The following is a 57,671-nucleotide window of genomic DNA, read 5'->3' on the forward strand; positions in this document are numbered from 1 at the left end:
GAGCGCGACGGCGTCTACCACGACACGCACGCGCACCCGGTGCTGCCGGAGGTCCTGGCACTGTTGTCGGAACTCCGCCGCCGGACGGACCCGCCGGGCGTCCTGCTGGAACGCGACGACGACTACCCGAGCGACGCCGAGCTGGCGGCGGAGCTGGCCGCGCTGCGGGCGGCGGTGACGGTGTGAGCCGCGAGGAGCTGGCGCGGCGGCAGGCCGAACTGCTGCACGCCCTCTTGGCCGGCGGCGAGCCCCCGCCGGGTTTCGACCCTTCACGGTTGAAGGTGGAGGCGAACGTGTTGCGCCGCAAGCACGGCAAGGTGCTGGCGTACCAGCGCCCGGAGCTGGCGGAGGCGCTGGGTGAGCGGTACGGGCCGTTGTTCGCGGAGTTCGCGGCGGGCCGTCCGAAGAAGGCCACGGAGCATTCGCACGCTTACGCGGACGAGTTCGTCACGTGGCTGATCGAGGCGGGCCACCTGCCGAAACCCAAGCGGGGCTTGGTTTCCCGCCTCCGGCGCCGCTGAGCCCGAGCGTCTCGATGCGGCGTTGGGTGCATCCCACGCACCCAATGGCGTTCGGTGCGTCCCACGCACCCAATGTGGCGTTCGGTGCGTCTGACGCACCCAATGGCGTTCGGTGCGTCTGACGCACCCAATGTGGCGTTCGGTGCGTCCACCGCACCCAACGCCACTTTGGGGCGCTGGGGTCCGAACCCGGTTGTCCACAGCTCGGCCGTGATGTGGACAACCCGGCCCGGACCAGGCTTTTTGTCGGACCACGCCGGTAAACTGGTTGCGGGGGCATCCCCCGGGGAGGGCGGGCTCTGCCGTCAGGTCAAGGGGTCCAGGTCGGTTTGTCGACACCCGGCAGGCGGGTTCCGAAGTCCCAGTGGGGTTCCGCGCCCGGCAGGCCGCCCGCCATGCGGACCCGGGTCAGCCGGCCGTAACCGCTGTCCGTTTCCTCCAGCAGGTCGGTGAAGTCGGTGTCCGCCGCGGCAGGGTCCTTGCGTCCCAGGGAATCCAGCCAGCGGCCGGTGCCCGCCAGCGACAACCGGACGCGCCAGGTGCCACCGTCGGTGACCTGGCGGCGCACCGCCGTCATGATCGCCGCCGCGGCCAGCCAGCCCGTTCCGTGATCCAGCGCCTGGACCGGGAGCGGCGACGGCTCTTCCGCACCCCACGCGATGCCGTTCGACATCTGGACCAGGCTGTCGAAGCCGCGCCGGCGGGCCCACGGGCCTTCCCAGCCGTACGCGCTCAGGTCGGCGATCACCAAGCCCGGCCGCAGCTCGGCCAGCTCCGCCGCGCCGAACCCGATGCGCTCGAGGGCGCCCGGGCGGAACGACTGCACGAGCACATCGGCCCGGCTGATCAGCTTCTTGAGCCGCGCGCGGCCGCCCTCGGTGTCCAGGGCGACGAACGCGGATTTCTTGCCCTGCCCGGTGTCCCGCACGAGCGTCTCGACGCGCGGCAGGTGCGCGGCCCCGACGTGCAGGACGTCCGCGCCGTGCGCGGCGAGCACCCGCCCGGCCACCGGGCCGGCCAGCACGTGCGTCAGCTCCAGCACCCGGACGCCGCCCAGCGGACGGTCCGAGTAGAACAACGTCCGCTTCGGCGCTTCGCCGATCGGCGCCAGGTCCACCAGCGGCAGCGAAGCCACCGCTTCGCCCTGCGGGTGCGCGGCCCAGTCTTCGGGCGAGCGCAGCTCCGCGGCCGCTCCCCCGGCGCTGACGACGGCGTGTTCGACCTCGCGCGCGATGCGGCCGGCGACCGTCTTCGTCACGACGTCCCGGCTGCCGGGGACGCCGAGTCCCCAGCACACCGCGGCTTCGTGGCGCGGGTAGTTGCAGTGCAGGCGCACCCAGCCGTCGGTCGTGCGGTAGTTGCCCGACAGCGGCGCCCACACGGACTCCGGCTCGGCGCCTTCGACGCGCGAGAACGCTTCGCTTGCGAACGCCGCCGCCGCGTGGCGGGTGTCCGCCGTGACGACGCCGGGGTCGATCTCGCGCAGCTTCAGCAGTTCGCCGGCGGCCAGGGTCGCGGCGGCGACGGACGCCGTCGCGGCCGCCGCCACCCGGTACGGGCCGGGCAGCACGTCTTCGGCGCCGGTCAGCTCGACCGGTCCCGGCGTCTCCCCGGTGAGGGTGTGCCAGACGCCGTCCAGGATCTCGGTCACTAGGGCAGCGCCGCGACGAGCTCGGCGGGCGGCACGCGGGTGCCGGTGTAGAACGGGATCTCTTCGCGCACGTGCAGCCGCGCCTCGGTGCCGCGCAGGTGGCGCATGAGGTCGACGATCCGGTGCAGCTCGTCGGCCTCGAAGGCGAGGATCCACTCGTAGTCGCCCAGCGCGAACGACGCGACGGTGTTGGCGCGCACGTCCGGGTAGTCGCGGGCTTCCTTGCCGTGGTCGGCGAGCATCTTGCGGCGCTCGTTCTCCGGCAGCAGGTACCACTCGTAGGAGCGGACGAACGGGTAGACGCAGATGAACTTGCGGGCCTCTTCCCCGGCCAGGAACGCCGGGATGTGGCTCTTGTTGAACTCGGCGGGCCGGTGCAGCGCGGTCTGGCTCCAGACCGGCGTCGACGCGCGCCCGAGCGGCGTCCGGCGGAACCCGGCGTAGGCGGCCTGGACCTGCTCGATCTCCTCGGCGTGCCACCAGATCATGTAGTCGGCGTCGGCCCGCAGGGCGGAGAGGTCGTACACCCCGCGGACGACGACGCCCTTGGCCTCGAGCCCGTCGAGGTACTCCGTGGTCTCGCGACCGGCGGTCCCGCGGTCCTCACCCAGCCTGCCGGGCTCGATCCGGAAGACCGACCAGGTGGTGTACCGGATGGTGTCGTTGAGCTCGTTGAAGTTGACCCGCGCCATACGTCCATCCTGTCACCGAGGCTCACCGACCGCCCTCACGGGTCGGGGTGAGAGCACTCACGCGGAAAGGTGCGCCGCCACCCGGTGTGCAGCCGCTTCGGCGGTCGCCACGCAGGCCGGCAAGCCGACGCCGTGCAGCGTCGCGCCCGCGACGGCCAGCCCCGGCACCTCGGCGATCGCCTTCTCGATGCGCTCGACCCGCTCCAGGTGCCCGGTGCCGTACTGCGGCAGGCCGCCGCCCCAGCGCGTCACCAGTGTTTCGACCGGCTCGGCCGTGATACCCGTCAGCCGCGCGAGGTCGTCGCGGACCACGCGGACCAGCTCGACGTCGTCCGCCTTCAGCGCGCCCAAGTCGCCGAAGCGGCCGACCGAGCCGCGGACCAGGACCGGGCCCGCGCCGAAGTGTGCCCACTTGCGCGAAGAGAAGGTGAAGGCCTTCGCCGCGTACGGCACGCCCGCCGCGTCACGCTCGCCCTGGCCGATCAGGATCCCCGACGCCGGGGGCAGCTCCGTGCCGGGCGGCAGCGCCAGCGCGACCACCGCCATCGACGCCAGCTCGACCTCGCCGAACGCCGCCGACGCCGCGGGCACCAGGTCCGCGAGCAGGCGGCGGGCCGACGGCGCGGGCACCGCGAGCACCACCGCGTCGGCGTCGACCGTGTTCTCCGCGGGCGCGTGCGCGGTCGGCGCCGCGCCGATCCGCAGCCGCCAGCGGCCGGCGCCGTGGCGTTCGATGTCGCAGACCGGGAGCCCGGCGCGCAGGTCGGCGCCGGACAACTCGGTCAGCCGGTCGATCACCGTGCCCAGACCGCCGGGGACCGTCCCGAACACCGGCGCCGAGCTGGGTGACGCCGGCAGCTGGGACGCGGCCGCCGCGGTCAGCGAACCCGCCCCGGCGGCCACCGCCGCGGCCAGGCCCGGCATGGTCGCGCGCAGGCCGAGACCGTCGGCCCCGCCCGCGTAGACGCCGCCGAGCAGCGGGTCGACCAGGCGGTCCACCAGCTCGTCGCCGAACCGTTCGCGCAGCAGCGGCCCCAGCGGCACGTCCCCGCCCGGGAGCCGCAGCTCCGGCAGCGACGTCTCGGCTTCGACCGCGCGGCGCCCCGCGTCCGACAGCACGCCGGCCACCGACTCCGCCGACGCCGGGACGCCCATCACGGTGCCCGGCGGGAGCCCGGTCACGGCCCCGCCGGCGTGGATCTTCGCGCGGGCGCCGGTCGGGTGGACGACGTCGAGGCCCAGCTCGCGGACCAGCCCGAGCATCTCGGGCCGGCGGGCGAGGAACGCCTCGGCGCCGACGTCGTAGGGCACCCCGGCGAGCTCCGCCGTGCGCAGCTTGCCGCCCGGGGTCCGGGTCTTCTCGAACACGACGATCTCGACATCGGCGCCGAGCAGCCGCCGCAGGCGGTACGCCGCGGTCAGCCCGGAGACGCCGGCCCCGACGACGGCGACCCGCTTCACAGCTCGTGCACCAGCCCGACCACGCGGGTCAGGACGTCCGGGTCGACGCCCGGGAGCACGCCGTGGCCCAGGTTGAAGATGTGGCCGTCGGCGGCTCGCCCTTCTTCGACGATGCGGCGCACTTCGGCCTCGAGCACCGGCCAGGACGCGTACAGCAGCGCCGGGTCCAGGTTGCCCTGCACCACCGCGTGCCCGCCGAGCCGGCGGACCGCCTCGTCGAGCGGGATCCGCCAGTCGACGCCGACGACGTCCGCGCCCGCGTCGCGCATCGCGGGCAGCAGCTCGCCGGTGCCGACGCCGAAGTGGATCCGGGGGACGCCGTAGCCGGCGACGCCGTCGAGGACCTTCGCCGAGTGCGGCAGCACGAACTCGCGGTAGTCCCGCTCGGACAGGGCGCCCGCCCAGGAGTCGAACAGCTGGATCGCGTCGACGCCGGCGTCGAGCTGCGCGCGCAGGAAGGTCAGCGCGATGTCGGCCAGCCGCCCGGCCAGCTCGTGCCACACCGCCGGCTCGGAGTGCATGAGCGCCTTGGTGTGCTCGTGGTTGCGGCTCGGGCCGCCCTCGATGAGGTAGCTGGCGAGGGTGAACGGCGCGCCGGCGAAGCCGATCAGCGGCGTCTCGCCGAGCCGGCCGACCAGCAGCCGGATGCCGTCGGCGACCCGCTCGACCTGGTCCGGCGTCAGTTCCGGCAGGGCCTTCACGGCGGCGAGGTCGCGCACCGGCGTCCCGACCACCGGGCCGGTGCCCGGGACGATGTCGAGGTCGACCCCGGCGGCCTTGAGCGGCACCACGATGTCGCTGTACAGGACGGCCGCGTCGACGCCGTGCCGCCGGACCGGCTGCAGCGTGATCTCGGCGAGCATCTCGGGGTCGAAGCAGGAGTCGAGCATCGCCACGCCCTCGCGCAGGGCGCGGTACTCGGGCAGCGATCGCCCGGCCTGGCGCATGAACCAGACGGGCGGGTGCGCCGGGCGTTCGCCGCGCGCGGCGGCCAGGAACGGGGCTTCGGGCAGCTCGCGGCGGGCGGACGCGGGGGTCCGCTGCGGCAGAGGCGTGGTGGGAGACATCGTCTTCAATCGTGCCACGAGCCCGGTGGGGCTCTTCTCTCGGCGCGCCTCCGCCCGCAACAGGGCGTGCCCGCCCTAAAGTCGATGCGTGACCGCGACGACTCCAGTGCCCGAGCTCTTCCGCGAAGCCGTCGCGGCGCTGCAGTCCGTCCGGCCCCGCCGAGAGGTGCAGCTGGAGCCGATGCGGGCGCCGCAGCGGCTCGCACCTTTCTCCTACGCGGTGAGCTGTGAGGTCGCCGGTCCCGCCGACGTGCTGGCTTCGGGCCGGCTGGTCCTGCTGCACGACCCGGACGGGCAGGAAGGCTGGGACGGGGTCCTGCGCCTCGTCATGTACGTGCGCGCGGAGCTGGACCGCGAGCTGGCGATCGACCCGTTCCTGCCGGAGGTCGGCTGGTCGTGGCTGACCGACGCGCTCGAAGTCTCCGGCGCGAGCTGGAAGGCGCTGGGCGGCACGGTCACCGAGACGTCGTCGGCCCGCTTCGGCGCCATCTCCGGGTCGGCCCGCACCGACGACCTCGAGGTCCGGGCGTCCTGGACGCCCACCGACGGCGCGCTGCTGCCGCACGGGCAGGCGTTCTGCCAGGTGATGGCGAGCGTGGTCGGCCTGCCGCCGGTCGGCGTGACGCTCTTCGGGCAGCGGCAGAACTCCTGAGCCCCGCCGGACACGGCCGTCCGGGCGATAGTCACCGGCAGGGCGGCGACGGCCGGCCTCGTACCGGGGTCCCGCGGCCCGCGCCTTGTCCGAATGTGAGCAAAATTCGCATCCGCCGAACCGTGTCCAACCCGGGGCCGTCCCACGGACGGCCCATGGACGGCCCACGGACGACCGCCGAGCGGGCCGTCGCGCGCCGTGAATGGTCCGGACAACACCGGACCCCGGCGGACCGCCCGGGCTGTTCCCGAGGCCATTTCACGTCTCGCGCGGGTGCCCCCGTTAGTGAGCCGACGCCGTCACGCAGCGCTACAAGATCAACTGGGGCTCGCAGTCGCCGTCCGGCGCCGGGAGCACGCCGCGCGCGATACACACAGTGACCACGGCCGGCTTCCGAAGCACTCCTGAAGCCGTTTCACGAAGTTGATCATGCCCCGGCCGAGACCGGTTTCCGGGGCACTCGGCCCCCTGCGGAGCCCCCGGTCGGCGGACGCACCGGAAGGTGCACGGCCCATCTGCACGGCCATTTGGGCGCCGGTAACTTCTTTGCATCGTGTTCGCTGGGCTATCCGTTAGCAACCGGCCGTGTACTAGCCCGATCGTGTTACCACGAACCCCCTGAGTGACTGTTCGTTTGAGATAGATACCCATTCGATCCCCCCGCAGCGGCCTCAGGGCGGCTACAGTGCCTTCGACGACACCACTTTCGGTCTAAAGCTGGCGCGGCTGAACGGCCGAAGGTCCCGGTGCCGGTCGGGGGGCACGACCGACTCCAGGGAGGTAGTGACGTGGCTACCGTCGGCATTTCTCAGGCCGTCCGATCCACGCCAGCCGGTGCATTGCCGGCGAGCATGGTTCCGCACCCGCGGGAAGAGCTTTTTTCCGTGTTGGTGGTCGATGACCACCCGCTGTTGAGGGAGGCAATCGCAGCAAGACTCGCACAGATGGGTGCGGGTACCGTTCACGAAGCCGCCACGGTGGCCGAAGCGAGGGCGCGAGCACAGGCCACTGGGCCTTGTGACCTGGCGATCCTCGATCTCGGACTGCCGGACGGCAGCGGCATCGAACTGGTTACGGAACTCCGTAGCCACGGGTGGCCGCGCGTGGTGGTCCTCGCATCCTCGGACGACCCGTACGCGGTCCGCTCGGCCTTCCAGGCCGGGGCCCAGGCGTACCTGCTGAAGTCCGCGTCGCCGGTCGTAGTGACCGATGGCGTGCGGCGTGTACTCGAAGGCGGCGTTTACGCCGACCCGAGCGTGGCTCCGGTGCTCGCCACCGGGACCCGCGTCGCCGGCACCGACAACACCCCGCGCGAGCTTTCCGCTCGTGAGGTGGAGGTGCTCCAGCTGGTCGCCGACGGGCAGTCCAACAAGGAGATCGGCGAGGAACTTTCCCTCTCCGCTCTCACCGTCAAGTCCCACCTGTCTCGGATCGGGCGCAAGCTCGGCACGGGCGACCGGGCTCAGATGGTTGCGCTGGCCATGCGAGCCGGCGTCATCCGCTGACGGATAGACGAACCTCCCCACGGGGCGGGCGCACCAGGCGCGGTACGCCCGTCCCGTAGGGTCGTCAACCATGGAAAGCGCAGAAGCCGAGGACGCCGGGATGGAGATCGAGTCCGCAGGCGGACCCGTGCTGCTACGCGAACCCGCCGAGGGCACGCCCCCGGTGGTCACCGACCGGGCCGCACTGCTCGAAGCCTGTGAGCGGCTCGCCGCGGGCACCGGCGCGGTCGCCGTCGACACCGAACGCGCGTCCGGCTATCGGTACTGGCCCAAGGCCTACCTCGTCCAGCTGCGACGCGAGGGTTCCGGCACGGTCCTGATCGACCCGACCGAGCTCGACGACCTCACGCCGCTGAAGAACGTCCTCAACTCCCTGGAGTGGGTGCTGCACGCCGCCTCCCAGGACCTCCCCTGTCTCGCCGAGCTGGACCTGCACCCGGCGGCGCTGTTCGACACCGAACTGGCCGGCCGGCTGGCGGGCTACGAGCGCGTCGCGCTCGGGACGCTCGTCGAGCTGCTGCTCGGCTACACCCTCGAAAAGGGGCACAGCGCGGCCGACTGGTCGAAGCGGCCCCTGCCGGTCGACTGGCTGAACTACGCCGCCCTCGACGTCGAGCTGCTCATCCAGCTGCGCGAAAAGCTGGAAGCGGAGCTGGGCGCCCAGGGCAAGCTGGAGTGGGCGCAGCAGGAGTTCGAAGCCGTCCGCACCGCGCCGCCGCCCGCCCCGCGGGCCGAGCCGTGGCGCCGGACGTCCGGGGTGCACAAGATCCGCAACCCGCGGGGTCTCGCCGTGGTGCGCGAGCTGTGGCAGGCGCGCGACGAGCTGGCCCGCAAGCGCGACCGCGCGCCGAGCCGGATCCTCCCGGACAGCGCGATCATCAACGCCGTCACGGCCGACCCGAAGACCGTCGAAGAGCTGCAGGCGCTGCCGGTGTTCAGTGGCCGCGTGCAGCGCAAGTACACCGCGAGCTGGCTGCGGCACCTGCAGGCGGCCAAGGCGCTGCCGGCGAGCGAACTGCCTTCGCCGTCGCAGCCCACGGACGGCCCGCCCCCGGTGAACCGCTGGGCGGACAAGGACCCGGACGCGGCGGCAAGGCTGGCGGCGGCCCGCGCGGCCCTGTCGGCGATCGCGGAGGACCGCCGGCTGCCGGTGGAGAACCTGCTGCTGCCGGACCTGGTCCGCCGCACGTGCTGGCGTCCCCCGGCCCAGCTGGACGAGGACACGGTGGCCGACGTCCTGCGCGCGGGCGGAGCACGCCCCTGGCAGGTCGAGCTGACGGCGTCGGCGCTGAGCAAGGCCCTGCACGCCGCCGCGGCGACCTGACGCCGGTTCAGCCCATCGCTTCGCGGGCCGTGGCGAGGGCGTCGGCCATCTTCAGCGTCTCCAGGTGGCCGGGGCCCAGCACCAGCTCGAAGCCTTCGACCGCGTACTCGTACGCGGTCACGGCGTCGGCCCACTCGCCGCGGCGGAAGTGCACCCGGGCCACGACGCTTTGGGCCCGCAGCAACGCCGGATGGCCTGGCGGGAACGGCGCCGCCGCCAGGACCGCCCGCGCGTAGTGGTCGGCGTCGGCGAGGCGATCCGTCTCGGCCAGCACCCGGCTCAGCAGCAGCCGGGACTCCCACGTGGACCAGTCCTCGGGGCCGGGGAAGACCAGGCGCGTCCGCAGCACGGATTCCGCCAGCAACGCGGCTTCGGCGAACTCGCCGTTCAGGAACAAGGCGTAGGCCAGTTCGGTACGCACCTTCACCGGGTCGCCGGGATCTTCGGGCTGCTCGCGCAGGGCCTCGATCCACGGACCCGGCGCGCCCAGCTCGGCCTGGATCTCGCGGCGGACGGCCTGCACCTGCTCGTGCAGCGCGGGCCCGGTTTCGCGCAGTGTCTGTTCGGCCTCGTCGAACCGGCCCAGATCCGCCTGCGCACCGGCGATCCACACCCGGGATTCCGGGTGCCGGTCGAGCAGGGCCCGGCAGGCGTCGATCGCCGCCGCGTACCGGCCCGCGCGGTGCAGCGTGGCCGCCACCGCGAGGCGGCACTCGCGGACCACTTCGTGTTCCTGGCCCAGGACGTAGACGTACGTCCCCTCCAGCCAGGAGAACAACGCCAGCGCTTCATCGACCCGACCGGACTCCGCGCAGCGCAAGGCGATGCCGTACCAGGACGCCAGCGTGCTCCGGTGCCGCGCGCCGAACACCCGGCCCTGGTCCGCGACCAGTTCGCGCAGCCACACCTCGGTGGCCGGATCGCGGAGGTCGAGCAGCCGTTCCCCGATGTCCTGCCGCAACTCCAGCGCCTCGATGCTGTCACGCTTGCGCTTGCGGTCCAGTTTCGCGGTCAGCCACGTGATTTCACCGCGAAGCCGCTGGACGTCCACTAGTCGGTCGATGTCGCCAGGAGGGCGTGACCCCGCGCCCGCAGTTCTTCGGTCGGCTCCGGCAGCCCGGCCAGCCGGACGACGCCGTCGGCGCCTTCGCGGGTGTGGGCCTCGACGTCCAGTTCCGGGTCGTCGCGGCGGATCACCGCGATGCTCTCCACCAGGCCGAAAACGAGGTCCGTGCGGACGGCCGCCGGGACCACCCCCGCCGCCGCGAGCAGGTCGCCGTAGGCCGCCTTCAGTTCCGCGCGCTCGGCGCGGAACCGGGCCAGGTTGGCCGAACCGACCTCGGGCAGCAGGTACAGCGCGCCCAGGTTGTGCCGGGCGCCGCCGAGCAGGCCGATGTCCGCGTAGGCCAGGGCCCACAACCGGACGGCCACCGGCGCGTCCCCCGCGACCAGCCGCGCGGCCAGGACCAGCGACGGCCGGACGGTGCCGGCCAGCAGCGCGGCGAGAATGTCTTCCTTCGCCGGGAAGTGGTAGTAGAGCGACGCTTGGCGCAGCCCGGCGCGTTCGGCGATCGCGCGGGTCGTCGTCGCCGCGTAGCCGGCTCCGGTGAACAGTTCCCCCGCCGCGTCGAGCACGGCCTGCCGCGCGTCCGGGCGGCTCGCCGCGGCACCGTTCGCCCTGGGTCTGCCGACCCCCGCCCCTTTGACCACGGTGCCGATCCTGCCAGGTCCCCCTCCCGCTCCCGCGCACCGAGGTGGCGTTACCTCCGGGTGTCGCCGTTGACGGGTGGTCGCCGGATCGGTTAACCGAGCGGCAACACCGCGGAGATCATCACGTCGTGCCGCCGCCTTAATTTCTGTCATGCGATCGAAACCGCGGCGGTTCGAACCACGACCCTGGGAGCGTCCATGACCGACGATCTGGCCGGCTTCGGCTACCGCCAGGAGCTCCGGCGCTCCCTCGGCGGCTTCTCCGCCTTCGCGGCGGGCTTCTCGTTCGTCTCGATCCTGACGACCGTCTTCCAGCTCTTCGGTTTCGGCTTCACCTTCGGCGGCCCGCGGTTCTTTTGGACGTGGCCGGTCGTGCTCGCCGGCCAGCTGCTCGTCGCGCTGGTGTTCGCCGAACTCGCCGCCCGCTTCCCACTGGCCGGATCCGTGTACCAGTGGGCGAAACAGCTGACGCGCGGCTTCCTCGGCTGGCTCGCCGGCCGGATGATGCTGCTCGGCTGCGTCGTCGCCCTCGCGGCCGCCGCGATCGCGCTGCAGGTGGTACTGCCCTCGGTCTGGGACGGCTTCCAGGTCGTCGGCGGCGATCCCGCGGTGACGTCGCCGACCGGCGCGGCCAACGCCGTCCTGCTCGGCACCCTGCTGCTCCTGTTCACCACCGCCGTCAACGTCGGCGGCGTACGGCTGATGGCCCGGATCAACGACGTCGGCGTGGCGGCCGAACTGCTCGGCGTCGTGGTGCTGGTGACCGGGCTCGGCCTGTTCGCCGTCCGCGGCCCGCAGGTCGTGCTGCACGACGCCGCCGGCAGCGCGCCCGGGATCAGCGGCGTGCTCGCGTCGGCGCTCATGGCGGCGTACGTCCTCTACGGCTTCGACACCGCGGCGTCCGTCGCCGAGGAGACGAAGGACGCGCGAAGAGCGGCTCCGCGGGCGGTCCTGCGCGCCGTGCTCGTCTCCGGCGTCGGCGGGCTGGCCGTGGTGCTCACCGCGCTGATGGCCGCGCCGAGCCTCACCGACGGGCAGCTCGCCGGCCACGGCCTGCCGTACGTGATCACCGCCGTCTTCGGCGACACCCTCGGCCGGATCTTCCTGGCCGACGTCGCGATCGCCGTCGTCGTCTGCACCCTGACCATCCAGACCGGTACGGTCCGGCTGATCTACGCGATGGCCCGCGACGGCGCGCTCCCCGGCTCGGCGCGGCTGGCCGGGGTGAGCGCCCGGACCGGGGCGCCGGTCGCGCCCGCGCTGCTGTCCGGCGCGCTCGCGATCGGGCTGCTGCTGCTCAACGTCGGCAACCCGGCGCTGTTCAGCACGATCACCGGGACGTCGGTCGTGGTCGTCTACCTGGCGTACCTGCTGGTCACCGGGCCGCTGCTGGTCCACCGGCTGCGCGGGCGCTTCCCCGCCGAGCCCGGCCGGTTCTCCCTCGGCCGCTGGGGTGTCCTGGTGAACGGGGCGGCCGTCGCCTACGGCACGACGATGGTCGTGAACATCGCCTGGCCACGTGCGGAGATCTACGACGTCGCCGGTTCGGGCGCATCCTGGATGCTCTTGTTCCCGCTAGAGTTCGTCGGCGGCGCGCTGGTGATCGGCGCGCTCTGCTGGCTGCGGCTACGCCCCGCCCCCGCCCTCGAACCGGCCACCTGAGAGGACGTCCGATGAGCACGACCGCGACCACCTACGGCGCGCGTGACCACGCCCGCGCCCAAGCGGGCACTGTCGTCGACACGATGCCGTCGATCCCGGCGAGCACGTGGTCCTCCCCGCCACCGGGGGTCGCGCCCGAGGCGCTGACCTGGGCCGAGACGATCGCCGGTGGCGGATACACGCACAAGGTGCTGGCCCGCGGCACCCGGCTGCGGCTCACCGACGTCGAGGGTGACGCGTGCGCGCACCTGCTGCTGTTCAACGCCGATCAGCCCTGGGAGCGGCTGAACGTCGCCGACACGGTGAAGGTGCAGTGGAACGCCTACCTCGGCGGGTCCGTGGCGCTACTGTCGGACCAGGCCCGGGTGCTCGCGACGATCGTCGAAGACTCCAGCGGCCGCCACGACGCGCTGTGCGGGACGTCCACTGTGGACGGCAACACCGAGCACTACGGCGACGGCGCCCCGCAGGGCCTCTCCCCCGCCGGGATCCCGCTGTTCACCTTGGCCGCGGCGAAGAACGGGCTCGGCCCGCGCGACCTGCCGCCGAGCCTGTCGTTCTTCCAGGGCGTGCGCGTGGGTGCCGCGGGAGAGCTGGAGTTCACCGGCTCCGCGGGCGCCGGGAAGTCCGTGGACCTGCGGATCGAGATCCCGTCGATCGTGCTGCTCGCGAACGTGCCGCACCCGGTCGACCCGCGGCCGGGCTACACGGCGACCAGGCTCGAAGTTCTCGCCTGGCGGAACCATCCGTCCACTCCGGACAGACCCGAATGGACGCACACACCCGAGGCGCGGCGCGCCTTCGAGAACACCGCCGACTACCTGACCGCGAGGGGGATCGCGTGAGCACCGCGTACGAGTCCCAGCTGGAGCTCACCTTCGACGTCCCCGCGCGGGCGCCGTTCTCCCTCGTGCTGCGCCCGGGCCAGGAGCTGTCGATCATCGACCTCGGTGGCAACCAGGCCGTCGACTTCCTCTGCTACGACGCGAACGACACAGCGAAACGCTACAGCGCGGCGGCGACGATCGCCGCGCAGCGCAACATCTTCCTGACCACGGGCAGTGTGCTGCGCACCCAGGAAGGCGCGCCGCTGCTGACCGTCGTCGCCGACACCTGCGGGCGGCACGACACGCTCGGCGGCGCGTGCAGCAAGGAGTCCAACAGCCTGCGTTACGGCCAGCACACGCGATTCCAGCACGCGTGCGTCGAAAACTTCCTCTACGAGGGCGCGAAGTGGGGTCTCGGCAAGCGCGACCTCGTCAGCAACGTCAACTGGTACATGAACGTGCCGGTCGAGGCGGACGGCACCCTCGGCATCGTCGACGGGATCTCCGCGCCGGGCCTGGAGGTCCGGCTGCGCGCCGAGACCGACGTCCTGGTCCTGGTGTCGAACTGCCCGCAGATCAACAACCCGTGCAACGGGTTCGACCCGACACCGGTCCGGCTGGTCGTGACGGCTCCCGGAGGCGAAGCGTGAGACTGCTCGTCGCCAACCGCGGCGAGATCGCCGTCCGGATCCTGCGCAGCGCCAAGGAACTGGGCCTCGAGACCGTGGCGGTGTACTCCGACGCCGACCGCCTGGCCCCGCACGTCCGGCTCGCCGACCGGGCCGTCCGGCTCGGCCCGGCACCCGCGGCGGAGAGCTACCTGCGGGCCGACGCGATCATCGCGGCCGCGATCGAAACCAGCTGTGACACCGTCCACCCGGGCTACGGCTTCCTGTCCGAGGACGCGGCGTTCGCGCGGGCCTGCGAAGACGCCGAGCTCGCGTTCGCCGGCCCGTCCCCCGAGCACCTGGAGGTGTTCGGCAGCAAGCACACCGCGCGTGCGGCGGCGATCGCGGCGGGTGTCCCGCTGCTGCCCGGCACCGGGCTGCTGTCCGATGTGGACGAAGCGGTGGCCCGCGCGGCGGAAATCGGGTACCCGGTGATGCTCAAGGCCACCGGGGGCGGCGGCGGGATCGGGATGCGCGCGTGCGCCACGCCCGAGGAGCTGCGGTCCGCCTGGGACGGCGTGCGCGGCATCGCGGCCAAGAGTTTCGCCAGTTCCGGGGTGTTCCTGGAACGGCTGGTGCGCCACGCGCGGCACGTCGAGGTCCAGGTGTTCGGCGACGGCTTCGGCGAGGTCCTCGCGCTCGGCACGCGTGACTGCTCCCTGCAGCGCCGCAACCAGAAGGTCGTCGAGGAATGCCCGGCGCCGGACCTGCCCGACGCCGTCCGCCGGCACCTCGTCGACTCGGCGATCGCGCTGTGCTCGTCGGTGCGGTACCGCTCGGCGGGCACGGTCGAGTACGTCTACGACCCCGAGCGCGGCGAGGCGGCGTTCCTCGAGGTCAACACGCGCTTGCAGGTCGAGCACCCGGTCACCGAGGCGGTGTACGGCGTCGACCTGGTCGCCTGGATGCTGCGGCTCGCCCAGGGCGACCGCGCGATGTTCCGGGCCGTGCCGATCGCGCGCGGGCACGCCGTCGAGGCGCGGGTGTACGCCGAGGACCCGAGCGCCGGCCACCGCCCGAGCGCGGGCCTCGTCACGCGGTTCACGCGGCCCGCCGGCGCCCGGGTGGACACCTGGGTCGAACCGGGCACAACCGTCACCACGCACTACGACCCGTTGCTGGCCAAGGTGATCTGCACCGGCACCGACCGCGCGGACGCCCTGGCGAACCTGCGGACGGCCCTTTCCGCGACGCGCGTCGACGGCGTCCGGACCAACCTCGGGCAGCTGCGGGCCGCGGCCGCCGACCCGGCGTTCGGTGCCGCGGCCCATGACACGTCCACTTTGGACTTCGTCGAGGACACTGAGCCGAGGATCGACGTCGTGCGCGGTGGGACCATGACGACCGTCCAGGACTGGCCGGGCCGCACCGGATACTGGCACGTCGGGGTGCCGCCGAGCGGGCCGATGGACGACCGTTCGCTGCGGCTGGGCAACCTCGCGCTGGGCAACCCCGAAGGCGCGCCCGGCCTGGAGTGCACGGTGGACGGCGTCACTCTGCGCTTCTCCCACACCACCGACGTGTGCGTCACCGGCGCGCCGGCTTCGGTCTTCGTCGACGGTGCCGAAGTTCCCCTGTGGACACCCGTCGAGGTGCCCGCGGGCGCGACCCTCGACGTCCGGGCGTGCACGGCGGGGCTGCGCAGCTACGTGCTGATACGCGGCGGCATCGACGTGCCGGAGTTCCTCGGCAGCGCGGCGACGTTCACCCTGGGCCGCTTCGGCGGGCACGGCGGCCGCGCGCTGGCCGCGGGCGACGTCCTGGCACCCGGGCCGGTACCCGCGGACCCGGTCGTCGGCCCGGTGACCGACCGCCCGGAGTTCGCGTCGCACTGGACGATCGGCGCGCTCGAAGGACCGCACGCGGCCCCGGAGTTCTTCACCCCCGAAGACGTCGACACGTTCTACGCCACCGATTGGCAGGTCCACTTCAACTCGGCGCGCACCGGCGTCCGGCTCGTCGGACCGCGGCCGAAGTGGGCGCGCGCGGACGGCGGCGAGGCGGGCCTGCACCCGTCGAACATCCACGACACGCCGTACGCGATCGGGGCCGTCGACTACACCGGTGACCTGCCGATCCTGCTCGGCCCGGACGGCCCCAGCCTCGGCGGGTTCGTCTGCCCGGCGACGGTCGCCACCGGCGAACGCTGGAAGCTCGGGCAGCTGCGTCCCGGCGACACCGTGCGGTTCATCCCGGTCGACGCCGACCACGCGGCGGTCCTGCGCACACGGCCCGCGTCGGCGGTGACGCCCAGCCGCGCGGCCCGGGACGACGGCGGCGTCCTCACGCGACTGTCCTCTTCGGACGACGAGCCGTCCGTGACCTACCGGCGCAGCGGCGACGACAACCTGCTGATCGAGTACGGCGAGATGCACCTCGACCTGGCGCTGCGGATGCGGGTCCACGCGCTCGCCGAACGGCTCGCGGCCGAGGGCGTCCCGGGGATCGTCGACCTGACGCCGGGCATCCGGTCGCTGCAGGTGCACGTCGACCCGGACGCGCTGCCGGTCGGCAAGGCGCTCGGGCTGGTGCGGGAGCTGGAACGCGACCTGCCGCCGACGGCGGATCTCGTGGTACCGAGCCGCAGCGTCCGGCTCCCGCTGTCGTGGGACGACCCGGCGACGCGCGAGGCGATCGAGCGGTACATGACGGGCGTGCGCGACGACGCGCCGTGGTGCCCGTGGAACATCGAGTTCATCCGGCGCGTCAACGGACTGTCCAGTGTGGACGACGTCTACCGCACGGTGTTCGACGCGGAGTACCTGGTGCTCGGGCTCGGCGACGTCTACCTGGGCGCGCCGGTCGCGACGCCGCTCGACCCGCGCCACCGCCTGGTCACGACCAAGTACAACCCGGCGCGGACGTGGACGGCGGAGAACTCGGTCGGCATCGGCGGCGCGTACCTCTGCATCTACGGGATGGAGGGACCGGGCGGGTACCAGTTCGTCGGGCGGACCGTGCCGGTGTGGAACAGCTGGCGTGGTGCGGAACAGCCGTGGCTGCTGCGGTTCTTCGACCGGATCTCCTGGTACCCCGTGTCCGCCGACGAGCTGCTGGACCTGCGGGCGCGCTCGTCGGCCGGCCAGCTGGAGCTCGACGTCACCGACGGCTCGTTCGTCCTGGCGGACTACCAGAAGTTCCTTTCCGACAACGCTTCCGGCATCGCCGATTTCCGGGCGACGCAGGCGGCGGCGTTCGAGGCCGAGCGGCAGGCGTGGGCGGCGGCGGGCGAGTTCGACCCGAAACCGGAACCGGTGACACGCCCACCAGCGCGCGTCGAGGCCCCTCCGGGCGGCCACGTCGTCGAGGCACCGTTCGCGGCGACCGTGTGGCGGGTGGACGTCACAGTGGGCCAGCGCGTCGAGGACGCCCAGTCGCTGGTGGCCCTGGAGGCGATGAAGACGGAGGCGCGGATCCCGGCGCCGTCCGGTGGGAAGGTGGTCGAGGTGCTCGTGTCCCCCGGTGACCAGGTGGCGCCCGGCACGCCGCTGGTGGTGCTCGGATGAGCGTGCTGGAACGCGTGCGCGCGGCATACCGGCGCATCGAGCAGGTCGACCGGCCGGAGATCTGGATCGACCTGCGACCGGAAGCCGACGTCCTGGCCGAGGCGGCCGGTCTGGAGGAACGCGGACTGCCGCTCTACGGGAAGTTGGTGGCGGTAAAGGGCAACATCGACGTCGCCGGCCTGCCGACGACGGCGGGCTGCCCGGCGTACGCGTACCAGCCGGACGCGGACGCCCCCGTCGTCGCCCGGCTACGAGCGGCCGGGGCACTGGTGCTCGGCACGACGAACCTGGACCAGTTCGCCACGGGGCTGGTCGGCACGCGCAGCCCGTACGGCGCGGTCCGCAACGCCGTCGACCCGGCGTACGTCTCGGGCGGATCCAGTTCCGGCTCCGCGGTCGCGGTCGCCCTGGGGATCGTCGACCTGGCCTTGGGCACCGACACGGCCGGTTCGGGACGGGTGCCGGCGGCGTTCAACGGAATCGTCGGGCTCAAGCCGACGCCGGGCCTGCTGTCCACGGAAGGTGTCGTGCCGGCGTGCCGCAGCATCGACTGCGTCTCGATCTTCGCCCGGACGGTCGAGGAGGCGGCGTTCGCACTGACCTGCCTGGCGGAACCCGCCGAAGTCCACACCGGACGCTTCCGCATCGGCGTCCCCGCGGACCTAGGCCCGCTCGCGCCCGGCTGGGCGGAGGCGTTCGCCGCGGCAGTCGAGGACTACGCGGCGGCAGGCGCCGAGGTGACCACTGTGGACATCTCGGCGTTTCTTTCAGCAGCCGGACTCCTCTACGGCGGCGCGTTCGTGGCCGAACGCTACGCGGCGGTAGGCGAATTCCTGGACGCGCACCCGGACGACTGCGACCCGGTGGTCCACGGCATCATCACCGGAGCCCGCGACATCCGCGCGCACCACCTGTTCGCCGACCAGGAAACCTTGGCCGGCCTGCGATCCGAGGCCCTGGCCGTGGTAGCCGGCGTCGACGCGATCCTCCTCCCGACGACCACCGAGCACCCCACTATCGCCGAAGTCGCCGCGGACCCGGTCGCGGTCAACGCGCGCCTCGGCCGATTCACCAACTCCACCAACCTGTTCGGGCTGTCGGCGTTGGCGGTCCCAGCCGGGACGGTGTCCGGACGCCCGTTCGGCGTCATGCTGGTCGGCGCTGCCCACAACGACCTGAAGCTGGCCGCACTGGCGTCCCTACCGGGCCCCCGAGTGCCCCTGGTCGTCGTCGGCGCTCATCTTCGAGGTCAGCCTTTGAACCACGAACTGACCTCCCGTGGCGGCCGTTTCGTCTCCGAGGTCTCCACCTCTCCTGCTTACCGGTTGTACGCGTTGGACACCGTTCCACCCAAGCCCGGTCTAGTGCGGGTCGCGTCCGAGGGCGTTTCGGTGGCCGCGGAGGTGTGGACCCTTCCCTTGCGGGGCTTCGGCGAGTTCGTCTCGCGAATCCCATCCCCGTTGACCATCGGCAAGGTCGAGCTGGCGGACGGCCGCGAGGTGCCCGGCTTCTTGTGCGAACCATCGGCAACGGAGAGCGCAAAAGACATCTCACACACCGGCGGCTGGCTCGGCTACCTGCAGAGCTGAGCCCATCGCCGGATTCGAGGTGGGCTGCGTGCCGGGCTCTTTTCGACTGCGTGCCAGACTTGATCGGCTCCATGCCGATCTCTCGTCCGACTCTGCGGCGAACTCCCCGCCCGACCCTCAACCGAACCGTCGTCCGACTCTGCACCAGACTCCCGCCCGGCGCTCAACCGAGCCGTCGTTCAACTCTGCCACGAACTCCCCGCCCGACGCTCAACCGAGCCGCCATCCGACTCCGCACCCGACTCCCACCCAGTCCTCAACCGAGGTCCCACTCAGCCTTCTGCCGAGCCTCATCCATCTCCGTGCTGGGCTGCCAGTTCACCCCTGTCCCGAACCCTCGTCCGACTCTTACCGGGCCCTCGTCCAGCCCGGTGCCGGACTCCAGTTCGACTCCGCGCCGACCTCTCGTCCAGCCCTGACGGAGCCCTCGCCCTGCCCTGTGCCAGAACCCCGTTCGACTCCGCGCCGACCTCTTGTCCAGCCCTTACCGAGCCCTCGCCCAACCATGTGCCAGAACCCCGCTCGACTCCACGCCGACCCCTCGTCCAGCACCCGCCGAGCCGTCGCCCGGCACCGTGCCGCACTCCGTTCGACTCCAAGTTGACTCTCGTCCGCCCCCTTACTGAGCCCTCGCCCTGGCACTTGCCGGACTTCCATTCAACTCCGCGCTGGGCTCTTGTCCGACCCCTACCGAGCCCTCACCCAACTCCCTACCGGACCGCCGCTCAACTCCACAATCGAACTCTCGCCCGCCGCATACCGACATCCCGTCCCGCACTGGATTCCCGTTCGACTCCGCGCTGAACTCTCGCCCGCCTGCACCAGATTCCCGCCGACTCTCTACCAATCTCTCGCCCAACTCTCTACTGACCGGCGCCCAACTCCTCAGTTGAAGTCTCGCCCGAATCATGCCCAGCCCGTCCGCCACTGCACCGAATCCCGCGCAGCTCAGCCCGAAACTCCCGCCCAGCCTCTGTCGAACTCTCACCCGGCTCAACCCTGAACCCCGCCCGCTCCTCTACCCAACTCGCGTTGCGGCTCACCGTGGCGGACCGCACCGACGATCGCAAAGACAGGTCGACCTTGGAAGGGCCGAATCCCTCGCCCTACCCATGACTACCGTGCCCAGGTTTCAAGATGCGGCTTCGCCGCCCGCGTAGGAAATCGCCGCCTCCCGTGGTGCCGTCCTGAGATGCTCGGCAGGCGGCGATTCCCCACGCACCGACCTCTCCGCTCCCGTTTTGTCGGTGGTCACCAGTACTCTTGACATCGGGGGCTTCTCACGTCCGATCGTCACCACTTTCCTTACCCTGCAACAGAAGTTGCACTTCTCGCATCCACTTCCGATTCACTCTTTTCGGTGATGATCTTCGCTCAGGTGTTCGGTACTGTCGGTTGTGTGAGTACCGCGATCCTTCATCCCGCCGATCAGCAGCTGGCCTCCGCCGCGCTCGATCGTTACTGCGAGCTGGAACGCGCCATCTCTCACCTTCAAGCTCAGCAAACCCGTGTGCTCGCCGAGCTTTCCCGCTATGGCAGCACCGTTTCCGTTGCCGCCGAGGTCGCGCTCGCGGTTCATGCCGACGAGCGTTACGTCGCCACCAAAGTCGCCGATGCTCGCGCTCTCACCACCCGGCTCCCTCGTACCTTGGCCGCTCTCGATCGCGGAGACATCGACGGGTACAAGGCCCACACCGTCGCCGAACTCACCCGGACCCTCTCCGATGACCTGGCCCGCGAGGCCGATCTGGTCCTCGACGGGCGGCTGCTCAAGAAGCCCGCCAACCTGCGCCAGGCCGTCAACCGCGTCATCCACAACCTCGATCCCGAAGGCTACGAACGAAGATCCCGGCAGCGCCGGCGCGCCCGCACCGTGTCGCTGCTCCACCAGGACCACACCATGAGCACCCTGACCGCCGACCTCCCTTGCGAAGCCGCGTCCGCGATCTACGCGTCCCTCACCGCCGCGGCGAAGGGGCTTCGGCGGCTCGACAAGACCCGCACGCTCGACCAGCTACGCGCCGACATCCTCACCGACCGGCTCCTCAACGCCGCCAACGGTGACAGCAGCATCAAGACCCACGTCTATGTGTACGTCGACCTGCTCACCCTCACCGGCCTCAACAACGACGCCGCCTACCTGCCCGGCCACGGCCCCATCCCCGCGTGGCTCGCCCGCGACCTCGCCACGGCACCCAACTCGACGTGGTCCCGCCTGATCACCGACCCCGACACCGGCCAGCTCCTCAGCGTCGGCCGCACCAAGTACAAGCCACCCGCCGACCTCGACGACTACATCCGCGTCCGCGCCCGCACCTGCCAAACTCCCGGCTGCAACAACCCCGCCCAGTTCGGCGACATCGACCACACCACCGACTGGCAGCACCGCGGCGAAACCAGCGAAGTGGACCTACGAGGCAAATGCCGACACCATCACAAACTCAAAGACGAACCCGGCTGGACGTACCTCGCAGGCCCCGGCGGCACATCCATCATCAAGACCCCCGCCGGACGCATCTACACCAGCGAGCCGGAACCCTTCCACGAACCCAGGAGACCACCCGAAGACCCACCGCCACCCTGATCACGCGCGACAAGACCCGAGCGCGTCGCCGGAGCACCGGCAGGACCCGAAAGGATCGCGAAGCCCAACGGCCCTACATTCCCCGTCACGCCACAACCCATAACGGTCAACGGCGAATCCCGGCATCCACCTGGTAACGACCCTCAAACCCCGCCGCCGGCACGCCGATGAATCACGTAGCGACCCTCCGGAGGCGGCCATGACGACGGCGACCACATCCCCGCAGACCACGCTCGTCCACTCCTACCTCTTCCTGCGGCGCGCGATCGGCCTGATCGGGCTCGCGTTGCCGTTCGTGCTGATCCTCGGCAAACAGCTCGTCCAGGGCGGCGACCTCATCGGCTCGCTCAGCGGCTACTACTACAGCGACCTGCGGGACGTCTTCGTCGGCGCGATGTGCGCCGTCGGGGTGTTCCTGCTCGCCTACTACGGCCACGACTACGTCGACAACATCGCGAGCACCGTGGCCGGGCTCGGCGCGATCGGGCTGGCGCTCTTCCCCACCACGCCCGGCGCGGCCGCGACGACCTGGGACCGGACCTCCGGCGTCCTGCACCTGTCGTTCGCGGTGGTGTTCTTCCTGAGCTTGGCCTACTTCTGCCTGCGCCTGTTCCCGCACGACGGCGAGCAGGCACCCGGCACGAGCGTGGTCTACCGCACCTGCGGCGGCGTGATCCTGGCCTGCCTGGTGCTCATCGCCCTCACGAGCTACCTCGGGCTCGTGCCGGCGGTGCACCCGGCGCTGTGGCTGGAGAGCGTCGCGGTGTGGGCGTTCGGGGTCGCCTGGCTGATGAAGGGGCAGACGATGAACCCGTGAGTGTGCCTTAGCCCACTCGACCGGGCCACACCACTGGTTACCCGTGGGTAACAAGGGCTATCGTGCGGTCAACACCGTCTACTTTCTGGAGCATTCGTGGCCGCACCAGCAACGCCGCTTGCGCCGAACGCGCGAGGGGTACGCAACGTCGCCTTCGTCGAGGGGGTACGGACCCCCTTCGGCAAGGCCGGCGACAAGGGCATCTACGCCGGGACCCGGGCCGACGACCTGGTCGTCAACGCCATCCGGGAGCTGCTGCGGCGGCATCCGGAGCTGCCGCCCGAGCGCGTCGACGAGGTGGCCATCGCCGCCACCACGCAGATCGGCGACCAGGGCCTGACCATCGGCCGCACGGCCGCGCTGCTCGCCGGGCTACCGAAGTCGGTGCCCGGCTTCGCCCTCGACCGGATGTGCGCCGGCGCCATGACGGCCGTCACGACCACCGCGTCCGGCATCGGCTTCGGCGCCTACGACATCGCGATCGCCGGCGGCGTCGAGCACATGGGCCGGCACCCGATGGGCGAGGGCGTCGACCCGAACCCGCGGATCATCGCCGACAAGCTGGTCGACCCGACCGCGCTCGTCATGGGCCAGACCGCCGAGAACCTGCACGACCGGTTCCCGGACATCACCAAGCTGCGCACCGACACCTACGCCGCGCGCAGCCAGGAGCGTTACGCCGAAGCGGTCAAGACCGGCAAGATCGGCCCCGAGCTGGTCCCCGTCGCCACCCGTTCGAAGGAACTGGGCTGGGGCCTGGCCACCGAGGACGAGCCGCCGCGGCCCGGCACCACGCTGGAGACGCTCGCCGGGCTGAAGACGCCGTTCCGCCCGCACGGCCGGATCACCGCCGGCAACGCCGCGGGCCTCAACGACGGCGCGACCGCGTCGCTGCTGGCCGACGAGGACACCGCCCGCGAGCTGGGCCTGCCGGTCGCGATGCGGCTGGTCGGTTACTCCTTCGCGGGTGTCGAACCCGAGGTCATGGGCATCGGCCCGGTGCCGGCCACCGAGAAGCTGTTCAAGCGCACCGGCCTGAGCATCGACGACATCGGCCTGTTCGAGATCAACGAGGCCTTCGCCGTGCAGGTGCTGGCCTTCCTCGACCACTTCGGCATCGCCGACGACGACCCGCGCGTGAACCAGTGGGGCGGCGCGATCGCGTGCGGCCACCCGCTGGCCTCGTCCGGCGTCCGGCTGATGACGCAGCTCGCGCGCCAGTTCGCCGAGCGGCCCGACGTGCAGTACGGCATCACCACGATGTGCATCGGCATCGGCATGGGCGGCACCGTGATCTGGGAGAACCCGGCCTTCGAGGGGGCGAAGTAATGACTTTCACCGCTGAAGAAGCGAAGGCCGCGTTCCCCGACGAGGTCGTCACGAACGCCGTGACGCGGCTGGTCAAGGTGCCCGGACTCGACAAGCCGGTCGCCCTGATCACGCTCGACAACGGCCACGACCACACCCGGCCGAACACCTTCGGCCCGCAAGGGCTCGTGTCGCTCAACACCGCGCTGGACAAGGCGTTCGAGGCCGAGCCGGCCGCGATCGCCGTCACCGGCAAGCCGTTCATCTTCGCCGTCGGCGCGGACCTCTCCGGTGTCGAATCCGTGAGCGACCCGAAGCTGGCGCGCGAGATCGCCCAGACCGGGCACGACGTGTTCCGCCGCCTCACCGAGACGAAGATCCCGACGTTCGGGTTCATCAACGGCGCGGTCATGGGCGGCGGGCTCGAGCTCGCGCTGTCGTGTCACTACCGGACGCTCTCGGAGAACACCGCCGCGATCGCGTTCCCCGAGGTCTTCCTCGGCCTGTTCCCGGGCTGGGGCGGCACGCAGCTGCTGCCGAACCTCATCGGCCCGGACGCCGCCGTCACCGTGATCATCGAGAACGCGCTGGCGCAGAACAAGATGCTCAACGTCAAGAAGACGGCCGAGCTGGGCATCGTCGACGCCGTCTTCGGCTCGGCGGACTACCTCGAGCAGTCGCTGCTGTGGCTGGCGAAGGTCGTCAACGGCGAGATCACCCCGGCCCGTCGCGAGATCGACCGCGGCGCCGAGTGGGACACCGCCATCGCCCGCGCGAAGTCCCTTGTGGACGGCCGGACGCACGGCGCCTCCCCGGGCGCGACCAAGGCCGTCGAGCTGCTGGAGCTGGCCCGCGAGAACGACTTGGACCGTGGCTACGCGGCCGAGACGGACGGCCTGGCCGAGCTGCTCATGTCCGACGTCCTGCGCGCCGGGCTGTACTCGTTCAACCTGGTCAACAAGCGCGCCAAGCGCCCGGCCGGCGCGCCGGACAGGAACCTGGCGCGCAAGGTGAACAAGGTCGGCATCGTCGGCGCCGGCCTGATGGCCAGCCAGCTCGCGCTGCTGTTCGTGCGACGGCTGAAGGTGCCGGTCGTGCTGACCGACGTCGACCAGGCGCGCGTCGACAAGGGCGTCGGGTACGTCCACGACGAGATCGACAAGCTCCTGGCCAAGAAGCGCGTCTCCCCGGACGGCGCCAACCGGCTCAAGGCGCTCGTCTCCGGCTCGCTCGACAAGGCCGCGTTCTCCGACGCCGACTTCGTCATCGAGGCGGTGTTCGAGGAGCTGGGCGTCAAGCAGCAGGTGTTCGCCGAGCTGGAGCAGCACGTCTCCCCCGAGGCGATCCTGGCGACCAACACGTCGTCGCTGTCGATCACCGCGATGGCGTCGAAGCTGCAGCACCCCGAGCGCGTGGTCGGCTTCCACTTCTTCAACCCGGTGGCCGTGCTGCCGCTGCTGGAGATCGTCCGCGGCGAGCAGACCGACGACGCGTCGCTCGCGACGGCGTTCTCGGTCGGCAAGCAGCTGAAGAAGTCCAGCGTGCTGGTGAAGGACGCTAGCGCGTTCGTCGTCAACCGGCTCCTGCTGCGCTTCCTCGGCGAGGTGCTGGTGGCGGTCGACGAGGGCACGCCGTTCGAGGTCGCCGACGGCGCGCTCGAACCACTCGGCCTGCCGATGTCGCCGCTGACGCTGATGCAGCTCGTCGGCCCGGCCATCGCGCTGCACGTCGGCGAGACGCTGCACGAGGCGTTCCCGGACCGGGTCACGGTCAGCGACAACCTCGCCAAGTTCGTCAAGGCGGGCAAGAAGGGCGTCTGGGTCTGGGACGACAAGGGCAACCAGTCGCCCGACCCCGAGGTCGTCGAGCTGTGGACGCAGGGCGACAAGCCGTCCACCTCGGAGCAGGTGCGTGAGCGCGCGCTCTCGGCCATCGCCGAGGAGATCCGGATCATGCTCGACGAGGGCGTGGTCGCCGAGGCGCAGGACATCGACCTGTGCCTGATCCTCGGCGCCGGCTGGCCGTTCTGGAACGGCGGCATCACGCCGTACCTGGACCGCTCCGGTGTGTCCGAGCGCGTGAACGGCAAGCCGTTCCTCGCCCCGGGCGTCGCGTCGGTCCCGGCTTCCTGACGGATCAGTATTCGCCCTCGCGAGGGCACTTCGGCGGCGGCGCGGTGACTTTCAGCTGCGCCGCCGCCGCGTTCAGGTCGTTGACCTGCACCTGATCGGCGTTCGTGATGCGGGCGTGCAGCTCCCGCGCCCAGGCGTCCAGGTCCGTGCCCGGAACCGCGAGCAGCGACACCGACGCGGGCAACGCGTCGGGCTGGGTCGCCTGCAGCAACTCGGGCTGGTCCTTGAAGACGTCCTTGAACCGGGCGAACGCCTCCGCTTTGGTCTGGACGAACACCCGCCGCGCCTTCGGGTCGTCGTGGAAGGTGTCCGCGGCCGTGCGCATCTCCGTGTCGGTCCGGAAGTACACCGCGACCGACGCGCACAGGTTGTGCCCGGCCAGCGGAACGGGGTTCGTATCCACCGGCAGATCGGGCGGCCGCAGCAGCGCCGCGACGAAGAACGCGAGCCCCACTCCGGCGCCCAGGGCCGCCGCGACGACCGGGACCACGATCCGGACCAGCGACCTCGGTTTCTCCACCACACCGAGGATCACAGCACACCCCGGCCGTCTTCGGCCGCCGGACACGGTCCGTTCACCGGCACGGCGCAGCGCGAAGGGCGGCTGCCGAGGTGCGGGGGTCACGTGCAGCGAACTGCCTGCGACGACAAGGATCCGGCGGCGACGGGCTGACCGCTAGCCGACCGGCAGGTGCACCGTCACCGCGAGCCCGCCACCGACGATCGGCTCCGCCGTCACGCTGCCGCCGTGGGCGTGGACCGCCGCGCGGACGATCGACAACCCCAGGCCCGCGCCGAAGCGGGCCGTGCGGGCCACGCCCGCGCGGCGGAACGGCTCGAACAGTTCCGGCACGACGGCCGGGTCCACGAGACCGCCCGACGAGCGGACGCGCAGCACCGACCACTGCGGGCCCGGCTGGGTCACAACGTCCAGCCAGCCGTTGTCGACGTTGTGGCGGACGGCGTTCTCCAGCAGGTTGCCCGCGATCCGTTCCAGCAGCGCGGGATCGCCGAACGTGGGCGCCGGCGCCACCGTGAACGCGGCCCGGATCCCGCGCTGCTCGGCCTCGACGCGGGCCGAGCGCCAGGCCCGGTCGACGACCACCGCCAGGTCCACCGGCTCGCGGACCCCGAGGCCCGCGCCGTCCGTGCGGGCCAGCAGCAGCAACGAGTTCACGAGCAGGCCGGCGCGTTCGGTCGCGTCGCGGACCACCCCGCCCATCCGGCGCAGCTCGGCCACGTCGGCGTCTTCGTCGGCGAGCGTGACGTCCAGTTCCGTGCGGATCACCGACAACGGCGTCCGGAGCTCGTGGCTCGCGTTCGCGACGAAGTGCCGCTGCGCGTCGAACGCGGCCTGCAGCCGGTCGAGCATGTCGTCGAACGTGCCGGCCAGCTCGGCCAGCTCGTCGCGCGGGCGGACCTCGCCGATCCGCTCCCCCATCGACTCGATCGACAGCCGACGCGCCGTGCCGGTGATCTCGCGCAGCGGGAGCAGCACGCGGGAGGTGAACGTCCAGGCGAGGATCGCCGCGGCCGCCACCACCAGCAGGAACGAGATCGAGCCGAACAGCAGCATCCGGTTGCGGGCGTGCACGCGCAGGTGCTCCGCGAGCGTCGAGGCGTCCACCTGGACGCCGTCGACGACCACGGTGCTGCCCGGCGGCATCTGCGGGACCGCGTCGAGCGAGTCCCGCACCAGCGTCCAGGCCAGCCAGAGCAGCAGCAGGCTGACGGCGGCGACCAGCACGGTCGCCAGCAGGGTGATCCGGGCGCGGAGGCTGCGGGTGCCCGGCAGGTTCACGCGCGCGGCGTGCCGGGCTCCGGCACCCGGTACCCGGACCCGACGACGGTCTCGATGATCCCCGGCTCGCCGAGCTTCTTGCGCAGCGTCATGACGGTGACCCGGACGGTCGTGGTGAACGGGTCGGCGTTCTCGTCCCAGACCCGTTCGAGCAGCTCTTCGCTGCTGACGACCGAACCGGCGGCCGAGAGCAGCACCTCGAGGACGCCGAATTCCTTGCGGGTCAGCTCGACCGGCCCGCTGGCGCGGCGCACGGTGCGCTTCGCCGGGTCCAGCTCGACGTCACCCGCGGTCAGCAGCGGCGGCGCGGCCGGCGTGGCCCGGCGGCCCAGGGCCCGGACCCGGGCGACCAGCTCGGGGAAGGCGAACGGTTTCGCGAGGTAGTCGTCGGCGCCGAGCGACAGCCCCTCGACCCGGTCCGACACCGAACTGCTCGCGGTCAGCATCAGCACCCGCGTCAGCTCGCCGGACGCGACGATCTCGCGGCACAGCTCGTCACCGGACATCCCGGGCAGGTCCCGGTCCAGCAACACGACGTCGTACCGCGTGACGGCGGCCTTCTCATGACCGTCGTCGCCCGTGAGCGCGACGTCCACCGCCATGCCTTCGCGGCGCAGGCCACGGGCGATCGCGTCGGCCAGGGGTTCTTCGTCCTCGACTACCAAAACTCGCACCGGACCACAATCCCATATTTTCCTGAGAGTGCCCTTTAAGGACTATGTGTGTCCGGTGTGGCCCAGCGCAGCGCGAACCACAGCCGCATCCGGGTCTCCGGGTCCGCCAGGTCCACGTCCAGCGCGCGCTCCGCCTGCGCGATCCGGTGCCGGACGCTGTTGCGGTGCACGCCCAGGGCCGTCGCGGTCGCCTCCCAGCCGCCGTGGTGGGCCAGCCACGTGCGCAACGTCGGCACCAGTTCCCGGTCCCCCGCCCGGTCCAGGGCCAGCAGCGGCCGCAGGGCCCGGGCCGCGAACTCGCGGGACGCGTCCGGCGCCACCAGCGCGTCGAAGTCGAGCGGGCCGCTGCCGGCGAGCACCGGGCGGCCGAGGGCCACCGCCCGCTCCAGCAGCAGCTCCACCTCGGCGACGGCGTCGGCCAGGCGCTCGGCCGGGACCGGGGAGCCGGCCGCCGCGAGCCAGCCGTGCGCGCGCAGGTCCTCCAGGTCACCCGGCGAAGGGCCGGTGATCGCGACGAACCGCGGGCCGGGCCGGACCTCGACCAGTGGTGTGTCCAGCCGCGCGCGCAACCAGTCCGGACGCAGGGCCACCTCGCCGGGTCCGCGGCGGTACGGCGCCCCGGCGACCAGCCGGCAGGTGCCGGACCCCAGCACCGCCCGCGCGACGCCGTCGGCCGACGCTTGTCCGAGCAGCAGCCCGGTGGCCGCCGCACCCAGCTCGGCCGCGTCGGAACCGGCGCGCCCGACCAGGCCGAGCAGGGCCGCGCCGACGGCGAGGATCGCGCGGTCGGCGCTGTCGAACCGGCGGGTGCGGCCGGTGACCACCAGGTGCGACGCCGTCGCCTGCGGGTACACCGGCTGGACCACGACGACCTCGCCGCCGGCCAGCTCGGTCGTCGCGCTGCGGATCCCGCTGCCGGACCGCACGGTGGCGACCAGCTCGCGCACCTCGGGTGGCAATGGCGTGGGCGCGTCGTGGGCCGAGGCCAGCACGTCCCCGGCGCCGACCAGCGCGACCCAGGAGCGCAGCCGGTCCGCAAGCGCTTCCGTCAGCTCGCCGAGCCCGCCGCCGGCGGCCCGCGTCAACGCCTCCCGGGCCGCGGTGATCCGCCGTTGCTCCCGCTGGCCCGCCTCGGTCAGCGCGACCGAGACGGCCCGGTTGATCGCCAGGAACGGCGTCCGCGGCGGCACCACCAGCAGCGGCAGCCCGTGCCGCGCACAGGCTCGCCGCAGCGGTTCGGGCAGTGTCTCCGAGACCGTCGGGGTGAGCCCGAAGCCGAGGGCCGTCACGCCGGCTTCGCGCAGACCGCGCACGTACCGGTCGACGTCCTCGGGCAGGTTCACCCCGGCGGTGAGGATCAGCTCCTCGCCGATCAGGTACGGCGCGGGGTCGCGCAGCTCGCTGACGTGCGCCCAGCGCACCGGGGCGTCGAGCGCGCCCGGCCGCAGCGTCTCGGGGACGACGTCGAGCGCGAGCTCCCGGTTGCCGACGACGTCCCGTAACGGGACATTCACTTCGGTGGACCAGGGATCCGCGTTCTGGGTCATTACGTCCTCAAGTAGAGCAAGCGAAGGATGGATCGTCCCATGCCGGAGGGGTGGCCCGCGAACCTACGGTGACCCGAACACCACCGAAGAGGTAAGGAGGACCACCGTGACCGGGGACTACGTGGTGATCGCGCTCTACATCGCGGGGATGCTCGGGGTCGGCTGGTACGGCCTCCGGCTCGCGAAGACGAAGTCCGACTACCTCGTCGCCGGGCGGCGGCTGGGCTGGTTCATGTACTCCGGCACGATGTCGGCCGTCGTGCTCGGCGGCGCGTCCACCGTCGGCGGCGTGAAGCTCGGCTACACCTACGGCATCTCCGGCGCCTGGCTGGTACTCACCATCGGCGTCGGCATCCTGGTGCTGCACGCGGTGTTCGCGCGCCGGCTGGTGCGGCTCAAGGTCTACACCGTCGGCGAGATGCTCGACCTGCGCTACGGCGGCAACACCAGCGCCGTGTCCGGCATCGTGATGTGGGGCTACACCCTGATGCTCACGGTGACCTCGACGCTGGCGTTCGCCACCATCTTCAAGGTGCTGTTCGACCTGCCGAACTGGGCCGGCATCGCCATCGGCGGCGCGATCGTGGTGCTCTACTCGGTGCTCGGCGGCATGTGGTCGATCACGCTCACCGACATCGCCCAGTTCGTCATCAAGACCATCGGCATCCTGGCGATCCTGCTGCCGGTCGCGATCAGTTCCGCCGGCGGCTTCAGCGGCATGAGCGAGAAGCTCGACCCGAGCTTCTTCAGCTTCACCTCGATCGGCACGGACACGATCGTCACGTACTTCGTGATCTACACCTTCGGCCTGCTGATCGGCCAGGACATCTGGCAGCGCGTGTTCACCGCCCGCACCCCCGCGATCGCGACGTCCGGCGGCATCACCTCCGGCGTCTACTGCCTGGTCTACGGCGTCGCCGGCGCGCTGATCGGGATGGCCGCCCACGCGCTCTACCCGGACCTCGGCAGCGCGCAGGACGCCTTCGCGACGATCGTCGAGCGCTTGCTGCCGACCGGCGTCCGCGGGCTGGTGCTGGCCGCCGCGCTCTCGGCGATGATGTCGACCGCCAGCGGCGCGCTGATCGCCTGCGCCACCACCACGACGTCCGACCTGCTCACCAAGCTGGGCCTGAAGAACAGCGAAACCGGCGAAGTGCGCCGCAACCGGATCACCACGCTCGTGCTCGGCCTGGTCGCGATCGGCATCGCGATGATCGTCGACGATGTCGTCAACGCGCTCACCATCGCCTACGACATCCTGGTCGGCGGCCTGCTGGTGGCGATCGTCGGCGCCCTGTTCTGGAAGCGCGGCACCCGCCAGGGCGCGTACGCCTCGATGATCGCAGGCACGGTGTCCGTGGTGACGTTCATGATCATCGACGGCGTCGAGGCCAACACCCCGATCTACTGGGGTCTGGGCGCGAGCCTGCTGGTCTACCTGGCCGTCAGCTTCGCCACACCCCGCACGTCCGACTCGATCCTCGCCGTGTGGACCTCCCGCCTGAACGGCGGAGACACCCCCACGCCGATCCCGGAACAGGAGCCCAGCAGTGCCTAACATCGGACCCCTCGACTCGTCGCGGATCCCCCGGTTCGCCGGCTTCGCCACCTTCGCGCGGCTGCCGCGGATCGACCAGGTCCCGCACGCCGACGTCGCCGTCGTCGGGGTGCCCTTCGACTCCGGGGTGTCCTACCGGCCCGGCGCGCGGTTCGGCCCGGCCGCCGTCCGCGAGGCGAGCCGGCTGCTGCGGCCCTACCACCCCGAGCTGGACGTCTCGCCGTTCGCCGAGATGCAGGTGGTGGACGCGGGCGACATCGCCGTCAACCCGTTCAACATCGGCGAAGCGATCGAGACACTGCAGCAGGAAGCCGAGGCGCTGCAGGCGAACGGGACGCGGCTGGTGACCGTCGGCGGCGACCACACGATCGCCCTCCCGTTGCTGCGGGCGGCGGCGAAGAAGCACGGACCCGTGGCGTTGCTGCACTTCGACGCGCACCTCGACACCTGGGACACCTACTTCGGCGAGCCGTACACCCACGGCACCCCGTTCCGGCGGGCGTCGGAGGAGGGCATCCTCGACACGAGCGCGCTGTCGCACGTCGGCACGCGCGGGCCGCTGTACGGCAAGCGGGACCTCGAAGAGGACCGCCGGCTCGGCTTCGGCATCGTGACCTCGGGCGACGTGATGCGCCGCGGTGTCGGCGAGACCGTGGACGCTCTGCGGCAGCGGATCGGCGACCGGCCGCTGTACGTCTCCGTCGACATCGACGTCCTCGACCCGGCCCACGCGCCCGGCACGGGCACCCCGGAAGCCGGCGGGATGACCAGCCGCGAGCTGCTGGAAATCCTGCGCGGCCTGCGTGACCTCAACCTGATCGGGGCCGACGTCGTCGAGCTGGCCCCCGCTTACGACCACGCCGAGATCACCGCCATCGCGGCCTCCCACGTCGCCTACGACCTGGTGAGCCTGCTGACCTTGGGGAAGAGCGCATGACGGACACCGAACGCATCGGCGGCGACGTCGTCGTCGAAACGCTGCGCGCCTTGGGCGCCGACACCGTCTTCGGCCTGCCGGGCCAGCACGCCCTCGGCCTGTTCGAAGCCCTGCGGCGCGCCGACGACCTGCGTCTGATCAGCGCGCGCGTCGAGAACAACCTCGCCTTCGCCGCCGACGGGCACGCCCGCGCGCGGCTCACGGCGAACCCGGACGGCCCGGTCCCGGTCACGCCCCTCGTGGTCTCCACCGGCCCCGGGGCGTTGCTGACGTTGGCTTCCCTGCAGGAATCCCGCGCCGCGTCGGTGCCGGTGCTCGGGATCTCCAGCCAGATCCCGGTCGCCGGGCTCGGCGGTGGCCGTCACGGGTACCTGCACGAGCTTCCCGACCAGCAGGCCAGCTTCGCAGGCGTCGTGAAGTCGGTGCACGTCGTGCGCCGCGCGAGCCAGATCCCGACCGCGCTGCGCGAGGCCTGGACGTCGGCGTCCACCGCGCCCTACGGCCCGGTGTGGGTCGAGATCCCCCAGGACGTGCTGCTCGGCCCGGCCGGCGTCCCGCCGATCACGTCGGTCTCGGCCGCGCCCGCTCCCCTGGCGCCGCTGCCGGAGCTGGTCACCGCGGCGGCGGACCTGCTGGCCGCGGCGGCGAACCCGGTCATCCTCGCCGGCGGCGGCGCGCTGCGGTCCGGCGCCCACGCCGAGCTGACGGCACTCGCCGAAGCGTTGCGCGCGCCCGTGCTGTCCACCTTCGGCGGCAAGGGGGTCTTCGGCTGGGACCACGAGCTGTCCGGGCAGTCGTGGCTGGAAGACTGGCACAGCACGGAGTTCCTGGCGGACGCCGACGTCCTGCTGGTGCTGGGCTCCGGGCTCGGCGAGCTGTCCAGCAACTACCGCGAGTTCGCGCCGCGCGGGCGCGTCATCCAGGTCGAGGCCGACCTGGGCAAGCTCGAGTCGAACTACCCGGGCCTGGGCATCCACGCCGATGTCCGGCTCACGCTGCAGGCCCTTCTGGAGTGGGTGCCGATGCGGCGTTCGGACGGCCGGGCCGAGGCGGCGGTCTCCGGGCTTCTGGAGCGCGTCGAGTCGCGGTTGGACGGTCAGGATCTGGCTGTCGAACGCAAGCTCGTCGACGATGTCCGTGCGGCCGTCCCCGACGGCACGCAGACGTTCTGGGACATGACGATCGCCGCGTACTGGGCCTGGTCGGTGTGGAACCCCGAGGGCGCGCCGATCCACACCTCCCAGGGTGCGGGCGGGCTGGGCTACGGCCTGCCGGGCGCGCTCGGCGGCGCCGCGGCGACCGGCGGGCCCACGCTGGCCGTGTCCGGCGACGGCGGCGCGATGTACGGCGTCGCCGAGCTGGCCACCGCCGTCCAGCAAGGCCTGGACGTCACGTGGCTGATCGTCGACGACGGCGGGTACGGCATCCTCCGCGAGTACCTCACCGGCGCCTTCGGCCAGTCGACGGCCACCGAGCTGGCCCGGCCGGACTTCGTGGCGCTGGCGCGGTCGTTCGGTGTCGCCGCGACGCTGTCCACTTTGGACACGGTCGGCGCCGATCTCGCCGAGGCGTTGCGCACGCCAGGACCGTCCGTCGTGGTCCTGCCCGCCCTGCTGAAGATGTTCGAGCCGACCCACCTGGAGAAGTCATGACGCTCGACCTGACCGACCCGGCGACCGGCGAAGTGTTCGGCGCCAGCCCGATCGCCGGCCAGTCCGATGTGGACAGCGCGCTCGAATCGGCCGCGCGGGCGTTCACGGTGTGGCGGCGCAGCACCCCGGCGCAGCGGCAGCTCGCGCTGCTGAAGATCGCCGACGCCCTGGAGGCCCGCGCGGCGGAGTTCGCCGACCGGGAAGTGCGGGAGACCGGCAAGATCCGGTCCGTCGTGCTGGACGAGGAGATCCCGGAGTGCGTCAGCGCCCTGCGGTTCTTCGCCGGGGCGGCGCGGCACCTGGAGGGCACCGCGGCCGGGGAGTACGCGCCGGGTCACACGTCGGTGATCCGCCGCGAGCCGGTCGGCGTCTGCGCGCAGATCGCGCCGTGGAACTACCCGTTGATGATGGCGATCTGGAAGATCGCGCCGGCCCTGGCCGCCGGCAACACCGTAGTGCTCAAGCCGGCCGAGACGACCCCGTCGACCGCCGTGCTGCTGGCCGAGGTCGCCGCCGAGTTCCTGCCCGAAGGCGCTTTCACCGTTCTGACCGGCGATCGCGACACCGGCCGCGCCCTGGTCAGGAACCCGATCACGGCTCTGGTCTCGATCACCGGGTCGACGCGGGCGGGCATCGACGTCGCCACCGTGGCGGCCGCCGACCTCAAGCGCACCCACCTCGAGCTGGGCGGCAACGCGCCGCTGCTGGTCTTCCCCGACGTCGACCTCGCCTCGACGGCCGAAGGCATCGTGGGCGCCGCGTTCTACAACGCCGGGCAGGACTGCACCGCGGGCAGCCGGGTGCTGGTGCACGCCTCGATCCACGACGACTTCGTCGCGGAGCTGACCAAGACCGCCGTCGCGCAGACCCCGGGCGTCGACTTCGGGCCGCTCAACAGCCGCGCGCAGTTCGACCGCGTCCAGGGCCTGATCGAGCGGCTCCCGTCGCACGCGCGGATCGAGACCGGCGGGGTCCGGCACGGCGACCGTGGGTTCTACTTCTCCCCCACGGTGATTTCGGGGCTGCGCCAGGACGACGAGATCGTCCAGGAGGAGATCTTCGGGCCGGTCATCACGGTCCAGTCCTTTTCGGACGAAGACGAGGGGGTCGCGCTGGCCAACGGCGTGCCGTACGGGCTGGCGTCGTCGGTCTGGACGCGGGACCTCGCGGTCGCCGCGCGCGTCTCGGCCGACCTGGACTTCGGCTGTGTGTGGGTCAACACGCACGGCCCGCTGGTCGCCGAAATGCCGCACGGCGGGTTCGGCCACTCCGGGCACGGCAAGGACCTCTCCTCCTACGCCTTCGCCGAATACACCCGCGTCAAGCACGTCATGACGCGGTTCGCGTGAGCGGCGGGATCACCGAGGTCGAGCAGCACGGGATCGCGCCGATCCCACCCGCCGAACAGACGTCCCGCCCGCGTGACCTGTTCCGGATGGCGTTCGGCGGCGCGAACACGTTCGCCACGATCATCCTGGGCACGCTGCCGATCGCGTACGGCCTGAGCTTCCGGGCCGCGCTGGCGGCGACGGCGATCGGCGTGGTACTCGGCGGGCTCGTGCTGGCCCCGATGGCGTTGTTCGGCCCGCGCACCCGCACGAACAACGCGGTGTCGTCCGGCGCGCACTTCGGCGTCGTCGGGCGGTGTGTCGGGTCGTTCCTGTCGCTGCTGACCGCGATCACGTTCTTCGCGATCTCCGTCTGGGTCAGCGGCGACGCCGTCGCCGGGGCAGCGCAACGGCTCTTCGGCTTCGACGGCGGCGCCGCGCTGCCGGCGGCCGCGTACGGCGTCATCGCGCTCGCGACGCTCGTCGTCTGCATCTACGGCTACCGGTTCATGCTGCTGGTCAACCGGGTCGCGGTGGTACTGGGCACGGCGATCATGCTGCTCGGCGTCCTCGCCTACGGCGGCACGTTCGACCCGGGCTACGGCGGCACGGGCACGTACGCGCTGGGCACGTTCGGGCCGACGTTCATCCTCGCGGTGGTCACGGCGCTGGCCAACCCGATCTCGTTCGGCGCGTTCCTCGGCGACTGGTCCCGCTACATACCTTCCCACCACAGCAAACGCTCCCTGCTGGCGGCGCCGTTCCTCGCGCAGGTGGCGACGCTGCTGCCGTTCGGCTTCGGCATCGCGACCGCGACCCTGGTCGCCGACCCGGCCGACTACATCACCGGCCTGACGGTGATTTCCCCGCTCTGGTACGCGATCCCACTGATCGTGGTGGCACTGATCGGCGGCCTGTCGACCGGCACGACGTCGCTCTACGGCACCGGCCTGGACTTCAGCTCGATCTTCCCGCGGCTGTCACGAGTCCAGGCGACGCTGCTGATCGGCACGCTCAGCGTGGTGTTCATCTTCGTCGGCAACTTCGCGCTCGACATGGTGTCGAGCATCAACGCGTTCGCCACCCTGATCGTGCTGTGCACGTCACCGTGGATGGTGATCATGATGATCGGCTTCGTCCAGCGGCGCGGCTTCTACGACGTCGCCGACCTGCAGGTGTTCAACGAAGGCCGTCGCGGAGGCCGGTACTGGTTCACCCGCGGCGTGAACTGGCGCGCGATGGCGGCCTGGATCCCGGCGACGGCGCTGGGCCTGCTGTGCGCGAACACGCCGATGATCGCGGGCCCGCTGCGCGACATCGCCGGCGGCGTCGACATCAGCCTGCTGGTGACCCTGGGCACGGCGGCGATCGCGTACCCGCTGCTGGTGAAGCTGTTCCCGGAGCCAGCGGAGGTCTTCGGTCGGGCGACCGCGCCGGTGCGCGACGCGGTGCCCGCCGAAGCCTGATTCAGCTGCGGTCGGCGCTCTTCGCGGACCGCTCCGCGGGAGCGCCGATCCGGCCGGAGGCCCATTCGGTCACCCGGCGGGCGACGTCCTGGGCGGTGAGGCCGATCCGGGTCAGCACTTCGTCGCGGCTGCCGAGGTCGTGGAAGGTCTGCGGGACCGCCAGGTCGCGCAGCGGGACGTCGCACTCCGCGTCGCGGAAGACCGCCGCCAGGGCCGAGCCGAAGCCGCCGTGGCGGCCGCTGTCCTCGACCGTCACCACCAGCTTGTGCTGCTCGGCCAGCGCGACCAGCTCCGCCGGCACCGGCAGCACCCAGCGCGGGTCCACCACCGTGACGCCGATGCCTTGGTCGGCCAAGCGCGCCGCGGCGGCCAAGCCCAACGTGGCGAACGCGCCGACCGTGACCAGTAGGACGTCGGCGCCTTCCTTCGGGCGGCGCAGCACGTCGACCGTGCCGAGCCGCTCGACCGCCGTGACGTCGGTGCCGACCTTGCCCTTGGAGAAGCGCAGCGCGGTCGGGCCGTCGTTGATCGCGACGGCTTCGCGCAGCTCCTCGCGCAGCGTGGCCGGGTCGCGCGGGGCGGCGACGCGCATGCCCGGCACCATGCCCAGCAGCGACAGGTCCCACATGCCGTGGTGGCTCGGCCCGTCCGGCCCGGTGATCCCGGCACGGTCCAGCACCAGCGTCACCGGCAGGCGGTGCAGCGCGACGTCCATCAGGACCTGGTCGAACGCGCGGTTGAGGAACGTCGAGTAGATCGCGACGACCGGGTGCAGCCCGCCCATCGCGAGGCCGGCGGCCGAGGTGACGGCGTGCTGCTCGGCGATGCCGACGTCGTACCAGCGGTCCGGGAACGCCTCGGCGAACTTGTCCAGCCCGGTCGAGCGCAGCATCGCCGCGGTGATCGCGACGACGTCCTCGCGGTCGGCACCGATCTTCGCCAGCTCGTTGCCGAACACGCCGGTCCAGCTGGGGCCCTTCACCGGCGGCAGGCCGGTCTCCGGGTCGATCGGGTCGGTCTGGTGCATCTGGTCGTGCTCGTTGTTCACCGCGGGCGCGTACCCGTGGCCCTTCTCGGTGACCACGTGCACGATCACCGCGCCGCCGAACGCCTTCGCGCTCTGGAACGCCTTCTCCAGCGCGGCGAAGTCGTGGCCGTCGACCGGGCCGAGGTACTTCAGGCCGAGGTCGGAGAACATCGCCTGCGGGCTCAGCGCGTCCTTCAGGCCGGCCTTCGCCGCGTGCAGGGCGGCGTAGATCGGCTTGCCGACGACGGGGGTGTGCTTGAGCAGCTCGCGGCCGCCGTCGAGGAGCCGCTCGTACCCGGGTTGCAGGCGCAGCGCGGCGAGATGGTCGGCGAGCCCGCCGATGGTCGGCGAGTAGGACCGGCCGTTGTCGTTGATGACGATCACGACCGGGCGATCCCGGTGCGCGGCGATGTTGTTGAGCGCCTCCCAGCACATGCCGCCGGTGAGCGCGCCGTCGCCGACGACGGCGACCGCGTGCCGCTCGTCGTCGCCCAGCGCGAACGCCTTCGCCAGTCCGTCTACATAGGACAGAGCCGAGGAGGCGTGACTGCTCTCCACCCAGTCGTGCTCGCTCTCCGCGCGCGACGGGTAGCCGGTGACGCCGCCGGTCTGGCGCAGCTTGTCGAAGCCGTCCGCCCGGCCGGTGACGATCTTGTGCACGTAGGCCTGGTGCCCGACGTCCCAGACGATCGCGTCGCGTGGCGAATCGAACGCGCGGTGCAGGGCCAGCGTCAGCTCGACGACGCCGAGGTTCGGCCCCAGGTGCCCGCCGGCCCTGCGGACCTTGTCGACGAGGAAGTCCCGGATCTCGGCCGCCAGTTCGCCGAGGTCCTCGACACTCATGCGCTTCAGGTCCGCCGGTCCGCTGACGGACTCCAGCATCGTCACTCGTCTCCACCTCACCTGATCGACAAACCCCGCGTTCCGGCCAGTCTACGGAGACCCGCCACCACGCCACCGCCCGCCGCGTCCGGCGTCACAGGCGGAGCGCGATCACGAGTCATCACGCGGGGTGAACCTCGTCTCCCCGCGCTGCTGTGGCGGTCACGCGGCGTGGCCACGAGAATGGGTGACATGGCGGACTTCTTCATCGGTGGCGACTGGGTGGACGCGGCAGGCGGCGGACGTCGCGAGATCCGCTGCCCGGCCGACGGCACCCTGGTCGCGACGGTCGCCGAGGGCACCGCCAAGGACACCGAGGCCGCCATCGCCGCGGCGCGGCGCGCGTTCGACACCGGCCCGTGGCCCGGCACACCCGCGCACCTGCGCGGTGACCTGCTGTTGCGCACCGCCGACCTGCTGGACCGCGACGCCGAGGCGTTCGCCAGGGCCGAGTCGCTCGACACCGGCAAGCGCCTGGTCGAGAGCCGCTACGACATGGCCGACATCGCCGCCTGCCTGCGGTACTTCGGCAAGCTCGCGGCCCAGGACGCGGGCCGCGTCGTCGACACCGGCAACCCGGACGCCTTCAGCCGGATCGTGCACGAACCGGTCGGCGTCTGCGGGCTGATCACACCGTGGAACTACCCGCTGTTGCAGACCGTGTGGAAGATCGCGCCGGCGCTGGCCGCGGGCAACACGTTCGTGCTCAAGCCCAGCGAGCTGACGCCGCACACGTCGATCCTGTTCCTGAAGCTGCTCACCGAGGCGGGCCTGCCGCCCGGCGTCGCGAACCTGGTGCTCGGCGCCGGTGCCGAGGTCGGCGCGCCGCTGGCCGAGCACCCCGACGTCGACCTGGTGTCGTTCACCGGCGGGCTGGCGACCGGCAGGGTGATCGCCGCGGCGGCCGCGGGGACGGTCAAGAAAGTGGCCCTGGAGCTGGGCGGCAAGAACCCGAACGTGGTCTTCGCCGACGCGGATTTCGACACGGCCGTCGACTACGCCCTGACCGCGGTGTTCCTGCACTCCGGCCAGGTCTGCTCGGCGGGCGCGCGGCTGATCGTGCAGCGCGAATGGCACGACGAATTCGTCGCCGAACTGGTGCGCCGGGCCGAGCGGATCCGCCTCGGCGGCCCGTTCGACTCCCGTGCGGAGACCGGGCCGCTGATCTCGGCGGCGCACCGCGACAAGATCGAGCGGTACGTCGCGGCGGCGCTGGCCGAGGGCGCGGTGCTGCGCACGGGCGGCCGCCGGCCGGACGACCCGGCGCTGGCCGACGGCTTCTACTACCTCCCGACCATCCTGGACCAGGTGAAACAGGGCTCGTCGGCGGTCGTCGACGAGTCGTTCGGGCCAGTCCTGACCGTCGAGACGTTCACCGACGAGGACGACGCCGTCCGCATCGCCAACGACACCCACTACGGCCTGGCCGGCGCGGTGTTCACGCAGGACGCGGGGCGGGCGCAGCGCGTGGCCGGCCGGCTGCGCCACGGCACGGTGTGGATCAACGACTTCCACCCGTACCTGCCGCAGGCCGAGTGGGGCGGCTACAAGCAGTCCGGGTTCGGCCGCGAGCTGGGCCCGACGGGCTTGGGCGAGTACACCGAGACCAAGCACATCTACCAGAACCTGCGCCCGGCGCCGCAGCACTGGTTCGCCGGCTGAGCCCGTCCGCTGTCGCCCGATCGGGATCCACCGATCGGCCCAGCCGCGGGAGCCGGAGCGTGGACGCCGCGGGCCTCGAGAGTGGCGATGACGGCGACGGCTTGCCCGCGGCGTTCGCGGTGCCCCGGTCAACTGACCCACCGCCGTGACCAGGCCGGTCACCCTCGACGCGGCCCGGTCGGAAGAGCGAGATCGGTCACCGGGACAGGGTGACGGCCACCACCGGCAAAACTCAGGACAGCAGCGCCACGCACTCCACGTGGTGCGTCATCGGGAACGCGTCGAACGCCCGCAGCGCCGTCAGCGCGTAGCCGTGCGAAACGAACGTCGCGAGGTCGCGGGCCAGGGCCGCCGGGTCGCAGGCGACGTACACGATGCGGTCCGGCTGGCCGGCCACGATCGACTCCACCACGGCCTTCCCGGCGCCCTTGCGGGGCGGGTCCAGGACGACGACGTCGACCGGCTTTTCCGCCGCGGACAGCACGTCCTCCACCCGCCCGGCCTGCCACGAAACCTGCGGCAGGTCCGCGAGGTTGTGCTCGCCGTCGGAGACCGCGCGGCGGCCCGACTCGATCGCCAGCACCCGCCCGGATTCGCCGACCTGCGAAGCCAGCACCGACGCGAACAGCCCGACCCCCGCGTAGAGGTCCCAGGCCGACCCGCCGACCGGCGCTTCCGCCCACTCCGCCACCACCGCGGCGAGCGTGGACGCCGCCGCCGGGTGGACCTGCCAGAAGCCGTGCGCGTCGAGGCGCCAGTCGCGGCCCGCGGCGTGCTGCACCGCCACGCCGCCCGAGAGCTGCCGGGCGCGGACCTTGCCCCGCACCGTCGACAGCTCGCGGACGTGGGTGCGACCGTCGCCGTCGCTGGTCACTTCGAGCTCGCTACCCGGTCGCCAGCGCCGCGCGAGGACGTCTTCGAGCTCGCCCGGCACCGCGATCGGGCAGTCCTCCAGGGCCAGCACGCGGTGGCTGTGGTGGGCCCTCAGGCCCGCGCGCCCGTCGTGCCCGGCGACCAGCCGGACGCGGCTGCGCCAGTCCAGCGGCCCGCCTTCGAGGGCTTCGACGACGACCTCGCGCTCGATGCCGGCCAGCCGCTGCAGCTGTTCGGAAACCACCGCGGCCTTCAGCTCACGCTGGTACGCGGGCGACGCGTGCTGCCAGTCGCAGCCGCCGCACGCGCCGGGCGCGGCGAGCGGGCACGGTGGCGTGACCCGGTCCGGCGACGGCTTGAGCACCTCGACCGCGTCGCCGCGGCAGAACGAGCCGCCGTTGTCCTCGGTGACCTCGACGCGCACGTGCTCCCCGGGCAGCGCGTGCCGGACGAACACCACCCGTCCGTCGGCGCGGGCCACACAGTGGCCGCCGTGCGCGACCGCACCGACCTCCACCTCGAGGACTCGGCCTTGCCAGGACGTCATTCAGCGGGCTCCTTGGGTTTCGCGACGGGCTTGGAGACGGGTTGGGAGACAGGTTTGGGAACGGGCGGGGTGCCGCCGGGGGAGAATCCGCGCCGGACGTCGCCGGCGGCCGGCCGTTCGTTCCGGACGCGCGCGGCCGCTTTGGCGGAGGACTCCAGCTGCCACGGCACGCTCGCCACGATCACCCCGGACTGGAACAGCAGCCGGCCCTTGAGCCGCAACGCGCTCTGGTTGTGCAGGACCTGCTCCCACCAGTGGCCGACCACGTACTCCGGGATGAACACGGTCACGACGTTGCGCGGGTTGTCGCCGCGCACGCGCTTCACGTAGTCGAGCACCGGTTTCGTGATCTCGCGGTAGGGCGATTCGACGACCTTCAGCGGCACCTTGAAGTTGTGCGCGTCCCACTCGGCGGTCAGCCGCCGGGTGTCGGCGTCGTCCACGTTGACCGTGACGGCTTCGAGGACGTCCGGGCGCATCGCCTTGGCGTAGGCCAGCGCGCGCAGCGTCGGACGGTGCAGTTTGGACACCAGCACGATCGCGTGGTTGCGCGAGGGCAACACGGTCGGGGTGTCGCCCAGGTCCTTCAGCTCGTCGGCGACGCGGTCGTAGTGCTTCCGGATCGCCGTCATCAGCACGAAGATCGCGATCATCGCGGCGATCGCGATCCACGCGCCCAGCAGGAACTTCGTGATCAGCACGATCACCAGCACGACGCCGGTGCAGGTGAGGCCGACCGCGTTGACCGTCTGCGAGCGCCGCATCCGCCGCCGCACGCCGGGGTCGGTTTCCTTGGCCAGCAACCGGTTCCAGTGCCGGATCATGCCGGCCTGGCTCACCGTGAACGACACGAACACACCGACGATGTAGAGCTGGATCAGCCGGGTCACCTCGGCGTCGAACGCGATGATCAGCACCAGCGCGAACGCCGACAGGAACAGGATCCCGTTGGAGAACGCGAGCCGGTCGCCGCGGGTGTGCAGCTGCCGCGGCAGGTAGCGGTCCTGCGCCAGGATCGAGCCCAGCACCGGGAAACCGTTGAACGCGGTGTTCGCGGCCAGCAGCAGGATGATGCCGGTGGAGAAGGAGATGTAGTAGAACGCCGGCGGGAAGTCGGCGAACACCGCGTGCGCGATCTGCGCGACGATCGTCTTCTGCTGGTAGCCCGCGGGCGCGCCGACGAGCTGCTCGGCCGGGTCCTCGGCGAACTTGACGTCGGTGATCGTGGCCAGGGTGATGATGCCGACGAGCATGGTGACCGCGAGCAGGCCCATCATCAGCAGCGTGGTCGCCGCGTTCTTCGACTTGGGTTTCTGGAACGCCGGGACGCCGTTGCTGATCGCCTCGACCCCGGTCAGCGCCGCGGCGCCGGAGGAGAACGCCCGCAGCACGAGGAACGCGTACGCGACGCCGGCGAAGGTCCCCTCGGCCGTCAGCGTGAAGCCGGCGCTCTCCGCCTTCATCTCGGTGCCGGTCGCCGCCTGGAACAACCCCCAGACGACCATGACCAGAATGCCCAGGATGAACCCGTACGTCGGGATTGCGAAGGCTTTCCCGGATTCGCGGATGCCGCGCAGGTTCAACGCGGTGAGCACCGAGACGATCACGATGGACGCCAGCACCTTGTGCTCGGCGACCCAGGGGACGGCGGACCCGATGTTGGCCACACCGGACGAAGTGGACACCGCGACCGTGAGCACGTAGTCGACGAGCAGCGCGCTCGCGACGGTCAGCCCGAACTTGCCGCCCAGGTTCGTGTTGGCGACCTCGTAGTCACCGCCGCCGCTCGGGTAGGCGTGCACGTTCTGCCGGTAGGACGCGACGACGACGAGCATCACCAGCGCGACCATGATGCCGATCCACGGCGCCAGCGCGTACGCGGAGAGACCCGCGACGCTCAGCGTCAGGAAGATCTCTTCCGGCGCGTACGCCACGCTCGAGAGCGCGTCGGACGCGAAGATGGGCAGCGCGATGCGCTTCGGGAGGAGCGTGTGAGCGAGCCTGTCACTGCGGAACGGACGTCCGAGGACCAGGCGTTTCAGCACGGTCGGGAACTTCGACACCACGAAAGACTAGCTGCCGGGGTGCACGGTAGGTTCGGCGCTGGCATGTCGGGGTAGCAACGGACGGGTAACCGCCGAACGAGGAGGCAGGGCGTGCACGTGGTGATCATGGGATGCGGCCGGGTAGGCGCGTCCCTGGCCGCTGCGCTGGAGCGGCTCGGCCACGAGGTGGCCGTCATCGACAAGAACCAGCAGGCGTTCCGCAGGCTGGGCAGCGACTTCCACGGCCAGCAGGTCGTCGGGGTCGGGTTCGACCGCAAGGTGCTGATCGAAGCCGGGATCGAGCGGGCCGGCGCGTTCGCCGCGGTGTCCAGCGGCGACAACTCCAACATCATCTCGGCGCGGGTCGCGCGCGAGAACTTCGGCATCGAGCACGTCGTGGCGCGGATCTACGACCACAAGCGCGCGGCCGTCTACGAGCGGCTGGGCATCCCGACGGTGGCGACCGTGCCGTGGACGACCGACCGGTTCCTGCGCACCCTGCTGCCGGACGGGGTCGCGTCGGCGTGGCGGGACCCGTCGGGCAACGTCGCGATCCTGCAGCTGCCGCTGCACGAGGGCTGGGTCGGGCACTCCGTGAAGTCCCTGCAGGAGGCGAGCGGCGCGCGGGTGGCGTTCATCATGCGCTTCGGCACCGCCGTGCTGCCGGAACCCAGGACCGTGCTGCAGGCCGACGACGACGTGTGGGTGGCCGCGCGCTCCGGCACCGTCAGCGACGTGGGCAGTGTGGCCAACCGCGAACCGGAGGACGAGGCATGAGGGTCGCGATTGCCGGCGCGGGCGCCGTGGGCCGCTCGATCGCCGCCGAGCTGATCGACGGCCGGCACCAGGTGATGCTCATCGAGCGGGAGGCCGACCAGTTCGAGCCGCACACCGTCGAGCAGGCCGACTGGGTGCTCGGTGACGCCTGCGAGGTGTCGATCCTCGAGGAGTCCGGCATCGAGCAGTGCGACGTCGTGATCGCCGCGACCGGCGACGACAAGGCCAACCTCGTGGTGTCGCTGCTGGCGAAGACCGAGTTCGCGGTGAAGCGCGTCGTGGCCCGGGTGAACAACCCGGCCAACGAGTGGCTGTTCACCGACGCCTGGGGCGTCGACGTCGCGGTCTCGACCCCGCGGATGCTCGCGGCGATGGTCGAAGAGGCGGTCAGCGTCGGCGACCTCGTCCGGTTGATGACGTTCCGGCAGAGCAACGCGAACCTCGTCGAGCTCACCCTCCCGGAGGAGACGCCGCTGGCCGGGAAGCCGGTGAGCGAGCTGGCGCTCCCCCGCGACGCGGCGCTGGTGACCATCCTGCGCGGCGACCGCGTGATCGTGCCGCAGCCGGAGGATCCCCTGGAGCCGGGCGACGAGCTGCTGTTCGTGGCGACGTCCGACGTCGAGCCGGAGATCCGCACGGCCCTGGGCTACTGACAAAGCCGTGAAGGCCTCCTTACCGGCTCTTACGACCGGCAAGGAGGCCTTCACGGCTTTGGGGAGAATCAGGCCTCGGGGGCCGCGTACTTTTCGCGGAGCCGGGCTTCGACCTCGGCGTCGGTCTCCGGTGCCGGCTCGTCCTCGGCCATCGCCTTGAGGCGCTTGTCGGACCGCCGGACCGCCCAGACGACCACCAGCAGGCCCAGCGCGTAGAGCGGGTAGCCCATGGCGATCTTCGCGAAGGCCAGCCAGCCGGTGTAGTCCTCCTGGTAGAGCCACCGCTGCACGACGAACCGGGCGGCGAAGATCGCCGCCATGGCCAGCGTGGCGACGTCGTAGCCGTAGCGGGACGGCTTGTCCTTGCGCCACGCCTGACCGGTGCCGTTGAGCATGTTCCAGACGACGCCCGCGATCGGGTAACGCACCACCACCGACAGCACGAAGATGCCGCAGTAGACGAGGCTCGCGTAGATCCCGAAGAGGAAGAACCCCTTCGCGGACCCGGTGCGGTAGGCGATGAACGCCGCGATGGCGACGCCGAAGAAGCCGGAGATCGCCGGCTGCAGCGGCTCCTTGCGCACCAGCCGCAGCACGGTGATCGCCACCGCGCTGCCGATCGAGGTCCAGATGGCCGCGGTCAGGCCGAAGAAGGAGTTCGCCAGGACGAACACGATCACCGGCAGCGACGAGTAGATCAGGCCGGACACGCCGCCCATCTGCTCGAGCAGGGTCGGCTGCGGTTCATCGGAGTCGCCGGAGTCGCCGGTCTTCTTCTCGCTCGGGGCGGGATCAGTCACGATAGGTGATCAACTCACTGGGCTCTGGAGTTCGTAATAGGGGTTGTACAGCACCTTCTGGCCGTCACGCGTCGCCATCCGGCCCCGCACCTTGATCGTCCGGCCCGGTTCGATGCCCGCGATCCGGCGGCGGCCGAGCCAGATTAGCGTCACGCCCTGTGTCCCGTCGAACAGCTCCGCCTCCAGGGTGGCGGCTTCGTTGGTCGGGCAGAGCTCGACGCTGCGGAGTCTCCCCATCACGGTGACCTCTTCGCCGGAGCGGCAGTCGCAGGCGCGCTGCGCGCCTTCGGCGTCCGACCTCATCGACATCTCGTCGGCGTCGAGATCCTCGACGTCGCTGGTCAGCTTGCGAACCAACCGGCTGAAGTAGCCGCCGTCTTTGGCGGACATAGGTGCTCCTGTGCTCCGGGGCCCCCGACTTGGTCTTTGCGGCCCGAACGTTTCCAGCGTACTGCGGTCCCCGTCAGGGAAACGCCTTTGCGCAAAGATCGCAACGTGACGTCCGTAATCCCGGTTCCCGCCGCCGTGCTGCTCCCCGGCACCGGCTCCGACGAGGTGTTCGTCCGCGCGGTCTTCGCCGGCCCGCTGCGCGCCCTCGGCGTCCCGCTGCTCACCCCACCCCCGCCACCAGGGGCGGAGCTGGCCGACGGATACCTGGCGATCCTCGACGCGCTGGCGGACGAACACGGCGAACTGCTCGTCGGCGGCATTTCGTTCGGCGCCCACCTGGCCGCCGAGTGGGCCGTGCGCAATCCGGGCCGTTGCGGGGGCCTGCTGGCCGCGCTCCCGGCCTGGAACGGCGATCCGGGCCTGGCACCCGCATCACAGGCCGCGACGCTGTCGGCGGATCTGGTGGCCCGTTCCGGGGTCGACGCCGCGCTGGCGCACACCGCCGGCAGCCCGGACTGGCTGCGGGCGGAACTCGACCGCGCGTGGCGCCGCCACGGCGACGGCCTGGCGGCGGGCCTGCGCGTCGCTTCGGCCCGCCCGTCACCGTCGCCGGCCGAGCTGGCGGGGCTGGACGTCCCGGCGGGCGTCGGCACGTGCACCGACGACCCGATACACCCGACGAAAGTCGCATCCGAGTGGGCCGCGGCGCTGCCCCGCGCGTCCCTCGGCGAGACGACGCTGGCCGCGCTGGGCGCCGACCGCGAGTCCCTGGGCCGCGCGACCGTGCTCGCCTTCCTGAGGGCGTGCCAAAGTCCGTGAAGGCCTCCTTGCGGGACTCTGAGTCCCTCAAGGAGGCCTTCACGGACTTTCGAGTGGGCGGCTAGCCCTGCTGCTGGGCGGCGATGTGCTCGGCGACCGCGTCCGGGAGCGTGATGGTCAGCGGCGTCCGGACCGGCATCGGCGCGTCACCGCGGTCGACGATCGTGCGCCGGACGATGTCCCGCAGCACCTCCACCGCCGCCGCGGCCTCCGACTGCGGCCCGGCGATGACGCCGCGCAGCATCCAGCGCGGCCGGTCGATGCCGACGAAGCGCAGCGAGACGTCGCCGACGATGGCCGAGATCTCCAGGCCCCACACGCCGCGGCCGATGTTGACCTTGGCGCCGTCGGCCCGCAGCTGGTCGGCCAGCTCGGCGCTGACCTCCCGCCACAGCCCGCCGGTGCGCGGCGCGGCGTACGCGCTGACCGTGATCTGGCCCTGCTCGGTGACGACGTGCACGGCCCGCACACCGCCGGTCTCCGGGTCCATCTCGACCTGGACCTGCGACCCGTCGGGCACCGGCACCTTCACCGAGCCGAGGTCGATCCGCGGGACGCTGTCGTCCTCGAAGTCCGCGACGTCGAACGGGCCGTCGGAGACGTCCGACAGCTCGGAGTCCTCCGAGAACGACTCGTCCTCGATCGTGTCGTCGGCATCGGGCGCGGCGTGCCGTCCCGCGGACCCGCCCTCGGTCCGCCGCTTGCGTCCGAAAATCCCCACTACTTCTCCGTTCCTTCCCCAGCCCCGGCGCTCGCGGCGAGCGCGTCTGCTCCCAGTGTGGCGTGTCCGCCGGTGGAGCCGTAGCCGCCGGCGCCCCGTTCGGTCGCGTCGAGCTCGGCGACCTCGACGAACTCCGCGTGCTCGACCCGCTGCACGATCAGCTGGGCGATGCGGTCGCCGCGCGTGAGCTTCACCGGGTGCACCGGGTCGTGGTTGATCAGGCAGACCTTGATCTCACCCCGGTAGCCGGCGTCGATCGTGCCCGGGGTGTTGACCACCGAGAGGCCGACCCGGGCGGCCAAGCCCGACCGGGGGTGGACGAACCCCGCGTACCCCCGCGGGAGCGCGATCGCGACGCCGGTGCCGACCACCCCGCGTTCCCCGGGTTCGAGCACGATATCCGAGGTCGTGACGAGATCGGCGCCCGCGTCGCCCGGTCGGGCGTAGGCGGGCAGCGGGACATCCGGGTCGAGCCGGGAGAGGAGTACCTGAACGCTGGACACGGGCGGCGAGATTACTCTCTACCCGTGGGTGAATCAGCGAAGACGGCCTCGAGCGCCGCAGTCCGGCACTCCGAGCGGCTCTACGTCCCGTGGTGGGGCTGGCCGCTGCCGGTCCTGGGCGCGATCCTGCTCGCGGCCGAGATCGACCTCGGCTACCCCGGGATCCGGGCCTGGCTGCCGTACGTGATCGCGCTGCCGGTCGTGGTGGCACTGCTGCTGTCGCTCGGCAAGTCCCGGATCCGCGTCACCGGCGGCGACGAGCCCGAGCTGTGGGTGGGCGACGCCCACCTGCCGCTGCGCTACGTCGGCGAGGTGGAGATCTTCGACAAGGACGCCAAGCGCAAGGCGCTCGGGCGCGACGGCGACCCCGCGGCGTACGTGCTGCACCGCGGCTGGGTCGGCCCGGCCGTGCGGATCCGGCTCACCGACCCCGCGGACCCGACGCCGTACTGGCTGTTCAGCACCCGGCACCCGGGCAAGGTCGCCGAGCTGCTCAAGGGCGCCTGAGCGCCCGGGACACGCGGACGTGGAAGGGGGCCGGCCTGCCGGCCGGCCCCCTTGTCCCCAGCGCGCTTCGAGCCCTCCCCTGATCCCTCAGGGCCCTCCGTCGCGTCTGTTCGTCCCCTGAACCCCTGGTCCGAGCTCCCGCGCCTCAGGCGCAGTCGCGGCAGATCAGGCGTCCACCACTCTCCTCGGCCAGCCTGCTGCGGTGGTGCACCAGGAAGCAGACGGAGCAGGTGAACTCGTCCGCCTGCTTCGGCACCACCTTCACGGTCATGTCCTCACCGGAAAGCCCGGAGAGGTCGGCACCCGGCAGCTCGAAGTTCTCGGCGGTCGCGTCCTCGTCGACGTCGACGACGCCGGACTGGTTCTCGTTCCGCCGGGCCTTGAGCTCCTCCAACGAGTCTTCGGCCAGCTCGTCGGCTTCGCTGCGGCGCGGAGCGTCGTAGTCGGTAGCCATGTGTCCCTCACCCCTGCGATCAGCTTGTGTAGTCGTTTTCCCGGACCCCCGGGTGCGCCCGCGAGTCCGCCGTGCCGCTGGTCAACGTTCCAGGGCCGCTGTTTGTGCCCGGCGGCCGGAGTGACCGAGGTCTCTCTCGTTTTGGGCCTCGTCCTGCGGCCGGAGCCCGGGAAGGGTAGCTCACGCCCTCGCGGGTTCTGCAACGAGTCAGACATTGCCGGTATTCCGTCACCCGACAGGGGGAACCCGCAGGTAAGACGCGTTGTCGTCCATTCGGGTTGCCCCCGGGTGGAGAACTTCACGAGGGGCCCGTGTCCGCTTGCCCCGGCCGACCCCCGCGTGGTGCGATCGCCGCACGGGGACGAGGCCCGGGCGCGGCCCGGGACAGCCTGCGGGGCCCGGGAAACCGGCGGGGTGACCCGGACCCGCGCACGCGGGTCGCAACGCCTAGGCTGATCCGCCACGACGGTGCCGACGAGCAGCCGTCGGGTTCTGGGTTCGGGAAGGGACGGGCAGGTGGCGTCGGGGAACGGCATCGGGGACCGTGCGGCGCGGCCGTACCGCAGGCACAAGCCGCTGCCGGCGCTGATCGTCATCGGCGTGCTGGCGCTCGGCGCGATCATCGTGTGGATCAACGCCGCGGTCGGCAAGGGCGACGTCGACGAGGCCGTCCGGTGCGACCCCACGGCCAGCCCGCCGCCGGGTGTCACGTTCAGCACACTCCCCCACAACGCCCTCGACGACCGCGCGCCGGTCCCGCCGGACAAGGTCCCGGTGACGGTCCTCAACGCGTCGAGCACCCGCGGGCAGGGCAGCATCACGACGACCGCGCTGCGCGAGCTCGGGTTCACCAACACCGGCGAGCCGGCCAACGACCCCGCCTACGAGAACCGCGTGGCGAAGTGCCGCGGCCAGATCCGCTTCGGCGAGAACGGCCGCACCGCGGCCCGCACGCTCGCCCTCGTCGTGCCGTGCGCCGAGCTGGTCCAGGACAACCGCAAGGACACGAGCGTCGACCTCGTCACCGGCAGCAACTTCGGCGACATCCGCCCGCGCGCCGAGGCCCGCCAGGTCCTCACCCAGCTCGCGGATTGGTCCAAGACCCACCAGGGCGGCGGCGGCAACGAGCAGTCGGCGGGCGCCCAGGCCCCGGTGATCGACCAGACGCTGCTGGCCTCGGCCCGCGACGTCCAGTGCTGACCCGCTGCCCCTGACCCTCTGACCCACCCCGAGCGCCCCAAGGCCGCCTTGGGGCGCTTGAGCCGGACCAGGACGAAGGCCGTGAGGCCGTCTCAGACGTCCGCGGCCCCGCACTCCCCCAGCGCCGTCCGGAGCGCCTCCGCGACCGACGGCGCCGCCGCGTACGTCGCGTCCGCGCCGAGGTCCGGCGCCGCGCCCGGCAGCACGACCCGCGCGCCCGCCTCCGCCGCGATCAGCGCGCCCGCGGCCCAGTCCCAGCGGTGCAGGCCGTGCTCGACGTAGGCGTCCAGCCAGCCCGCCGCGACCGCGCACAGGTCGAGCGACGCCGCCCCGTTGCGGCGGATGTCGCGCACCCGCCCGAGCAGTTCCGCCGCGAACCGCGCCTGCCGCGAGCGCCGCTCCGCCGAGTACGCGAACCCGGTCCCGACGAGCGTCAGCTCCAGCCGCGACGGCGCCGAGACGCCCAGCCGGCGGCCGTCGAGCCACGCACCCCGGCCGCGCGCGGCCGACCACACGCGGCCGCTCGCCGGCTCGACGACGGCGCCGGCCACCGACACCCCGCCGATCTGCGCGGCGACGGACACCCCGAACCACGGCAGGCCGTAGAGGAAGTTGACGGTGCCGTCGATCGGGTCGACGACCCACGTGACGCCGTCGTCGCCCGCGGTCCCGCCGCCCTCCTCGCCCAGCACCGGCTCGCCGGGCCGCAGTTCGGCGAGCCGGGCGCGGACGAGCCGCTCCGACTCGTGGTCGACGGCGGTGACCACGTCGGTGTCCGCGGACTTGGTGTCCACGGCGACCGACCGGCCCGCCGCCATCCCGGCCCAGGCCTCGCGGACCAGCTCGGCGGCCTCCGTCGCGACCTGCACCGCGACGCTTTTCAGCAACGACTCGTCAACTCCCACGTCCGTCATGTCACCACATCCGGTTAAAGTCTCCGAGGCAGGCTTCTGAATCGTGCGAGAAGGGACCACGTCCGTGGTGGAGGCGACCCGCCGAGGTTTCGGCATCGACATCGGCGGCAGCGGGATCAAGGGCGCGTTGGTCGACCTGGACCGGGGGCAGCTCATCGGCGACCGGATCCGGATCGAGACGCCCAAGCCGTCCACCCCGTCGGCGGTGGCGGACGTCGTCGCGGAGATCGTCACCCAGGCCGGCTGGGACGGCCCGGTCGGCGTGACGCTGCCGGCGGTGGTGAAGAAGGGTGTCGCGCACACCGCGGCCAACATCGACAAGCAGTGGATCGGCACCGACGCCGACGCGCTGTTCGCCAAGCGGCTCGGGGTGGGCGTCGACCAGGTCGCGATGCTCAACGACGCCGACGCGGCCGGCATGGCCGAGATCCGCTTCGGCGATCCCGTCGCGCGCACCGGCGTCACGGCGCTGCTCACCTTCGGCACCGGCATCGGCAGCGCGGTGTTCCAGGACGGCAAGCTCGTCCCGAACACCGAGTTCGGGCACCTGGAGATCGACGGCCACGACGCGGAGAAGCGCGCCGCCGCCTCGGTGAAGGACAACGAGGGCCTGACCTACCCCGAATGGTCCAAGCGCGTGCACCGTTATCTGACCGTGCTGGAGAACCTGATCTGGCCGGATCTGTTCATCGTCGGCGGCGGGGTCAGCAAGAAGGCCGAGAAATGGGTGCCGCTGCTGGACATCCGCACGCCGGTCCTGGTGGCGTCGCTGCAGAACAACGCCGGGATCGTCGGCGCGGCGGCCGCCGCGGCCGAGGGCATCCAGCACTAGGCAGGCCCGGATCGGGGCCGCGAACCGGGTCCGATCCGGCGCCTCCGGCGGGCCGGAGGGTGATCGCTTCGCGACGCATGCGCGTACCGTCGTTACAATGGAACACGGCCCACGGCTGCGGAGGCCAAAACCGCAGGCCGAGGCGTGTTCCCCGAATGTGAGGCAGCAGTGGCTCCTAGTCCGCTGCTCGTCATGATCGACCGCTGCGAAAGGGCGTAAGTGGCAGCCGCAAGAACCGCAACCCGAGGCGGGACGAAGACAGCGACCGCAGCCGGCGAGCCGGCCGAAGAGGCAGCCACCGGGACGGCGAAGCCAGCGGCGCGCAAGACCACCACTGCCAAAAAGGCTCCGGCCAAGAAGGCACCGGCGAAGAAGCCCGGAACCAAGGGCGAGGACGGCGAGCCCGACGGTCCCGAGGGCATCGAAGGCGAGCTCGACTCGCCCGACTTGGCGGACCTGGAAGAGGTTGAAGTCGAGGTCGACGTCGTCGACGAGACGGTCAACGACACGCCGGACGCCGATGACGACGACGACGAGGAATCCGACGAGGAGACCCCGGCGCAGCGTCGTCGCGGCGCGGCCGCCGACAAGGCGGCCGCGGCCAAGAGCTCCGACAACCCGGACTTCGTCTGGGACGAGGAAGAGTCGGAGGCCCTGCGCCAGGCGCGCAAGGACGCCGAGCTCACCGCGTCGGCCGACTCCGTGCGTGCCTACCTCAAGCAGATCGGCAAGGTCGCGCTCCTGAACGCGGAGGAGGAGGTGGAGCTCGCCAAGCGGATCGAGGCCGGGCTCTACGCCGCCGAGCGGGTGCGCACCGCCGAAGAAGAGGGCGAAAAGCTCGTCACGCAGATGCGCCGCGACCTCAAGTGGATCGTGCGTGACGGCGAGCGGGCCAAGAACCACCTCCTGGAGGCGAACCTCCGGCTCGTGGTGTCGCTGGCCAAGCGCTACACCGGCCGCGGCATGGCGTTCCTGGACCTCATCCAGGAGGGCAACCTCGGCCTGATCCGCGCGGTGGAGAAGTTCGACTACACCAAGGGCTACAAGTTCTCGACGTACGCCACGTGGTGGATCCGCCAGGCGATCACCCGCGCGATGGCCGACCAGGCCCGCACCATCCGCATCCCGGTGCACATGGTCGAGGTCATCAACAAGCTCGGCCGCATACAGCGTGAACTGCTCCAGGACCTCGGCCGCGAGCCGACCCCGGAAGAGCTGGCCAAGGAAATGGACATCTCCCCGGAGAAGGTCCTGGAGATCCAGCAGTACGCGCGTGAGCCGATCTCGCTCGACCAGACCATCGGCGACGAGGGCGACTCCCAGCTCGGTGACTTCATCGAAGACTCCGAAGCGGTCGTCGCGGTCGACGCGGTGTCGTTCACGCTGCTGCAGGACCAGCTCCAGTCGGTGCTGCAGACGCTGTCCGAGCGCGAGGCGGGCGTCGTCCGGCTGCGCTTCGGCCTCACGGACGGCCAGCCACGCACGCTCGACGAGATCGGCCAGGTGTACGGGGTGACCCGGGAGCGCATCCGGCAGATCGAGTCGAAGACGATGTCGAAGCTGCGCCACCCGTCGCGGTCCCAGGTGCTGCGCGACTACCTGGACTGATTTTCCTTCGGTACCAACGAAAGAACCCCGCCACGATCGTGGCGGGGTTCTTTCGTTTCCGGGATGGTGGAGTGGAGATCATTTCCCTTCTCGAGGAGCCTCCATTGCAGATCGGCATCGGATTGCCGAACCAGGTCCGGGACATGCGCCCGGCCCTCCTTCCCGGCTGGGCCGCGCGCGCCGAGGCCGCCGGGTTCTCGACGCTCGGCACGGTCGGCCGGATCGCCTACCCCGGCGTGATGGACACCGTCGCCCTGGCCGCCGCGGCCGGCGCCACGTCGCGGATCGGCTTGGTCAGCAACGTCCTGCTCGGCACCGTGTGGCCGCCCGTGTTGCTGGCGAAGGAGATCGCCGGGATCGACGGCGTCTCCGGCGGCCGCCTCACCCTCGGCATCGGGATCGGCGGCCGGCCGGACGACTTCGTCGCCGACGGCCTCGGCCCGAAGGGGCTCGGCAAGCGGATCGACGCCGACCTCGAGGTCTACCGGAACGTGTGGACCGGCAAGCCGGTCGGCGGCGGCGACAACCCCGCGGTGCCGCCCGGCACGCGCGAAGTGCCGTTGCTGTTCGGCGGGTTCGCGCCGAACGCCCTGGCCCGCATGGCGAAGTGGGGCCAGGGTTACGTCGGCGGCTCGATGCCGCCCGCGATGGTCGCCGACGCCTTCGACAAGGCCCGCGCGGCCTGGCGTGCGGGCGGCCGCGAGGGCGACCCGCGACTCGTCGCGATCGTCTACTACGCGCTCGGCGAGCCGGACACCGGCCGCGAGAAGGTCGGCGACTACTACAGCAACATGGGTGAGCTGGCCAAGGTCGTCGTCGACAACGTCCGCACGACGCCGGAAGCCGTGCGGGCCGCGGTGCAGGAGTTCGCCGACCTCGGCGCGGACGAACTGATCTTCAACCCGGCCACCGACGAGATCGACGACGTCGAGCGGCTCGCCGGGATCGTGCTGTGACACCGTTTCAGGGTCGGCCGGTGAGTGCTCGTAGTCCGAAGTCGTTTCCAAGAGCAGGACGTGCCGGTAGCCGAGACCACCGGCGTCCACAAAGGACAGCCGGATCATCGTGTCGCCGGGTGTGTGCCACGACGTCGCGACGACGCGCTGGCCGCCCACGGCCCCGGTGGCCGGGTCGGCGTCACCGGAGCCGGTGAGGCCCTGCGGGATCCAGTCGTCGGTCTTGTCGTCGTCGGCGTCTTCCCAGCAGAAGCCCGCGGGCTTCAGGGCCGTCGCGAGGTAAGTGGCCTGGCAGAGCGGGCGGGCCTTGCGGCGGTGTTGTCGAGGAGAGAGGGAAGCGCTTGCGGCGCCGGCTTCTTGTCCAGCGCGGCGATCCGGGCGCCGTAGGTGACGAAGGTGTCGCCGGCGGTGAGCGTCCCGCGCGAGGGTACACGTCCCGTACGAACTCAGGGGACGGCCAGGCCGCACTCCCGCAGCGACTGCTCGACGCGCAGGCGTTCGATCTCGCGGTCCATGCCCTCGGGCAGCTCGGCGAGCCGGTGCGGGACGCCGATCTGCCGGCAAGCCTGGGTGAGCAGCTCGTCGTAAGCCTGCCGGGTCCCGTACCGCCGCGCGGCCGAAGTCCCGGACGGGTAGTCGACAAGCAGCCGGTGCACCCGCCGCAGGTCCGCGGCGACCCGTTCGATGGGCGGCCCCTGCGGCGCCGGCTGCCGCTTTTCCCGCACCCGCCGCACCACGGCGGGGAGGCGCAGCGCGCACCAGAAGAGCACCGTGGGAGCGATGCAGACCACGGCGAACAGGATCAGATTCGCGAGGACGCCTCCGGCGCCGGTCATGCCCTCATCGTAAGCCCGCAACGCGCTGGTCGGCGGCCCCATTTCGGGTCACCTCGCGTGATCGGAACGCCGACTCGCGTGATGGGGAGGTCAACTCGCGTGATTGAAGGGTCGACACGGCCGCTGCGGCCGTGTCGACCCTCCCATCACGTGTGTCGGCTTCCGGATCACGCGTGGCGACCCTTCGAGCACGGTTGACGGGTCGTTACGGGAGGTCGAGGACCACCGGGGGTGTCTCTTCGGTGAGCCAGAGGACTCCGGCCGGGGGCAGCTGGAGGATCGCCGAGGCCGGCTGGCCGTGCCACGGTGAGTCCGTCGCCTCCACGAGGCCCAGGTTGCCGACGCCCGAGCCGCCGTAGGCTTCGGCGTCGGTGTTGACCACCTCGCGCCAGCGACCCGCGGACGGCAGGCCGACGCGGTAGTCGTGGTGCGGGACGCCGGCGAAGTTGGCGACGCACGCCAGCCGCGAACCGTCGGCGCCGATGCGCAGGAAGCTCAGCACGTTGCCGCCGGAGTCGTTGGCGTCGATCCAGGCGAAGCCCTCCGGCGCGGTGTCCTGGCTGAACAGCGCCGGGGTCGAGCGGTACACCGAGTTCAGCGCCCGCAGCAGGTCCTGGACGCCGCGGTGCAGCGGCTCCTCCAGGAGGTGCCAGTCGAGCGACCGCTCCTCCGACCACTCGGACGGCTGGCCGAACTCGCCGCCCATGAACAGCAGCTGCTTGCCCGGGTGCGCCCACATGAACGCCAGCAGCGAGCGCAGCCCGGCCGCCTTGTTCCAGGCGTCGCCCGGCATCCGGCCCCACAGGGATCCCTTGCCGTGCACCACTTCGTCGTGCGACAGCGGCAGGACGAAGTTCTCGCTCCACGCGTACACGAGCGAGAACGTCATCTCGTTGTGGTGGTAGGCGCGGTGGATCGGCTCGTGGGACAGGTAGCGGAGCGTGTCGTGCATCCACCCCATGTTCCACTTGAACCCGAAGCCGAGGCCGCCCAGGTGGGTCGGGCGCGTGACGCCCGGCCAGGCGGTCGACTCCTCGGCCACCATCACCACACCCGGGTGTCGCTTGTAGACGGTCGCGTTCAGCTCCTGCAGGAACCGCACCGCGTCCAGGTTTTCCCGGCCGCCGTACTGGTTCGGCAGCCACTCCCCTTCCTTGCGGGAGTAGTCGAGGTAGAGCATCGACGCCACCGCGTCGACGCGCAGGCCGTCGAGGTGGAACTCCTCGATCCAGAACAGCGCGTTGGCGACCAGGAAGTTGCGGACCTCGTTGCGGCCGAAGTCGAACACGAGCGTGCCCCAGTCGGGCTGCTCGCCGCGGCGCGGGTCCGCGTGCTCGTACAACGCGGTGCCGTCGAACTTCGCCAGCGCCCAGATGTCCTTCGGGAAGTGCGCGGGCACCCAGTCGACGAGCACGCCGATCCCCCGCTGGTGCAGGCGGTCGACGAAGTAGCGGAAGTCGTCGGGCGAGCCGAAGCGGGACGTCGGCGCGTAGTACGACGTCACCTGGTAGCCCCACGAACCACCGAACGGGTGCTCCGACACCGGCAGCAGCTCGACGTGCGTGAAGCCCGTCTCGATGACGTAGTCGCCGAGCTGGTCGGCCAGCTCGCGGTAGTTCAGCCCGGGGCGCCACGAGCCGAGGTGGACCTCGTAGACGCTCATCGGCGCCGCGGCCCACTGGGTCGCCTCGCGCTGCGCGACCCACTCGTCGTCTTCCCAGCTGTAGGACGAGCGCGTGACGACCGACGCGGTCGCGGGCGGCAGCTCGGTGCCGAACGCCATCGGGTCGGCCTTCTCCTGCCAGTTCCCGTCGGCGCCGAGGATCCGGAACTTGTAGCAGCTGCCGGCCCCGACGCCGGGCACGAACAGCTCCCAGATCCCGGACGAGCCGAGCGAGCGCATCGCGTGCCCGCGCCCGTCCCAGCCGTTGAAGTCGCCGATCACGCGGATGCCGCGGGCGTTCGGCGCCCAGACCGCGAACGACGTGCCCTCGACGACGCCGCCGGGCGTGTCGTAGGAGCGCAG

49 protein-coding genes (2 of these 49 cut by a window edge) are annotated in these 57,671 nt (G+C 71.7%); 28 read left to right on the forward strand and 21 right to left on the reverse strand.

All coding sequences use genetic code 11. From position 1 onward, the window contains the following. Window positions 1-186, forward strand: the final stretch of a protein-coding gene (locus tag OG494_RS22255; protein ID WP_328458995.1) for a DUF692 domain-containing protein. 615 nt of this gene lie to the left of the window's left edge; 186 of the gene's 801 nt are visible here — the last part of the coding sequence; the start codon falls outside the window, past its left edge; the stop codon is at window positions 184-186. Beyond that, the gene (locus OG494_RS22260) at window positions 183-521 is read left to right on the forward strand and encodes a hypothetical protein (protein WP_328458665.1); all 339 of its coding nucleotides are present in this window, start codon (window positions 183-185) and stop codon (window positions 519-521) included. The genes OG494_RS22255 and OG494_RS22260 overlap by 4 nt, the downstream gene beginning before the upstream one ends. A gap of 310 nt (window positions 522-831) precedes the next feature. Here the strand turns inward: OG494_RS22260 and OG494_RS22265 are convergent, their stop codons facing one another. Genes OG494_RS22265 through hemE form a run of 4 tightly spaced genes read right to left on the reverse strand, consistent with a single transcriptional unit; the run spans window position 832 to window position 5,392 of the window. Continuing rightward, the gene (locus OG494_RS22265) at window positions 832-2,163 is read right to left on the reverse strand and encodes a CoA transferase (protein ID WP_442874490.1); all 1,332 of its coding nucleotides are present in this window, start codon (window positions 2,161-2,163) and stop codon (window positions 832-834) included. An 8-nt stretch (window positions 2,164-2,171) separates the two neighbouring features. After that, complete coding sequence (hemQ, locus tag OG494_RS22270; RefSeq protein ID WP_328458669.1) at window positions 2,172-2,864, reverse strand: hydrogen peroxide-dependent heme synthase; 693 nt, start codon at window positions 2,862-2,864, stop codon at window positions 2,172-2,174. Between the two features lie 57 nt (window positions 2,865-2,921). Then, window positions 2,922-4,325 (reverse strand): protoporphyrinogen oxidase, encoded by a 1,404-nt coding sequence (gene hemG, locus OG494_RS22275; RefSeq protein ID WP_328458671.1) that lies wholly within the window; start codon window positions 4,323-4,325, stop codon window positions 2,922-2,924. Next, window positions 4,322-5,392 carry a uroporphyrinogen decarboxylase gene (gene hemE / locus OG494_RS22280; RefSeq protein WP_328458673.1) on the reverse strand — a complete coding sequence of 357 codons (1,071 nt, stop codon included), beginning with the start codon at window positions 5,390-5,392 and terminating at the stop codon, window positions 4,322-4,324. The genes hemG and hemE overlap by 4 nt, the downstream gene beginning before the upstream one ends. Window positions 5,393-5,480: 88 nt before the next feature. On the opposite strand from hemE, the gene OG494_RS22285 reads away from it, so the two are divergent. The 3 genes from OG494_RS22285 to OG494_RS22295 all read left to right on the forward strand — a co-directional run bounded on the left by OG494_RS22285 (window position 5,481) and on the right by OG494_RS22295 (window position 8,873). Continuing rightward, window positions 5,481-6,044 (forward strand): DUF3000 domain-containing protein, encoded by a 564-nt coding sequence (locus tag OG494_RS22285; protein ID WP_328458675.1) that lies wholly within the window; start codon window positions 5,481-5,483, stop codon window positions 6,042-6,044. Window positions 6,045-6,832: 788 nt separating this feature from the next. Continuing rightward, on the forward strand, window positions 6,833-7,549 hold the full coding sequence (locus OG494_RS22290; protein WP_033261886.1) for a response regulator: 717 nt from the start codon (window positions 6,833-6,835) through the stop codon (window positions 7,547-7,549). Window positions 7,550-7,649: 100 nt separating this feature from the next. Next, window positions 7,650-8,873, forward strand: coding sequence for an HRDC domain-containing protein (locus OG494_RS22295; RefSeq protein ID WP_442874491.1), 1,224 nt, complete (start codon window positions 7,650-7,652; stop codon window positions 8,871-8,873). A gap of 7 nt (window positions 8,874-8,880) precedes the next feature. Here the strand turns inward: OG494_RS22295 and OG494_RS22300 are convergent, their stop codons facing one another. Together OG494_RS22300 and OG494_RS22305 are read right to left on the reverse strand one after the other, a co-directional pair. Further along, window positions 8,881-9,924, reverse strand: coding sequence for a tetratricopeptide repeat protein (locus OG494_RS22300; protein ID WP_328458681.1), 1,044 nt, complete (start codon window positions 9,922-9,924; stop codon window positions 8,881-8,883). Further along, complete coding sequence (locus OG494_RS22305; RefSeq protein WP_328458683.1) at window positions 9,924-10,583, reverse strand: TetR/AcrR family transcriptional regulator; 660 nt, start codon at window positions 10,581-10,583, stop codon at window positions 9,924-9,926. Before OG494_RS22305 ends, OG494_RS22300 begins: the two co-directional genes overlap by 1 nt. 198 nt (window positions 10,584-10,781) lie before the next feature. Here OG494_RS22305 and OG494_RS22310 point away from each other — a divergent pair, with 198 nt between their 5' ends. From OG494_RS22310 to OG494_RS22350, 9 genes are all read left to right on the forward strand, one after another. After that, window positions 10,782-12,245, forward strand: a complete 1,464-nt coding sequence (locus OG494_RS22310; protein ID WP_328458685.1) for an amino acid permease — start codon at window positions 10,782-10,784, stop codon at window positions 12,243-12,245. A gap of 11 nt (window positions 12,246-12,256) precedes the next feature. Continuing rightward, entirely contained in the window at window positions 12,257-13,090 is an 834-nt protein-coding gene (locus OG494_RS22315; RefSeq protein WP_328458687.1) for an urea amidolyase associated protein UAAP1, read from the forward strand. Continuing rightward, the gene (locus OG494_RS22320; protein WP_328458689.1) at window positions 13,087-13,722 is read left to right on the forward strand and encodes an urea amidolyase associated protein UAAP2; all 636 of its coding nucleotides are present in this window, start codon (window positions 13,087-13,089) and stop codon (window positions 13,720-13,722) included. Before OG494_RS22315 ends, OG494_RS22320 begins: the two co-directional genes overlap by 4 nt. Next, window positions 13,719-17,246: an urea carboxylase gene (uca, locus tag OG494_RS22325; protein WP_328458691.1), complete on the forward strand. Its 3,528-nt coding sequence runs from the start codon at window positions 13,719-13,721 to the stop codon at window positions 17,244-17,246. Before OG494_RS22320 ends, uca begins: the two co-directional genes overlap by 4 nt. Beyond that, window positions 17,243-18,835 carry an allophanate hydrolase gene (locus OG494_RS22330; RefSeq protein ID WP_328458693.1) on the forward strand — a complete coding sequence of 531 codons (1,593 nt, stop codon included), beginning with the start codon at window positions 17,243-17,245 and terminating at the stop codon, window positions 18,833-18,835. The genes uca and OG494_RS22330 overlap by 4 nt, the downstream gene beginning before the upstream one ends. A gap of 1,363 nt (window positions 18,836-20,198) precedes the next feature. Next, complete coding sequence (locus OG494_RS22335) at window positions 20,199-21,419, forward strand: HNH endonuclease signature motif containing protein (RefSeq protein WP_328458996.1); 1,221 nt, start codon at window positions 20,199-20,201, stop codon at window positions 21,417-21,419. Window positions 21,420-21,618: 199 nt separating this feature from the next. Further along, on the forward strand, window positions 21,619-22,236 hold the full coding sequence (locus tag OG494_RS22340; RefSeq protein ID WP_328458695.1) for a DUF998 domain-containing protein: 618 nt from the start codon (window positions 21,619-21,621) through the stop codon (window positions 22,234-22,236). A 96-nt stretch (window positions 22,237-22,332) separates the two neighbouring features. Continuing rightward, window positions 22,333-23,565, forward strand: a complete 1,233-nt coding sequence (locus tag OG494_RS22345; RefSeq protein WP_328458696.1) for a thiolase family protein — start codon at window positions 22,333-22,335, stop codon at window positions 23,563-23,565. Further along, the gene (locus tag OG494_RS22350; protein ID WP_328458700.1) at window positions 23,565-25,676 is read left to right on the forward strand and encodes a 3-hydroxyacyl-CoA dehydrogenase NAD-binding domain-containing protein; all 2,112 of its coding nucleotides are present in this window, start codon (window positions 23,565-23,567) and stop codon (window positions 25,674-25,676) included. Before OG494_RS22345 ends, OG494_RS22350 begins: the two co-directional genes overlap by 1 nt. 4 nt (window positions 25,677-25,680) lie before the next feature. Here OG494_RS22350 and OG494_RS22355 read toward each other — a convergent pair whose 3' ends face one another. From OG494_RS22355 to OG494_RS22370, 4 genes are all read right to left on the reverse strand, one after another. Next, the gene (locus OG494_RS22355; RefSeq protein ID WP_328458702.1) at window positions 25,681-26,196 is read right to left on the reverse strand and encodes a permease-like cell division protein FtsX; all 516 of its coding nucleotides are present in this window, start codon (window positions 26,194-26,196) and stop codon (window positions 25,681-25,683) included. 156 nt (window positions 26,197-26,352) lie between these two features. Then, window positions 26,353-27,477, reverse strand: coding sequence for a sensor histidine kinase (locus tag OG494_RS22360; RefSeq protein ID WP_328458704.1), 1,125 nt, complete (start codon window positions 27,475-27,477; stop codon window positions 26,353-26,355). Then, on the reverse strand, window positions 27,474-28,151 hold the full coding sequence (locus OG494_RS22365; RefSeq protein WP_247049032.1) for a response regulator transcription factor: 678 nt from the start codon (window positions 28,149-28,151) through the stop codon (window positions 27,474-27,476). The genes OG494_RS22360 and OG494_RS22365 overlap by 4 nt, the downstream gene beginning before the upstream one ends. A 35-nt stretch (window positions 28,152-28,186) precedes the next feature. Next, complete coding sequence (locus OG494_RS22370; protein ID WP_328458706.1) at window positions 28,187-29,698, reverse strand: PucR family transcriptional regulator; 1,512 nt, start codon at window positions 29,696-29,698, stop codon at window positions 28,187-28,189. A gap of 106 nt (window positions 29,699-29,804) precedes the next feature. On the opposite strand from OG494_RS22370, the gene OG494_RS22375 reads away from it, so the two are divergent. From OG494_RS22375 to OG494_RS22395, 5 genes are read left to right on the forward strand one after another with little or no spacing between them, the layout of a single operon-like run. Then, the gene (locus OG494_RS22375; protein WP_328458708.1) at window positions 29,805-31,256 is read left to right on the forward strand and encodes a sodium:solute symporter; all 1,452 of its coding nucleotides are present in this window, start codon (window positions 29,805-29,807) and stop codon (window positions 31,254-31,256) included. Next, window positions 31,249-32,193 (forward strand): agmatinase, encoded by a 945-nt coding sequence (gene speB / locus OG494_RS22380; RefSeq protein WP_328458710.1) that lies wholly within the window; start codon window positions 31,249-31,251, stop codon window positions 32,191-32,193. The genes OG494_RS22375 and speB overlap by 8 nt, the downstream gene beginning before the upstream one ends. After that, window positions 32,190-33,845: a thiamine pyrophosphate-binding protein gene (locus tag OG494_RS22385; RefSeq protein ID WP_328458712.1), complete on the forward strand. Its 1,656-nt coding sequence runs from the start codon at window positions 32,190-32,192 to the stop codon at window positions 33,843-33,845. The genes speB and OG494_RS22385 overlap by 4 nt, the downstream gene beginning before the upstream one ends. Then, window positions 33,842-35,194, forward strand: coding sequence for an aminobutyraldehyde dehydrogenase (locus OG494_RS22390; protein ID WP_328458714.1), 1,353 nt, complete (start codon window positions 33,842-33,844; stop codon window positions 35,192-35,194). The genes OG494_RS22385 and OG494_RS22390 overlap by 4 nt, the downstream gene beginning before the upstream one ends. Beyond that, window positions 35,191-36,639, forward strand: a complete 1,449-nt coding sequence (locus tag OG494_RS22395; RefSeq protein WP_328458716.1) for a purine-cytosine permease family protein — start codon at window positions 35,191-35,193, stop codon at window positions 36,637-36,639. The genes OG494_RS22390 and OG494_RS22395 overlap by 4 nt, the downstream gene beginning before the upstream one ends. 1 nt (window position 36,640) lies before the next feature. On the opposite strand, the gene dxs is transcribed toward OG494_RS22395, so the two are convergent. After that, window positions 36,641-38,554 (reverse strand): 1-deoxy-D-xylulose-5-phosphate synthase, encoded by a 1,914-nt coding sequence (gene dxs, locus OG494_RS22400; RefSeq protein WP_328458718.1) that lies wholly within the window; start codon window positions 38,552-38,554, stop codon window positions 36,641-36,643. A gap of 186 nt (window positions 38,555-38,740) precedes the next feature. On the opposite strand from dxs, the gene OG494_RS22405 reads away from it, so the two are divergent. Beyond that, complete coding sequence (locus tag OG494_RS22405) at window positions 38,741-40,210, forward strand: aldehyde dehydrogenase family protein (RefSeq protein ID WP_328458720.1); 1,470 nt, start codon at window positions 38,741-38,743, stop codon at window positions 40,208-40,210. A 232-nt stretch (window positions 40,211-40,442) separates the two neighbouring features. On the opposite strand, the gene OG494_RS22410 is transcribed toward OG494_RS22405, so the two are convergent. Both OG494_RS22410 and OG494_RS22415 read right to left on the reverse strand, forming a co-directional pair. Continuing rightward, the gene (locus OG494_RS22410; protein ID WP_328458722.1) at window positions 40,443-41,630 is read right to left on the reverse strand and encodes a class I SAM-dependent RNA methyltransferase; all 1,188 of its coding nucleotides are present in this window, start codon (window positions 41,628-41,630) and stop codon (window positions 40,443-40,445) included. Then, window positions 41,627-43,693, reverse strand: a complete 2,067-nt coding sequence (locus OG494_RS22415; protein WP_328458724.1) for an APC family permease — start codon at window positions 43,691-43,693, stop codon at window positions 41,627-41,629. The genes OG494_RS22410 and OG494_RS22415 overlap by 4 nt, the downstream gene beginning before the upstream one ends. Before the next feature lie 93 nt (window positions 43,694-43,786). Here OG494_RS22415 and OG494_RS22420 point away from each other — a divergent pair, with 93 nt between their 5' ends. After that, the gene (locus tag OG494_RS22420) at window positions 43,787-44,452 is read left to right on the forward strand and encodes a potassium channel family protein (RefSeq protein ID WP_328458726.1); all 666 of its coding nucleotides are present in this window, start codon (window positions 43,787-43,789) and stop codon (window positions 44,450-44,452) included. Next, entirely contained in the window at window positions 44,449-45,105 is a 657-nt protein-coding gene (locus OG494_RS22425) for a potassium channel family protein (RefSeq protein WP_328458728.1), read from the forward strand. The genes OG494_RS22420 and OG494_RS22425 overlap by 4 nt, the downstream gene beginning before the upstream one ends. A gap of 68 nt (window positions 45,106-45,173) precedes the next feature. On the opposite strand, the gene OG494_RS22430 is transcribed toward OG494_RS22425, so the two are convergent. Both OG494_RS22430 and OG494_RS22435 read right to left on the reverse strand, forming a co-directional pair. Continuing rightward, window positions 45,174-45,905: a DUF3159 domain-containing protein gene (locus tag OG494_RS22430; RefSeq protein WP_328458730.1), complete on the reverse strand. Its 732-nt coding sequence runs from the start codon at window positions 45,903-45,905 to the stop codon at window positions 45,174-45,176. 9 nt (window positions 45,906-45,914) lie between these two features. After that, on the reverse strand, window positions 45,915-46,295 hold the full coding sequence (locus tag OG494_RS22435; RefSeq protein WP_328458732.1) for an OB-fold nucleic acid binding domain-containing protein: 381 nt from the start codon (window positions 46,293-46,295) through the stop codon (window positions 45,915-45,917). Between the two features lie 105 nt (window positions 46,296-46,400). On the opposite strand from OG494_RS22435, the gene OG494_RS22440 reads away from it, so the two are divergent. Further along, window positions 46,401-47,114, forward strand: coding sequence for an alpha/beta fold hydrolase (locus OG494_RS22440; protein ID WP_442874453.1), 714 nt, complete (start codon window positions 46,401-46,403; stop codon window positions 47,112-47,114). Between the two features lie 61 nt (window positions 47,115-47,175). On the opposite strand, the gene OG494_RS22445 is transcribed toward OG494_RS22440, so the two are convergent. Beyond that, window positions 47,176-47,835, reverse strand: coding sequence for a DUF3710 domain-containing protein (locus OG494_RS22445; RefSeq protein WP_328458734.1), 660 nt, complete (start codon window positions 47,833-47,835; stop codon window positions 47,176-47,178). After that, window positions 47,835-48,338 (reverse strand): dUTP diphosphatase, encoded by a 504-nt coding sequence (gene dut / locus OG494_RS22450; RefSeq protein ID WP_328458736.1) that lies wholly within the window; start codon window positions 48,336-48,338, stop codon window positions 47,835-47,837. The genes OG494_RS22445 and dut overlap by 1 nt, the downstream gene beginning before the upstream one ends. A gap of 24 nt (window positions 48,339-48,362) precedes the next feature. Here dut and OG494_RS22455 point away from each other — a divergent pair, with 24 nt between their 5' ends. Next, complete coding sequence (locus OG494_RS22455) at window positions 48,363-48,845, forward strand: DUF3093 domain-containing protein (RefSeq protein WP_328458738.1); 483 nt, start codon at window positions 48,363-48,365, stop codon at window positions 48,843-48,845. A 145-nt stretch (window positions 48,846-48,990) separates the two neighbouring features. Here the strand turns inward: OG494_RS22455 and OG494_RS22460 are convergent, their stop codons facing one another. Further along, complete coding sequence (locus tag OG494_RS22460; protein ID WP_086676737.1) at window positions 48,991-49,299, reverse strand: DUF4193 domain-containing protein; 309 nt, start codon at window positions 49,297-49,299, stop codon at window positions 48,991-48,993. A 516-nt stretch (window positions 49,300-49,815) separates the two neighbouring features. On the opposite strand from OG494_RS22460, the gene cei reads away from it, so the two are divergent. Then, on the forward strand, window positions 49,816-50,499 hold the full coding sequence (gene cei / locus OG494_RS22465; protein WP_328458745.1) for an envelope integrity protein Cei: 684 nt from the start codon (window positions 49,816-49,818) through the stop codon (window positions 50,497-50,499). Window positions 50,500-50,591: 92 nt separating this feature from the next. Here cei and OG494_RS22470 read toward each other — a convergent pair whose 3' ends face one another. Further along, window positions 50,592-51,413: an inositol monophosphatase family protein gene (locus tag OG494_RS22470; protein ID WP_328458747.1), complete on the reverse strand. Its 822-nt coding sequence runs from the start codon at window positions 51,411-51,413 to the stop codon at window positions 50,592-50,594. A 64-nt stretch (window positions 51,414-51,477) separates the two neighbouring features. Between OG494_RS22470 and ppgK the strand changes: the two genes are divergently transcribed. From ppgK to OG494_RS22485, 3 genes are all read left to right on the forward strand, one after another. Beyond that, window positions 51,478-52,245, forward strand: coding sequence for a polyphosphate--glucose phosphotransferase (gene ppgK / locus OG494_RS22475; RefSeq protein WP_442874492.1), 768 nt, complete (start codon window positions 51,478-51,480; stop codon window positions 52,243-52,245). A gap of 219 nt (window positions 52,246-52,464) precedes the next feature. Further along, entirely contained in the window at window positions 52,465-53,853 is a 1,389-nt protein-coding gene (locus tag OG494_RS22480; protein WP_328458749.1) for an RNA polymerase sigma factor, read from the forward strand. Between the two features lie 104 nt (window positions 53,854-53,957). Next, entirely contained in the window at window positions 53,958-54,809 is an 852-nt protein-coding gene (locus OG494_RS22485) for an LLM class flavin-dependent oxidoreductase (RefSeq protein WP_328458751.1), read from the forward strand. A 446-nt stretch (window positions 54,810-55,255) separates the two neighbouring features. On the opposite strand, the gene OG494_RS22490 is transcribed toward OG494_RS22485, so the two are convergent. Both OG494_RS22490 and glgB read right to left on the reverse strand, forming a co-directional pair. Then, a complete protein-coding gene (locus tag OG494_RS22490; RefSeq protein ID WP_328458753.1) occupies window positions 55,256-55,645 on the reverse strand; it encodes a hypothetical protein in 390 nt (129 codons plus the stop codon). Between the two features lie 205 nt (window positions 55,646-55,850). Then, window positions 55,851-57,671: the 3' portion of a 1,4-alpha-glucan branching protein GlgB gene (gene glgB, locus OG494_RS22495; RefSeq protein ID WP_328458755.1), read on the reverse strand. The gene runs 390 nt beyond the window's last position; only the last 1,821 of its 2,211 coding nucleotides appear in the window; its start codon lies beyond the right edge, outside the window — the gene reads right to left on this strand; the stop codon is at window positions 55,851-55,853.

The sequence above is a fragment of the Amycolatopsis sp. NBC_00438 genome, from assembly GCF_036026695.1.
Lineage (GTDB): Bacteria > Actinomycetota > Actinomycetes > Mycobacteriales > Pseudonocardiaceae > Amycolatopsis.

Bases quoted from the DNA above. Each gene is read 5' to 3' on its own strand.
- hemQ (WP_328458669.1), bottom strand. From the start codon at position 2,864: ATGGCGCGGGTCAACTTCAACGAGCTCAACGACACCATCCGGTACACC.
- hemE (WP_328458673.1), bottom strand. From the start codon at position 5,392: ATGTCTCCCACCACGCCTCTGCCGCAGCGGACCCCCGCGTCCGCCCGC.
- OG494_RS22295 (WP_442874491.1), top strand. From the start codon at position 7,650: ATGGAGATCGAGTCCGCAGGCGGACCCGTGCTGCTACGCGAACCCGCC.
- OG494_RS22310 (WP_328458685.1), top strand. From the start codon at position 10,782: ATGACCGACGATCTGGCCGGCTTCGGCTACCGCCAGGAGCTCCGGCGC.
- OG494_RS22315 (WP_328458687.1), top strand. From the start codon at position 12,257: ATGAGCACGACCGCGACCACCTACGGCGCGCGTGACCACGCCCGCGCC.
- OG494_RS22330 (WP_328458693.1), top strand. From the start codon at position 17,243: ATGAGCGTGCTGGAACGCGTGCGCGCGGCATACCGGCGCATCGAGCAG.
- OG494_RS22335 (WP_328458996.1), top strand. From the start codon at position 20,199: ATGATCTTCGCTCAGGTGTTCGGTACTGTCGGTTGTGTGAGTACCGCG.
- OG494_RS22340 (WP_328458695.1), top strand. From the start codon at position 21,619: ATGACGACGGCGACCACATCCCCGCAGACCACGCTCGTCCACTCCTAC.
- OG494_RS22350 (WP_328458700.1), top strand. From the start codon at position 23,565: ATGACTTTCACCGCTGAAGAAGCGAAGGCCGCGTTCCCCGACGAGGTC.
- OG494_RS22370 (WP_328458706.1), bottom strand. From the start codon at position 29,698: ATGACCCAGAACGCGGATCCCTGGTCCACCGAAGTGAATGTCCCGTTA.
- OG494_RS22385 (WP_328458712.1), top strand. From the start codon at position 32,190: ATGACGGACACCGAACGCATCGGCGGCGACGTCGTCGTCGAAACGCTG.
- OG494_RS22390 (WP_328458714.1), top strand. From the start codon at position 33,842: ATGACGCTCGACCTGACCGACCCGGCGACCGGCGAAGTGTTCGGCGCC.
- OG494_RS22405 (WP_328458720.1), top strand. From the start codon at position 38,741: ATGGCGGACTTCTTCATCGGTGGCGACTGGGTGGACGCGGCAGGCGGC.
- OG494_RS22410 (WP_328458722.1), bottom strand. From the start codon at position 41,630: ATGACGTCCTGGCAAGGCCGAGTCCTCGAGGTGGAGGTCGGTGCGGTC.
- OG494_RS22425 (WP_328458728.1), top strand. From the start codon at position 44,449: ATGAGGGTCGCGATTGCCGGCGCGGGCGCCGTGGGCCGCTCGATCGCC.
- OG494_RS22435 (WP_328458732.1), bottom strand. From the start codon at position 46,295: ATGTCCGCCAAAGACGGCGGCTACTTCAGCCGGTTGGTTCGCAAGCTG.
- OG494_RS22460 (WP_086676737.1), bottom strand. From the start codon at position 49,299: ATGGCTACCGACTACGACGCTCCGCGCCGCAGCGAAGCCGACGAGCTG.
- OG494_RS22470 (WP_328458747.1), bottom strand. From the start codon at position 51,413: ATGACGGACGTGGGAGTTGACGAGTCGTTGCTGAAAAGCGTCGCGGTG.
- OG494_RS22490 (WP_328458753.1), bottom strand. From the start codon at position 55,645: ATGACCGGCGCCGGAGGCGTCCTCGCGAATCTGATCCTGTTCGCCGTG.